We start from the raw sequence: 56,786 nt of genomic DNA, 5'->3' as shown, positions 1-56,786 counted from the left end.
CGGCCCGGCTTGTCGGGATGCTGGGGATCATGATCCCAGATGCGGTCGATATGCGCGAATTCGGCGCCGATCCGTCCGAGGTTATGCCAGACGCCGGTCAGGATCTCTTCGATCTCCTGCGGCGACTTCTCCGGGAAGGCGGCGGTCAGATTCTCGCGGCCGATCCGATCCTCGCGCAGCCGGCGGCCGATGAAATGCGCGGCGTGGCCGAAGAAGCGTGCGGTCTTCTCCGGATCGAAATAGCGCGTGGTGCGCAGCAGCCCGGTCGTCAACGCGCCAATGGCAGCGTCGGTCACGGGCTTGGCAGCGTCACGCAGCTGCGCCCTGGTGCGAAGGATCAGGCGTTTCATCTGACGAGGCGAGGGCGCCGAGCTAGGCCGGCTCGCGCGTCAGGATCAGCGAGGCGTTCTGCCCGCCGAACCCGAACGAGTTCGACATCACGGCGGTCACCTTGGCATCGCGCGCCTTGTTGCCCACCACATCGAACGGGATCGCGGGATCGGGTACCTCGTAATTGATCGTCGGCGGAATCCGCTGATGCTCGAGCGTGAGCAGCGAGAAGATCGCCTCGACGGCCCCGGCAGCCGAGATGGTGTGGCCGACCATCGACTTGTTCGACGACACCGGAATGTTCTTGGTGTGCTCGCCGAACACGGCCGAGGTGGCCAGATATTCCATCTTGTCGTTTTCCGGCGTCGACGTGCCGTGCGCGTTGATGTGATCGATCTGCTCGGGCTCCATGCCGGCGTCCGCAAGCGTCTTGCGGACGCAGCCGATCGCCGGCTTGCCGTCGGGGGCCGAGCGGGTGCGGTGGAAGGAGTCGGTCAGCTCGCCGCAGCCGGCGACGACGCCGAGGATGCGCGCGCCACGCGCCATCGCGGCGTCGTAGCTCTCCAGCACCAGGGCACCGGCGCCTTCGGCCATCACGAAGCCGTCGCGGTTCTTCGAGAACGGCTTGGAGGCGGCCTGCGGCGGATCGTTCTGGGTGGAAAGCGCCGACAGCAGCGAGAACCGCACCATGGCTTCGGGATTGACCGAGCCGTCGGTGGCGATGCACAGCGTGGCATCGGTTTCGCCGCGGCGGATCGCCTCGACCCCGAGCTGGATCGCGGTCGCGCCGGATGCGCATGCCGTCGAGAGCGAAATCGGCGAGCCCTTGGTGCCGAAGGTCTCGGCGAGACTGAGGGCGACCGAGCCGAAGGTGAAGCGCCGGTGGAAGTGCGTGAACTTGCCGCCGCTGCAGGTCGCCAGATATTCGATGATGCCGAAGTCCTTGGTCGGAACGTCGCGCGCAACCTCGAGCCGCTGCGGCCATTCGGTCTCGATCGGTGCGACCGCCAGGAACAGCGGGCCGGGGAAGTCGCCCTTGCTGCCGATGCCGGATTGCTCCAGCGCCTCTTCGGCTGCGATCTCCGCCAGGCGCTGCGACAGGCTGGTCGAGGAGAACGGATCGACGGTGACGAAATCGACGGCGCCGGCCATCGTCGTCTTCATGCTGTCGAGCGGGAAGCGGGTGACGGTCTTGATGCCGGACTCGCCCGCGGTGAGGCGCTTCCAATTGTCGGTCTTGCCGCCGCCGAGCGACGTCACGATTCCCATGCCGGTCACGACAACGATCGGTCGGCCGAATTTATCGCGTGGTGCTGTCATGGTGTCCCCGTCGGTGCTTGCGCCGGACTTAAGAGCCCGATGAGACTCATCGGGCTCTGACTATTTGTTATAGCATGATCTTCATCATGCTCTAACTGACGGCCTCGACCAGCGCCATGCCTTCGCCCTGCCAGTGGCCGACCCCCAACACGACAATCTGGGTTGGCGCCTCGGTCTTTTCAACCTCAAGCCCGGTCGGGTCGTTGGCCGGATAAAGCGCGCCGCGCGAGATCGACAATGCGGCCAGTGCGAGCCCGAGCGGGAACTGGGCCTCCATGGTGTGCCCAAAGGTCGTCCCGGTGGCGCGCACGGCAAGGTCCGGATGCTGGCCGAGGAATTCGCGCTCCTCGGTGGTCGCAGGCTCCGCGCCGCTCGCTCCCGTGATCAGCATGGCATTGGCGTCGCTGACGCCGAGCTGCGGCCACATCGCCTGCAGCGACTTCGTCACGGCGCCGGGCTCCTTGCGCTTGGCCAGATCCGCGACCACCTTGGTCAGCTTGGCGTACGGCTTGGCGCCGCGCGCCTCGGCGTGCTCGCGCGATTCCATCACCAGGAAGGCGCCGGCCGAGCCGATTGCGAAGCCCGGATGATTCCTGCGCGCCCAGACCGGCGCGTATTGATCCTTGAGGGCGAAGTCGCCGAATGAATAGAGCATCAAGAGGTCGCCGCGATCGCCGTTATGGGCCGCACCGACCAGCGCGATGTCGCTCTGTCCGGCCCCGATGCGGGCGACCGCGATCCGCGCAGCATCGATGCTCGCGGCTTCCTCGCCCATGAAGGTACGCGACGTCCCGCACACGCCGTGAACGATCGCGATGTTGCCGGCGAGCAAGTTGGAGAGCTGCGCCAGGAACAGCGTCGGACGCAGCTCGTTCATCAGCTTCTCGTTGAGCAGGGCGGGCGGCAGCTTGCCCTGCGCGTCGGCGTTCATGATCGCCAGGTCGACAGTGAGGTCACGCTCGCCGCCACCGGCTGCGATGATCATGTCCATCCGCGACAGGATTTCCTGGTTGCCTTTGACGCCGGCGGAATCGAGCGCCAGCCCGGCGGCGTAGGTGCCGATCCGCTGCCACAGCTCCATCTGGCGCTGATCGCCCTTCTTCGGGATCTGCGCGTCGAAGCTCACGGGGGCGATCGGATGGATCACGTAGGGCGCGAAACGCTTGTCGTCGGCATTGACGCGCTTTTCGCCCAGCGCCTGCCAATGCGCATCGAGCCCCTCGCCGAGCGAGGAGAGCAGGCCTACGCCGGTGATCCAGACTTCCTTCTCAGCCATTATTCATTGCCTGCTGCGGAAACCCGATCTTGGCGGCCATCGCATCCATGTGCACGCGCAAGTCCGGGCTGGGGAAGGGAATATGACGGAAGGTCAGCTCGGCATTGCATTTGAGCTCCTTGCCGACGCGGACTTTCGCCGAGGTCACAGTGAAGCCTGAACCTTCGTGTTCGATCTTGGCTTCGATCGTCAGTGTCGAACCGGGGCCGACGAAGCCGCGCATCTTGGCTTCCTTGACCATCGCGAGGAAGGGCATGCGCTCGAACCTGGTCAGACCGAGGATCAGCCAGCCCGAGCTCTGTGCCATCGCTTCGGTGAGCAGCACGCCGGGCATGATCGGGTAACCCGGGAAGTGCCCGGTGAACACCGAATGGCTGTCCGGCGGGACATCCGCCTCGACGACAATGGTCTTTGCGTCGAGGTTGAGGTCGACGATCCGATCGATCAGCTGAAAGGTTTCGAGCTGCATGATGGGCGGTTACGAGCCCGTGCCCGCGCCCGCGTTCTTGGCCGCAACCAGTTCGTCGATGCGGTCGGCGAGATTCTGCAGCACGAAATACTGCTCCGTGGTGGCCTTGCCGTCGTTGACCTCCTGGGTCCACTTCTCGAGCGGCATCTTGATGCCGAACGCCTTGTCGATGGCAAAGGCGATGTCGAGGAAGTCGAGGCTGTCGATCCCCAGATCGTCGATCGCGTGGCTCTCCGGCTTGATCGTATCGCGCGGGATGTCGCAGGTCTCCGCGATAATGTTGGCGATCTGCTCGAATGTGGAGGACATCATTAAGCCTTTGATATTTTGAAGGTAATTCCGGGTCGGCTTGCAGGAGGCGGGCGCGGTGCCCCGGAAATCCCTATTGCTGCTGCCGGAGTCGTGTGCCCGTATATCGGAGCAGGGCCGTTAGTTCAATGGAGCTTGACCGGGCCGGCCAGGACGGTTTTTGGGCACGGTTCCGGCCCGCCTAGGTGCGTGGCATCACCGTAATCTTCGCGCAATCCCGGCGTCCCATCAGCACGCAATCCTGAGTCTTGCGTAAATCGGCGATGCTCATGGCGAGCCAGATGCCGATCGCGGTGAGTGCCACGGTGAAAGCGAAGGCGGCGATGTTGGCGAGCATGCGCTGGCGGAAATCGTCCGGCTCCTCGCGCGGCTTCTCGTAACGGGAGAGGTCGTTGGCGACGGAAGCGGGGCGGCCCGGCCGGATCGGTTGCTCGCGCTTGCCGGGCGGCTGCGCTGAGGTACGCGGCCGGAATTTGAGCACCACGTGCTCGTCATCCGAGGAAATTGGCCGCTGCGTCTTCACTGTTGTCAGTCCGGTCGCGTCGCCGCTCATGTTTAGCATGTTCGCCGCGCTTCACACCTAAAATCTTGATGCGCGCAGAGGTGGTATTCATCCTTCGGACATCTCGTGGAACCGACCGTCGTCGATCCGCAGGCGGCCGTCGTCGGTCGTGCGAAGGATCGCGGCATTGCGATGGCCGGTGCTGATGGCGGAATGCTCGTTTTGGCGCATGCACAGTTTGCGCTGCAACGTCGTCGTAGCGCGAGACGATCAGGCCGAGACCGGTATTGACGGCTGCACTAACGGCAGTTCGTGGGATCTGCGTTAGGCCATGCTTTCCTTGCTGACACGGTCTTCAACAGCCACAGCCGCGCGGTGGCATTGGCGATGGAGCGATGGCGGATGTCTGCTGAGCTCCAACCCCTCGGTCACCACCTCGCGATTGCCGAGGCGGATCGTGCGGGCCTTCAGGCGTTCGTTGGCTCGCAAACCCATTCCGTCGAACCGGCTCTTTTTTCTGCCTATCACATCATGTCATAGTGGAACTCATTCCGGGATACCGGTCGAACGGGAGTGCAGATCATGGCCCATACGCGCGAGCCTTACGTCAAACCGGTCCCGATCATGTCGCTGCGGCCGACCCAGATGACGGTCGGCATGCATGAGGTGAAGGAGAAGCGGAAGCGCTGGCGCGAGCACAGCTCGGACAAGAAGCGCGCCGAGCTGCTGGGCAAGCACATGATCCCGGTCGTGCACGGTCCCGACGATCGTTACTACGTGGTCGATCACCATCATATGGCGCGGGCGCTGCATGAGGAGGGCGTCAAAGACATCCTGGTCACGGTGATCGGCGATCTCACGATGGTCGAGCGAGACGTGTTCTGGGGCGTGATGGACAACAAGCGCTGGGTGTATCCCTACAATGCCAAGGGCGATCGTTGCCACTTCAAGGACATTCCGAGGTCGATCAAGGATCTCAAGGACGATCCGTTCCGCAGCCTTGCCGGCGAGATGCGCCGGGCCGGCGGCTTCGCCAAGGACACGACGCCGTTCAGCGAGTTCCTGTGGGCCGATTTCCTGCGCCGCCACATCCCGCGCAAGACGGTGGAGAACAATTTCTCCAAGGCGCTGGAGAAGGGCCTGGCGCTCGGCCGCAGCAAGGACGCGGTCTATCTGCCCGGCTGGTGCGGGCCGGCATCCGACGACTGACCGGGGATGGGCTCCGGCTTGGGTGGATCTTCCTTGCCGCCGAGCACATGGTGCAGCCACCGCTCGGTGCGCGTGCCAAGGGTCAGCAGCAGGAATGCCAGCGCGAGCGCGGTAAGGACGATCGGCCAGTGTCCGGAGCCGCAGACGATCCCGACGCATGCGGCGAAGAACGCGCATGCGGCGCTGGTCAGGCCGTGGACGTGAAAACGGTCGCCGCGCCGGACGATCACGCCGGCGCCGAGAAAGCCGATGCCGGTCAGCACGCCCTGGATCACGCGGCTGACCGCATCGGTGAATTTCCCGGGATCGACCCCATGCAAGGCCAGCAGCACGACGGTCGCGGTCGAGAGGCTGACGAGGCCGAGCGTCTTCAGGCCGATCGGCTTGCCGCGCAGGTCGCGGTCGAGCCCGATCGCGCTGCCGGCCAGGGTGGCCGCGCCGAGCCGCAGGATGATCTCGCTCCAGTCCACCAAGATGTCCCCTAATAAGCCGCCTCTATTTCGGCTGCCGCCCGAGCATGTAGAACTCGGCATTCGGTCGCATGCTGGTGACGTTGGCGAGCCGGTTCGACAGCGCGAAGAACGCCGCCACCGCGGCAATATCCCAGACGTCGTCGTCGCTGAAGCCGTGGGCTGTGAGCGCGGCGAAGTCGGCTTCCGCGACCTCCTCGGCCGCGCGGCTCACCTTCATGGCGAAGTCGAGCATGGCGCGCTGCCGCGGCGTGATGTCGGCCTTGCGGTAGTTGATCGCGATCTGGTCGGCGATCTCCGGATTCTTGGCGCGAATGCGCAGGATCGCACCATGGGCGATCACGCAATACTGGCACTGATTGGCGGCGCTGGTCGCCACCACGATCATCTCGCGCTCGGCCTTGGAGAGGCCGGAGTCCTTCTCCATCAGTGCGTCGTGATAGGCAAAGAAGGCGCGAAACTCATCGGGCCGATAGGCCAAAGTGAGGAAGACGTTCGGCACGAAGCCGGACTTCTCCTGCACCGCCAGAATACGGCTGCGGATATCGTCGGGGAGCTGGTCGAGAGCGGGCGTCGGGAAGCGTTTTGCGGTTGGCTGCGTCATCAGATGGTTCCAGCATGCCGCAAGGACGCGGCGTCAGGCGAAACCATAGTGGATGACGGCTCGGGTTCAAGGCACTTTGGGTGCAAGACGCTTTGGGTGCAAGGCGCTTTGGGTACAAGGCGCTCGGGTGCAAGTCGCATCGTCGCCTTGCGGCCGTGACGTTAGCGCAGCGGCTTCTTCAGGAGCGAGAAGCGATCCGGATCGAGACCCAGTGACGGCTGCAGCATCGGCGCCTCGGCCGGCGCCATCGTGCGTGCCGGTGCGGGAGAGTTGAGGCCGGAGTTGAGCCCCGAATTCAGCCCCGAATTCAGCCCTGGATCGTTCGGCGCATTGTCGCGATGCGAGGTGGCGCCGCGCCAGCGCTCCAGCACCGCGCTGACGAAATGCATGTCGTGGCCGGCGGTGACCGACGGCACCGTGGCGATGGTGGCCTCGCCACGCGGCAGCTGGTGCGGCGGCACCTCCTTGAAGCGCAGCCGCGTCGGCAGCGCCACGCCTTCGCCGAACGCCAGCACTTCGCGGGTGCCGAGCGAGGGCACGAACGACAGCAGGTTGGCCGCGGCGTCCGACACCGCGGAGCGCAGCAGAGCCTGGTCGCGGTCGTTGGCAAGCCGCATCGTGAACAGCGTGTTGCACTGGGAGATGATGGTGGCGTCGAGCTCGGCCGGGCGCTGGGTGATCAGGCCGAGATAGACGCCGTATTTGCGGCCTTCCTTGGCGATGCGCGACACCGCCTTGCGGGTCGGCCCGAAGCCGATATTGCGATCGGCGGATGCGTAGCGGTGCGCTTCCTCGCAGACGAACAGCATCGGCGAGACGCCGTCGCTCCACAGTCCGAAATCGAACGCCATGCGGCACAACACCGACACCACGGAATCGACGACTTCGGCGGGGAAGCCCGCGAGTTGCATGATGGTCATCGGCTTGCCGTTGGCGGGCAGGCGGAACAGATGGCTGATCACCTCGGCCATGGTGTCGCCGCCGACATTGGCATTGTCGAACATGAAGGCGTAGCGCGGGTCGTTGCGCACCGCGTCGATGCGCGAGATCAGCTTGTGATAGATGATGCGCGAGGAGCGGTTCTCCAGCTTGCCCATGCGCTCGTCGATCAGCGAGATCAGGTCGACCAGGCGATAGGGCACCGGCGTGTCGACGGTGTAGCCGACCTGCTTGGGGTCGACGCGCTTCAGCCCGAGACCGACCCGGTCGGAATTCTGGTACTGGGTGTAGATGCCCTTCGCCATCGGGATCACTTCGGCGAGGATGTCGAGCTCTTCGGGCACGCCGGGGCGGCCGCCGAACAATACGTCGACGATCTCTTCGAAGTTGAACAGCCAGAACGGCAGCTTGAGGTTTCGCGGGTTGAGCACCTGCGCGCGCTCGCCGAAGCAGCGGCCGTATTCGTTGTGGACGTCGAGCAGGAAGATGCGCAGGTTCGGCCGCGACTTCAGGATCTCGTTGAGCAGCAGCGAGACGCCGGTGGATTTGCCGACGCCGGTCGAGCCGAGCACCGCGAAGTGCTTGGACAGCATTTCCTCGACGTCGACATAGGCAATGACGGAGCGATCCTGCTGCAGCGTGCCGACATTGATCTGGTCGGAGCCGCTCGGTGCGTAGACCGTGCGCAGCTCCTGGTTGGTGATCAGGTCGGTGCTGTCGCCGATGGTTGGGTAATGGGTGACGCCGCGCTGGAATTTCGGGCGATCGCCGCCGAGGATTTCGCCGAGCAGATCGACCGAGGCGGTTGCCATATACTCGTCGGACGCCGGCAGGTTTTCGCAGGACACCTCGGTGATCATGGCGACGATGACCGAGCTCGCGCAGCGGATGCTGACGAACCGGCCGACGGTCGCGCGCATTTCTGAAAGTTGCATCTGGCCGCCCGCCAGCAGCCCAACCCGGGCCTGCGAGCCGCGCACAGAGATCACACGTCCAAAAGATGTCACTGTTCTCGCCCGGCTCGTTCGCGAAATCTAAATGTCCGGACCAATATGCCCGCCCGGGATTGGAAAAACCGTTAAGTCGCAGAAGTTTCGGTTCGGCTAAATCTACTCCTTCCCGGTGACGATTTGTTTCTATCGTGTCGCGATATCGCGCCGCTTCGGCGGCCGAGCGTCGCGTTCCGGCACAGCGGCGATTATTTCACGGCTTTCCTGTTAATGCGGCATTCACCATCTCGGAGAAGTGCGCCGGCGGCTCCGTAGGTTTACGGGGCGCCCGGCATGGTTGGTCGCCCGCTGTCGTCTGGTATCGTGTAACCGATTGCTAACTGCGGTTTGTAACGACCTTTCCATTTGTGCTGCGTAACGATGCCGCGTCCGGGAGAGATCAGCGTGCGCATCGAACACCGCAATTCATCACCAGGAAATGCCGACGCCGGCACCACCAAGGGCCTGGCGTTCTGTGCCGGCATGCTGGTCGGCAGCCTGTTCGGAAGCGTGACCGCACAATGGAGCGAGCGCGAAGGCCTGCTGATGGCGGCGTTCGCGATCATGGCCGTGATCGTCTTCCTGTTGCTGAAGCGGCATGAAATCTCCGACGCACGGCTCGCCACCGAACGTCGCAATCTGATGACTGCCGTCGACAACATTCCGCAGGGGCTCGTGCTCTACGATGCCTCGGCGCGCATCATCATCTGCAACCGGCCCTATATCGAGATGTTCGGGCTTTCGCCCGATGTGGCAAAGCCGGGCTGCACCATGCAGCGGCTGATCGCGCACCGGCAGGAGACCGGCTCGTTCGATGGCGACGTCGACGCGTTCTGCGATGCCATCATCCGCAACGTGAAGCTCGGCAAGGCGACGCGCCAGCTGACCGAGGCGCCGGGCGGGCGGGCGATCGAGATCGTCAACAAGCCGCTGCCGGAGGGCGGCTGGGTCGCGACCATCGAGGACGTCACTGAGCGGACGCGCACCGAGAACAAGATCGCCTACATGGCGCATTACGATGCGCTCACCGATCTGCCCAACCGCGTGCTGTTCCGCCAACGGCTCGATCAGGCGCTGAAAGCGATCGGGCCGCATGAGCAACTCGCGGTCATGTATATCGACATCGACGAGTTCAAGAGCGTCAACGACGCGCTCGGCCATCAGATCGGCGACGAATTGCTGAGGGCCGTGGCCGATCGCCTGCGCTCCTGCCTCGGGGACACCGACGTCGCAGCGCGGCTCGGCGGCGACGAATTTGCCGTGATCCAGACCGCGGTCCGCGATCAGACCCACACCATGCAGCTGTTGGCCGCGATCTATCAGGCGATCCGCCAGCCGGTCGATTGCAGCGGGCATCTCATCACCACTGACGCCAGCATCGGCATCGCGGTTGCGCCGGCCGACGGCCTCGAGCTCGATCAATTGCTGCGCAACGCCGATCTCGCGCTCTATGGCGCCAAGAGCGACGGCCGCCGCACCTACCGCTTCTTCGAGGCCGGCATGGACGCGCGCGCCAAGGCGCGGCGCAGCCTGGAGCTGGAATTGCGCCAGGCCATCGTCGACGGCAATTTCGAGCTGCACTATCAGCCGCTGCTGCATCTCGAGGACGGCCGGGTCAGCTGCTGCGAGGCGCTGCTGCGCTGGCGCCATCCCGAACGCGGCACCGTCTCGCCGGCGGATTTCATCCCGGTCGCCGAGGACACCGGCCTGATCAACGATCTCGGGCACTGGGTGCTGAACACCGCATGCCGCGAAGCCGTGAAGTGGCCGGATCATGTCCATGTCGCGGTCAACGTGTCGCCGATCCAGTTCAAGAGCCAGACGCTGGCGCTGAATGTCGCCGCCGCGCTGGCGGCGTCGGGACTGGCACCCTCGCGGCTCGAGCTCGAGATCACCGAAGCCGTGCTGATCCGAGACGACGAGGCCGCGCTCGATGTCCTGCATCAGCTGCGCGATCTCGGCGTCCGCATCGCGCTCGACGATTTCGGCACCGGCTATTCGTCGCTGAGCTATCTGCAGCGCTTCCCGTTCGACAAGATCAAGATAGATCGCGCCTTCATCAAGGATCTGGCCGGGACCGGCGCGTCGTCCACCATCGTCCAGGCCGTCGTGAACATCGCCGCCGCAAGCGACATGACGACGACCGCGGAGGGCGTCGAGACCGAGCAGCAGCGCAACCTGCTGCGCATCCTCGGCTGCACCGAGATGCAGGGCTATCTGTTCAGCCGGCCTGTGCCGGATGTCGAAATCCGTACGCTGCTGTCCTCGCATCGCGAGAAGGCCGTCTCGGTCGCCTGACCACCGGCATCGATGCATGCCGCGATGCCGGCGCCAACAATTTGTTGACGGGACCTAATCCTTTGTACACTAGTACAAATCGAGAGGCGCCGCCGTCGCCCGCGTAAAAAGGGCCGGTCCGGTGGCGTCACGCAAGGAGACCGTCCCATGCAGCCGGAACCGATCTTCGATCTCGCTCATCTCGGACACATGGAGCTCTTGACGCCGACGCCGGACGAGAGCCTCAAATTCTTCGTTGACGTCATGGGCATGACCGTCAGCGGCCGCAAGGGCGAGTCGGTCTATCTGCGCGGCTGGGACGATTACGAGCGTTATTCGCTGAAGCTCACCGCGTCGAACACATCCGGCATGGAGCACATGGCGCTGCGGGCGCGCAGTCCGCAGGCGCTCGAGCGCCGCGTTGCCGCACTGAAGGGCTCGGGCTTCGACATCGGCTGGGTTGAAGGTGACATGGGGCAGGGACCGGCGTTTCGCTGCCGCGATCCCGACGGCCATGTCATCGAGCTCTATTACGAGACCGAGTGGTACGAGGCGCCGGCCGACCTGAAGCCCGCGCTGAAGAACCAGGCGCAGCGCTTTCCGGCGCGCGGCGTCAATGTCCGCCGGCTCGACCATCTCAATTGCCTTGCGGTCGACATCAAGGCCAACCGCCTGTTCTTCGAGACTTATCTGGGCTGCCGCACCACCGAGCAGATCGTGCTCAACGACGGCACCGAAGCGGCAATGTGGATGACGATGTCGAACAAGAGCTACGACTTCGCCTACACCCGCGATCATTACGGCAAGCGCGGCCGGTTTCATCACGTGACCTATGCGCTCGACAGCCGCGAGGAGATCCTGCGGGCCGCGGATATCTTCCTCGAGCATGGCGTGCATATCGAGACCGGGCCGCACAAGCACGCGATCCAGCAGACCTTCTTCCTCTATGTCTATGAACCCGGCGGCAACCGCGTCGAGGTCGCCAATGCCGGCGCCCGCCTGATCCTTGCGCCGGACTGGAAGCCGATCGTGTGGACCGAGGAGGAACGCAAGAAAGGACAGGCCTGGGGGTTGAAGACGATCGAGTCGTTCCATACCCACGGCACGCCGCCGGTGACCGGCTAAGCGTTGGCGGCGGCAGCGCAAGATCGCGCGCGTCGACACGCCGCCGCGAACGCCCGCGGTCGATGACGACAACATGCGCGCGTGGTCGATATGATCCGGTTCGAGCGCCCGCCGCAGCGCGCCGTGCATGAACCGATGAGAGCAGGCACAATGGCTGGCAAGACGCCCACGACGTCGGCGAAGAGAGCGGAGAAGAGCTCCGCGAAGCGTGGGGCTTCAAAGCCACGCCTGCTCGCAGGCGGCAATCCGCAGATCGCAAAGGGGTATGGTGACGCCCCCGTGCAAACCTATATCGCGGCGATGCCGGGGTGGAAGCGGGACGTCGGACGCAAGCTTGACGCGCTCATCGAGCGCACCATTCCTGGCGTGCACAAGGCGGTGAAATGGAACTCGCCGCTCTACGGCATGGAAGGGAAGGGCTGGTTTCTCGGCTTCCATGTCTTCACGCGCTACGTCAAGGTGGTGTTTTTTCGCGGCGCGTCGCTGCATCCGGTGCCGCCCGGCAAGTCCAGGCAGCAGCACACGCGCTATCTCGACATTCACGAGAACGACGAGCTCGATGAAGCGCAGTTCACGGGCTGGGTGAAGCAGGCCAGCGAATTGCCCGGCGAACAGATGTGACCGTCACCATCGGCGTGGTATGGGTGATGCCCTCGGCTGTCGAAGGTACCTCGCACACAATGCAGATCGCCCGCGCGCAGTATGCAGCTGATGCAGCTCTGCGCGTGGGATCATTGCATCGCCTCGGGCATTTGGTGCTAGGCTGCACCAAGCACGATGAATCGTCATCGCGCTTTGGATTGTTGTCCTGCCATGATCTTTTCGGAAGACCGCTTCGCAACTTTTCCGGATCATGCTGTCGTAACGTCAGAGGAAAACGTCGATGAGCGAACACACGACGGACAAGCGCGTGCGAGAGGCGTCTCGCAGGCGATTCCTTCAGGCGGGCGCAGCACTGGCCGGTGGCTCCGCGATCTCAGGAGTGGCCGGTTCTCCCGCGCTTGCCGAACAGGGGAATAATCTTCCGCCCAACGTGCCGGAATGGATGAAAGCGCCTGGCGATCCGATGGGAAGCCAGCCCTATGGCACGCCATCGATTCACGAGAAGGGCGTCGTCAAGAACATCTCGAAGACGCTGCCGCAATACATCTCCGCCTCGGGCCGCACGCCGTTGCAGGAGCTCGACGGCATCATCACGCCGAATGGCCTGTTCTACGAACGCCACCATGGCGGCGTGCCGACCATCGATCCGGCCGAGCACCGGTTGATGCTGCACGGCATGGTCGATCGCCCGCTGGTGTTTACGATGGAGGACATCCGCCGCTTTCCGTCGCAGTCGCGCATCCACTTCCTCGAATGCTCCGGCAATCCGGTCTACACCAAGCCCTATGGCAAGACCGCCTCCGACCTTGTCGGCCTCCTGAGCTGCGCGGAATGGACCGGCGTGCCGCTCAAGACGGTGCTGGACGAAGCCGGCCTGCAGGCGGGCGCCAAATGGATCGTTGCCGAAGGCGCCGATGCCGCCGCGCTGACGCGCTCGATCCCGATCGAGAAATGCCTCGACGACGCCATGCTGGTCTACAGCCAGAACGGCGAGCGGCTGCGTCCGCAGCAGGGCTATCCGCTGCGGCTGTTGTTGCCGGGCTTCGAGGGCAACATGAGCGTGAAGTGGCTGCGCCGGCTCAAGGTGGTCGCCGAGCCGGCCTATTCGCGCGAGGAGACCGCGAAATACACCGACCCGATGCCCGACGGCACGTCGCGCGAATTCACCTTCTACATGGAAGCCAAGTCGATCATCACGCGGCCGTCCGGCGGGCAGAAGCTGGCCACGCACGGCTTTCACGAGATCACCGGGATCGCCTGGAGCGGCCGCGGCAAGATCAAGAGCGTCGAGGTCTCGTTCGATGAGGGCAAGAGCTGGCAGCAAGCCGAACTGCAGGAGCCGGTGCTGACACGGGCGCTGACGCGCTTCCGCTTGCCCTGGCACTGGGACGGCAGCCCGGCGGTGATCCAAAGCCGCGCCATCGACGAGACCGGCTACGTCCAGCCGACGTTGCCGGAATTGGTCAAGGTGCGTGGTCTCAACTCGTTCTACCATAACAACGCGATCTGGCCCTGGCGCATCGATGCGAACGGCGAGGTGACCAATGCCCAGGCCTAACCTCAAGGCGGCGTTGCTCGCGGGTGCGATCGCGATGCTTGCTGCTGCTGCGCAGGCGGAGGATCGCTTTGGCATCGGCCGTCCGGCAACGCCTGCCGAGATCGCCGGCTGGAATATCGACATCGGTCGCGACGGCTCCAACCTGCCGCCGGGCAGCGGCACCGTCGAACGCGGCCGCATCGTGTTCGCCGAGCAGTGCGCGGCGTGCCATGGCGACAACGGGCAGGGCGGCGTCGGCGATCGCCTGGTCGGCGGTCAGGGCACGCTGGCGAGCCCAAAACCGGTTCGCACCGTCGGCAGCTATTGGCCCTATGCCCCGACGCTGTTCGACTACATCCGCCGCGCGATGCCGCAGAACGCGCCGCAGTCGCTGAGCAATGAGGACGTCTACGCGGTGTCCGCCTACATCCTGAGCCTCAACGGCATCGTGCCAGCCAATGCCGTGCTCGACGCCAGGTCGCTGGGCGCCATCAAGATGCCGAACCGCGACGGGTTCGTCTCCGACCCGCGGCCCGACGTGCATAACCGTTGAAGCACGGACCGGAGCTCCGTCGCGAAACCGCGGTGGTCGTGCCCGGCGGAGCGGCGGCTCGCAGCATTGTGACCTGCTGCCCCTGTGCCTGGATTTGATCGTCACCACATCAACTAGAGGAACCGGGCGCTCTCGCTCCCCTCGGGCAATTTTCAATTGATGCATCGGAGAGGTCACATGGCCGGACTCAAGGCCGTTGCAGCCGCTGTGCTGCTGGTGGGAATGACGTTCACGCCGGCGTCGGCCCAGATCTCGGAGCCGGCCCTTTTCGACGCAGAGAATCCTGGACGCAGCGCGATCAACGGCGGCGCGCTCACGCCATGGGGTGAGGCTCAGGCGGCGCAACGCAGCGGCAACCCGGCCAACGCTTACGGTGCCATGCCTGCCGAGGCGCCGTCCTCGCCCTGCGCACGTTATCGTTCATTCGATCCGGCGTCCGGCACCTACCGTGGTCGCGACGGCCGCCGTCATTCCTGCCAGTAGGGCGCCGCACCACGCCCGGCCGTCGTTCCTGGTCGTCGTTCTTGGCCTTTGTTCTTGGCGGTGGATAAGGGCGCCGGCCATTGCCCGGCGTTCGAGCGGCCGGACGTTCGTCGCGCTATAGTCGGCCGATCGCATCTGCCGAGCGGCGGAGGGTATCGGGCGTGACGGACACCCTGAGCGGTTTCTGGGATCGAAAATCGACCTCCGAGCTGTTGCGGGAGGCAGCGCGGGCCGACGGCGACGCGGAGACGCCGGTCTTCAAGCGCTCGCTCTCGGCGTTGCAACTGGTCACGCTCGGCATCGGCGGCATCATCGGCGCCGGCATCTTCGTGCTGACCGGCCATGCGGCGGCTGCGAATGCCGGTCCCGCCGTCACGCTCTCCTTCGTGCTCGGCGCCGTCGCCTGCGCCTTCGCCGGCCTGTGCTACGCCGAGATGGCCTCGACCGTGCCGATCTGCGGCAGCGCCTACACCTACGCCTACGCCACGCTCGGCGAACTGATTGCCTGGATCATCGGCTGGGACCTGATCCTCGAATACGCGGTCGGCGCGATCGCGGTCTCGGTCGGCTGGTCCGGCTATTTCGTCAGCTTCATGCGCGATTTCGGCATCAACCTGCCGCAGCAATTCACCTCGGCGCCGCTCGCCTATGACGTCAATACCGGCGCGTGGTCGTCGACCGGCACGGTCATCAACATCCCGGCGATGGCGATCATCGCGTTCGTCACCACGCTGCTCGTGGTCGGCATTCGCGAGTCCGCGCGCTTCACCGGTTTCGTCGTCGTGGTCAAGCTCGTCGTCATCGCATTGTTTCTCGCCACCGCGGCGTCGTCCGTGACGCTGGCGAACTGGGTGACGGCGGGCAATCCGCAGGGCGCGTTGATCCCGCCGAATGCGGGGCCTGGCGTGTTCGGCTGGTCCGGCGTGATCCGCGGCGCGGCGGTGGTTTTCTTCGCCTACATCGGCTTCGACGCGGTGTCGACCGCGGCGCAGGAGGCGAGGGTGCCGGAGCGCGACATGCCGATCGGCATACTCGGCTCGCTGGTGATTTGCGCCGCGCTCTATGTCGCGGTCGGCTTCGTGCTGACCGGAATCGTGCCGTATGACCGGCTCGGCGTGCCGGATCCGATCGCGCTCGGCATCGACGCCGTCGGCATCGGCTGGCTCGGTCCCTTCATCAAGCTCGGCATCCTGTTCGGATTGTCGTCGGTGATCCTCATCATGCTGCTGGCGCAGCCGCGGATCTTCCGCGCCATGGCGCATGACGGGCTGCTGCCGGGCATCGCTGCCCGGATCCATCCGCGATTTCAGACCCCGTATGTCTCGACCATCTTCTCCGGCACCGTCGCCGCTGCTCTCGGCGGGCTGCTGCCGATAGGGCTGGTCGGCGAACTGGTTTCGATCGGCACACTGTTCGCATTCACGGTGGTCTCAATCGGCACGCTGGCGTTGCGTGTGCGCGATCCGGAACTGCCGCGGCCGTTCAGGGCGCCGGCGATCTGGCTGGTGGCCCCGGCTGCCGCAGCCACCTCGCTGTTCCTGATGCTCGGGCTGCCGCTCGACACCTGGATTAGGCTCGCGGTATGGCTCGTGATCGGGCTTGCGATCTATGCGGCCTATGGCAGACGTCACAGCCGGCTGCGGCGGCGCGGCGAGGGCCGCGTGGGCCTATAGTGCGCACGCGTGCGGCCTGCTAGATGTACCCGCTGAAATAGCACCTTAAAGCCGCGACAAGTCGGCATTCCCCGGGGAGCCTTCCATGCAAAATTCAACGGTACACGCGCGGTGGATGGTCGCCGCGATTGTTTCACTCGGCATTCTATCGGCGGCGCCAGGCAGGGCAGCCTCCGTCGCACCCGTCGCCGCCGAGAACGGCATGGTGGTCTCGGCGCAGCATCTCGCGACCCAAGTCGGCGTCGAGGTGTTGAAGCGGGGCGGCAATGCCGTCGATGCGGCGGTCGCGGTCGGTTACGCGCTGGCGGTGGCCTATCCCGCCGCCGGCAATCTCGGCGGCGGCGGATTCATGACCATCCAGCTTGCCGACGGCCGCAAGACCTTCCTGGATTTCCGCGAGACCGCGCCGAAGGGCGCCACCGCCAACATGTATCTCGACAAGGACGGCAACGTCATTCCCGGCCTGTCGACCAAGGGGCATCTCGCGGTCGGCGTGCCGGGCTCGGTGGCCGGCATGGAATATGCGCGCGAGAAATACGGCACCATGAAGCGCGCCGACCTGATCGCGCCGGCGCTGCAGCTCGCCGAGGACGGCTTCGTGCTCGACCGGGGCGATATCAGCATGCTGGAAACCGCGACCAAGGATTTCCAGGACGATCCGGCCTCGGCCGCGATCTTCCTCAACAATGGCAAGCCGTTCCAGGTCGGCGAGCGGCTGACGCAGCACGAGCTCGCCGAGACGCTGCGCGAGATCAGCAAGCGCGGCACCGATGGTTTCTACAAGGGCTGGGTGGGGGCGGCCATAGTCGCCGCGAGCCAGGCCGGCAAGGGCCTGCTAACGCAGGAGGACCTCGACAATTACAAGGTGCGCGAACTCGCGCCGGTCGAGTGCGACTACCGCGGTTACCACGTGGTCTCGGCGCCGCCGCCGAGCTCGGGCGGCGTTGTGATCTGCGAGGTGCTCAATATCCTCGAGGGCTATCCGCTGAAGGAGCTCGGCTATCACTCCGCGCAAGCGGTACACTACCAGATCGAGGCGATGCGCCATGCCTATGTCGATCGCAACAGCTATCTCGGCGACCCCGACTTCGTGAAGAATCCGCTCGAGCGCCTGCTCGATAAGAATTACGCCGCGAAGATCCGCGCCGCGATCGACCCGGCCAAGGCCGGCGTCTCCAGGGACATCAAGCCCGGCGTGCCGCCGCACGAGGGCAGCAACACCACGCATTATTCGATCGCCGACAAGGACGGCAATGCGGTGTCGGTCACCTACACGCTGAACGACTGGTTCGGCGCCAAGGTGACGGCGGCCAAGACCGGCGTGCTGCTGAACGATGAGATGGACGACTTCACCGCCAAGATCGGCGTGCCGAATCTCTACGGCCTGGTGCAGGGGGAGGCCAACGCGATCGTCCCGGGCAAGCGGCCGTTGTCCTCGATGAGCCCGACCATCGTCACCAGGGACGGCAAGCCGGTCATGGTGGTGGGCACCCCGGGCGGCAGCCGCATCATCACCGCCGTGCTGCTGACGATGATCAACGCGATCGATTACGGCATGAACGCACAGGAGGCTGTCGACATGCCGCGCTTCCACCAGCAATGGCTGCCGGAGGCGACGAATCTCGAGGACTTCACGCTGTCGCCGGACACGCGGAAGATCCTGGAAGGCATTGGCCACAAATTCGGTCCGCCGCACCCGGCCAATCACCTCGCGGTCATCATCGTCGGCGCGCCGTCGCTGGACGGCAAGCCGGTCGGCAACAATCGCTTCTACGGCGCCAACGATCCGCGTCGCAATTCGGGGCTTGCTTCGGGCTACTGATCGTCGTCGTGAGACGTTAGCCCGCATGAGCGAAGCGACATGCGGGACACTCGACCAGACCTGGAAATCGCGGAGCCTGTCATCGGGCGCGCGTTCGCGCGACCCGTTGGCTCATCCGGACTCGTAGGACCAAGAGGCAGCGTGGGGGACTGCGGCGCGTCAGGCAACGGTGGTCGACCGGCCGTCGTCGTGCCCGCTGGTCAGCAGCAGGCGCCGGCGGATCGCATCTTCGACCAGGGCCAGCGATTGCCTGGCTTCGCGCGCCGCGGCTTCGGCGGCCTGGGCGCGGAACTCGGCGGCATCGAGCTGCTCCTGCTGCGTCTCGATGCGCCGCCGGGCCTCCTCGAGCGCCCGCGACGCGTCCCTCAGCTTGCGCTCGGTCGCGGCGATGATTTCGAGCTGCGCCTGTTCGGCGGCCTCGGCGCGGGCTTCGCCGGCACGGGCCCTGTCCTCGATGCTGCGGAACAAATCCGCCGCCTGATAGACGAGGTCCAGGGCTTCGGTACCCATTGCCGATGTGGGAGGCCTCGGAAATCCGAGGACGTTCGGGTCGGCCGCAAAGGGCCGTCTAAATCCGCGCAGTGCCATTCGAAGTCAGCCCGTCGCGAGTCGCGTGTATTCGAACAACTTTCGGTAGTTATAGTTAACAGATCGTTAATCCGGCGGGCTCGCGGTCACTGTCCACCGGTTTCTGATGTCGCAGCACCCGAAACGGCAATGAGGTAGTGAGAGCGACGACCCGGTTCAGCGCTTTTCTTTCGCAAGTCCCTCCGTGCGCAAGCGCAGCGCTAGAGGCGGGATGGCTGCGGCGAGTGCGGGCGAATCGGAGGGCGAGCGGGCCGCAGATCGATCGGGCCACGCGGAGCATCGCCGGGGTGGCGAGGCCGGCTGATTTGGCGCCCGCGCACGAGCCGGGCTCTATGGCGTAAGTTTGACGCCTGAGGCGCTTTAATTCTCCGCTGTTGAATTGCAGGTCCCTGGTACGACCGATATACCGGGCAGCCTAAGTGGCACGCAGCGCGCTCAGAACGAGCGACGCATCCGCCACGGAAAATCTGGTCGATGAAATTTCTGTTGCGGTTCTTCGGGTTCCTGTTCACCGCAGGAACCATCCTGTTCATGGCTGGTCTGGCCGCGGTCGCAGGGCTGTTCTGGCATTTCTCCAAGGACCTGCCCGACTATTCGCAGCTCCAGAACTACGAGCCGCCGGTGATGACCCGCGTCCACGCGGCGGACGGTTCGCTGCTCGGCGAGTTCGCCAAGGAACGCCGGCTCTATCTGCCGATCCAGGCGGTGCCGAAGCTCGTCATCAATGCCTTCCTCGCCGCCGAGGACAAGAACTTCTATGAGCATGGCGGCGTCGACTATACCGGCATGGCGCGCGCCGGCGTCGCCTATATCCAGAATTTCGGCTCCAACCGTCGTCCGCAGGGCGCCTCCACGATCACCCAGCAGGTCGCCAAGAACTTCCTGTTGACCAACGAGGTGTCGTTCAGCCGCAAGATCAAGGAAGCCCTGCTGGCGATGCGAATCGAGCGGGCCTATTCCAAGGACAAGATCCTCGAACTGTATCTCAACGAGATCTATCTCGGCCTCGGCGCCTACGGCGTCGCGGCGGCCTCGCTGGTGTATTTCGACAAGTCGGTCAACGAACTGACGATCTCGGAAGCGGCCTACCTGGCGGCGTTGCCGAAGATGCCGGCCAGCCTGCATCCGGTGCGCAACCGCGCGCGCGCCATCGAGCGGCGCAACTACGTGATCGATCGTCTGCAGGAGAACGGCTGGATCACCGCTTCCGACGCCGACAAGGCGCGCAAGGAGCCGCTGACCGTCACCAGCCGCACCAACGGCGCGCACACCTTTGCCGGTGAATATTTCTCCGAAGAAGTCCGGCGCGACATCTTCGAGCGCTATGGCGAGAAGAAGCTGTATGAGGGCGGCCTGTCGGTGCGCACCACGCTGGATCCCAAGATCCAGGTGATGGCGCGCAAGGCGATGGTGGCGGGGCTCGTGAACTATGACGAGCAGCAGGGCTATCGCGGCGCGATCCAGAAGCTTGACCTGACGGCCGATTGGGGCGTGCCGCTGGCCGAGATCAAGTCGCTGTCCGACATCTCGCCGTGGCGGATGGCAGTGGTGCTGGAGAGCAACGACCAGTCGGCGCGGATCGGCTTCCAGCCGGGCCGCGAGCTCGGCGGCGCCATCAGCAAGCAGCGCGAGACCGGCATCATCACGATGGACGGCGTGAGATGGGCGAGGCTGTTGTCCGGCCCGTACAAGGGCAAGACGCCGACCTCGGTGGCGCAGGTGCTGCAGCCCGGCGACGTGATCTATGCCGACCCGCTGTTCACCAAGGACGGCAAGCCCGTCGAGGGCCAGTACCGGCTGCGCCAGATCCCGGAACTGTCGGGTGCGATGGTGGCGATGGATCCGCACACCGGCCGCGTGCTCGCGATGGTCGGCGGCTTCTCGTTCGACCAGAGCCAGTTCAACCGCGCGACCCAGGCCTACCGGCAGCCCGGATCGACCTTCAAGCCGATCGTGTATTCGACGGCGCTCGACAATGGCTATACCGGATCGACCGTCATGATCGACGCGCCGATCGAGATCGACCAGGGCCAGGGCAATGTCTGGCGCCCGGAGAACTTCTCGACCGGCAAGTACCAGGGCCAGGTCACGCTGCGCAATGCGCTGCGGCTGTCGCTCAACACCGTGACAGTGCGGCTGGCGCAGGAAATCGGCATGCCTGTCATCGGCGAGTACGCCAAGCGTTTCGGCGTCTATGACGAGCTGCCGAACTATCTCGCCTATGCGCTCGGCGCCGGCGAGACCACGGTGATGCGGATGGCCACGGCCTATTCGATGATCGCCAATGGCGGCATCCGCGTGAAGCCGACCTTGATCGACCGCATCCAGGATCGCTACGGCCACACCATCTTCAGGCATGACCAGCGCGAATGCCGCGGCTGCGACGCGCCGGAGGGCTGGAAGAGCCAGCCGGAGCCGCAGCTCGTCGACCGCCGCGAGCGGGTGCTCGACGCGATGACCGCCTATCAGATCACCTCGCTGATGGAGGGCGTGATTCAGGCCGGTACCGGTACCGCGCTGAAGGAGGTCGGCAAGCCGCTCGCCGGCAAGACCGGCACCTCGAACGAGGCCAAGGATCTCTGGTTCGTCGGTTTCTCGCCGGACCTCGTGGTCGGTCTCTATGTCGGCTACGACAAGCCGCGCTCGCTCGGCCGCAACGCGCAGGCCGGCCACACCGCGGCGCCGATCGCGCGCGACTTCATGAAGCTCGCGCTGGCCGACAAGCCCGCCACCCCGTTCAAGCAGCCGGTCGGCATCCGCCTGGTGCTGGTCGACGCCAAAACCGGCCTGCGCGCCTCGTCCGGCCAGAAGGGCGTGGTGCTCGAAGCCTTCAAGCCGGGCCAGGCACCGCCATACTATGATCCCGGGCTGGTCGCCGGCACCGACGTGATCGACGGCACCCAGCAGGGCATCTCGCCCGACGCGGACCGGGCCGTGATGCGGTCGGGGACGGGCGGGTTGTACTGACGGCTGCGCTAGGAGCCCAACAAGACGCCGCGGCTCGATCTCGCGCGAACGCGCGATGGATGCGACAGCGGGCGCTGCCAAAACAAAATATGGAAAACAACCCCATGCAAAGGAGCCGGCGGTGGCCGGCGTCCGGCCAAGCAACTTGACACGTCGGGCAACTCAGGAGCATACTTCTAATATTCCGAAAATTGTGCGAATGTCCTCGCCCCAAGCCTACCTTCGCCCCAAGTCTCCCTCGACCGAGACTGTCGCATATGGCCTTTGCGGGCTTCTGCAACTGACGCTTCCACGTCGCAGGCGGGAAAGGGAACGCGCCTTCATTCGCGGTCACGGACCGCGATTTTACACCGATCCCCCGCCAACAATGCTTGCCAAGCGTGGGACCAAGCGGGTAGAAGGTCGCTCTCGCGCGGGCGCTGATTTGCAGGCGAACCCGCTGCACCGAGATGTCCAGTCATTCAGCTAAGCTGTTGATACCACGGACGATTCTTGGGGAATGGTGTAACGGTAGCACAACAGACTCTGACTCTGTTTGTCTTGGTTCGAATCCAGGTTCCCCAGCCAAGTTGATGGTCCTTCGTTTTCACCAATAGAAACAGCATGTTATGGCGGCGCCACCGCCACGTACCTTGACGGCGCCCCTAAGCCTGCCCCCCAACGCTTTACGCAAAGCAGATGGTGTAACTTTCCGGACTGATGGGCGTTGCGGGTTCCCGATTCAGCTATTATCGATGCAGAATCGTGGTGCTCGGAATCACTCATGCCGGATTGGGCACAAAGTTTACTTCGAGCCATTTCGAATACCCGATGGTTGCGGTGGATCGGACTGAGGCAGCTCGCAAGCTGGCTGCTGGCGCGGTATGGGCGGGCGATGATCGGCTTTGGTGCCGACTTCTTCTCATCTCGGGTAGCACTGGAGCAGCACCGGAGCTTCGATGACCTGATCGGAAGCACTGAGGCAATTGATGCGATTTATATCACGGGCCGCTCCTTCATCCGGAACGACTCGAAACGGTTCCGTCGCATTCGGCGATTAATCCTTCCCGACCCACGCAGTGATTCATTCCGGTTTTATGAACAGAGCACGGGCGAACCAAATCTGGCTGAGTCTGTGCTGAGAGCAACAGCGGTTTGCCGTGACGATATCAAGATTGAGGTCCGCTGGTGCGAGGCGCTGGTGCAGCAGTCGGTCTTGATCGGCGATTCCGACAAGAGCACTGGTTGGGTGCATGTCGAGTTGGTCGCGCCATTCTCAAAGGCCAATTCTCGACCAAGCTTTACGGTCACAAGAAGAAGATTTGAAAACGTTGTGAATTCCTATCAGGAAATTTTCAGTCAGCTGTGGGAGGCCAGCTACCCACCAGACGCTTCTACCGAACCGCCTGCCAAGCCATTGAGGAAACTTCCCAAGCCTCCTGCAAGACTTGCGGCCCCGCTCGAAAGCAGGCTGCTGAATGAGACTTGGATGCTCACCTTTGATCCAACCAGATCGAGAGTAAAGCAACTTAATTTCTTGAACGGCGGCCTGTTCGGAGAAGGGGGAAATCGCAATGAAACCCGCTGGCACCTAACGGGAGACGTCTTGGAAATTTACCGAGAGACTGGCGCGCTACAGAATAGATTTCGCTATGATCGTGCAGGGGACCGTTTTGTCTGGATCAAGGACGCATCCGCCAAAGGCCTTGATCATCAAGTTATATACCGCGTCGACCGTTCCGGAAGTCGTCCATCGCCATGAAGAGCGCAATTCACGGTCAGGCGGCGGAGTTGATACTGGACGCAATATACAGGCAGCCCAGCGATTACCTCTTAAAAGCATCGTTCTTTTTTGGCATGCGGCGGGGAGCTCCTCCGTTCGAAAGGCGCATGGGCATCGAGATATACATTGATCCAGTCAAGCTAGTCCGAGCCGCACTCTATGTGCGCAAGAATGGTCCGCCCTATCTCAAGTATCTGCCAATAAGCGCAATCTCGGGAATGCTTCGGAGCTTCGTGATTGAGCACTACGGGCTGCTTGCCGACGAGACGTTTCTTCAGAGGTTCGCCGGCAGCTACTCGGCAGCGATTAGTGGGCCTACCAAGTCTACCTTTGCCGACGCCCTCGCCGAATCGTCGGTATTCCAACCGCGCAACGAGGTGACGCTATTCCCTATAATTCCCGTGGTCGCGAAGACGGAATTTTCTTCGGAGCCATTCTTCCTTGTGGCCGCAAGTACACCCTCTCTGCAACCTCAGTTGCCCGGAGTGTCCAATCTAGTTGGTGATGCATTTCCCCCTTTCTCGGATTTGCCCGGCATCCGCGACACACCCTCTGTTTGGCTTGGGGTGAGGTCGCCCGATTTCCTCGCGGCCAACAAGATCAAGGCTGCCATCCTCGGAGCCTTAACGCTAACTCCGGTAGCCTATCAGCGACATCTGTTTTCCGGACGGAAGATGTTTGGAGGCCGCTGCACGATCACGGATGGCGGTATGGTCACATTCAGTCGCGGCGACCCACACACGCCGGCTCTAGCCTCCGATATCATTATTCAAGATCACGACGTGAAGTGGCTAGACATGCTTGCGTCGAAACTCGTCTCAAATGCCGCAGATGTCACGAGGCAGATCAAGGCGCTGGAGTATTTCTATAGGGCGTGGCCACTAGATCCCGCTGAGCGGTTTCCGATCCTGTGCATGACGCTTGATGCTATATTTGGTGAGGATGGAATCGCCACGCGGTCAATCATCGATGGCGTCCGTGACACGCTCGGGTCACACGTGCCTGAGGCGCGCCTAAACCTCCTTATGGATTTGCGCAACTCAGTGCTGCACGGGGGCGCGCCCGATGTGTACGACTCGCGAAAGTACTCGAAGTATTATGATCGGTATGGAGAAGACCCGATCAACGATATGCAATTAGTGGTCGGTCGGTGTCTTCGTTCAAGGGTGTTCAACGATGTGCTGAAAGAACATCCTGATCCGAACGCAGAGCAAATTGCACAGCTACAAGCGGCCGGCCGGCTGCCTAAGAATCGGGTGCGGCCTTCTCTCTTCGATCCCCAGAGCTAGGCGCGGGGCTCATTTTAGGGTCACAAACGCGAAGGGTACGCCCGAGGCACGGCTGCTGCGTTTCCCCCGTATGCTCTCGGCAAGCCCGGCCCCTGGAGGTGGTGGCGTGAGCCGGCCAAGAGCAAGTCGCTAGGCCTCAAGGCGTCGCAGCAGGTTGGCCACCGAGGACGGATACCAGCGGCCACCACTTGGCGCCATCCTCTCGCGGCCATTCAGCTCATTGGCGATGGCCTCCAGCGTCACCGCTCCATTTGCGCGGATGTCCTTCACCTCCGCAAGGTCACGAGCGCGTTGGTCCGCATTGGCTGAGCCCGTGGCGATGGCCGCTGCGTTGCCTCTGCCTGCACGCCTCAAGGCTGCTGCGCCATTCGGATTGCCGAGGCGCTTTATCCTGCGGTGGCCCTTCTGGCCGGTCTCCGAAATGCGCTTGCGGGCCACCTTGGACGCGTCCTTGGTACGCCGGAAGTCCGACGACGACGAGAGTAGCGTTAAGGCTGCTTCCATCAGTGGGCAGCAAGCCCGTCGTGCCGGAAACGCCCGTCAACGGCTTGGCCTTGGCTTCAGCTTTTGAAGCCATTTTGGACAGGCCGCGAAATTGCTTTGACCTAGATGTGCCTAAGCAATACCACTAATGTCGGTGGTGGCCCGATACACCCTTACATTGCAGACGCGCCGGTCTTCCAATAGCTTGGCGATTCCGGGAAGGGGGCCGGAAGATGTCTGAGTGGTATCTGTGGGATGGTGAGATCCAGCGAGGTCCGATGGATCGGACCGAGCTTGATAACCGCATTCGGTATCATCCAAATCCAAGTGTTGTAAGGGTCTGGCGCGAAGGTTTCTCCGATTGGAAAACGGCTGGCGCGGCACTAGTGGTTTCGCCGCGAATCTCAGTAGAGCCACCCCCTCTTGATGGCGCTGCCAAAGTGCATGTCGGCGCGAAACGTCAGAACTTCGTTGCCAGGAATTGGCGAGGCGAATATCCCCTTGGGATTTCCTACTGGCTTATCGGTGTTCTGAGCAATCTCTTTGCGCTCATTGTCATCGCTCTAATTAGTGCTCTGTCGAGCAAGGCCGGATACAATCCCATCAGTATCCTTATATTCGTTGTTTCGCTCTGGTCATTTATTGCTGGCCTAGCCGTGTGGCAGAGCGTCGGAATTTGGCGGTCCGCGCAACACCGTATTGAGGAGCGAACTCTGATCGGGAAACGAGCTCCATGGGCCGGGCTCGCGAAAGTCATGGTGTTCATAGGTGCCCTGCAAACGGCGGGCATTCTTATCAAGAGCGGTATCCCCCAAATCGCTGAAGCGACCAACATGGCGTTCATGGATGATCCGGATATCCCGGCGTACTCGATCAGGGTTATGAACGACGGCTCAGAAGCGGAAATAACAGGCGGTATCAAATACGGTCTCGCTGAAGACTTCAGAAAGATTCTAGATTCCTCGAAAGGTGTTCGCCTTGTTCATCTCGACAGCATTGGTGGGAGAATCGGTGAAGGCGAGAAGCTTTTCACGCTGATAAAGAGCAGAGGCCTCGACACTTATGTAGATTCCAAGTGTTTATCGGCCTGTACTTTTGCGTTTGTAGCCGGTCGGCAGAGGATATTACGAAACGGAGCAGTTCTCGGATTTCACCGTGGGTCATTCGCGGGCGAGGAGGACTTATCGTCAGGCAGGTCGATCTACGAGACGGTCGGTATTAGCGCCCCATTTATTGATCGAGCATTAGCCACAAAGAACGCCGACATGTGGAGGCCCTCGCAGGCAGAACTGCTCGCTGCGCGGGTTATAACGAAGACGTCGAACGGCGACGAGTACGCCTTCGGGGGCTTTGGAGGAAACGGAATTTCTCGTGATGACTGGGACAAGGCATTGCAAGAAACAGCCGTGTACCGAGAATTGAAAGCGAAGTATCGCCTTCGTTATGACGAGGTGCTTGATGTCTTCTCAAATGGGGCCGCGAAAGGGACGCCGCGAGCAAAACTATTTGCCGATGCTCGTGGTAAGCTCATGGGCCTAATAAAATCTCTCTTGCCTCGCGCCGATGACGCGGTATTGACAGACTACGGGAGGCTTATCGTTGATGAGTATCGTGCGGTTCAGTTGCAAGGCGCGGCTGCATGCTACGCTTTCGCATCTGGTGAGTCAGATGATTCTTCTGTTCAAACGCTTCCCAAGCAACTATCGGATCGCGAGCTAGAGATTAACGCGCGGATCATTTCGACGGCACGGTTGCGGGATGGTGTTCTCAATACGGATGCAGTTTGGGAGAAAGTGCGTGCTGGCCTGCGTCAGCGGGGAGTATCTGCTAGCGATCTGCAGTTACTGAATAGCAAGGCGACCACTCCTACAGAGCAAGCACGCTTCTGTGAGGTTACAATATTGTTTTATCAGGAGATTATGAACCTCCCCATGAAAGAGGCGGCCCTGATCTTGCGTGAGATATTCTCTTGAGTCATTGCGAATGTGAGGATGAGTTGCGATATTCGTTTCGGAAAGGCGGCTACGTGGTGACTGCTTTACGAGGTATTTCCGATCCACCCCAAACCACCTAGGAAAACCACCTAGACGTATCGGCGGAAATGCCTATAGGGCTTTTTGGTGTGGTTCACCGGGGCCAGGTTCCCCAGCCAGTCTGATTTGATGGCGCGAGCAACCTCAAAATCCCGAGGCGATTTCCCGGCGCGTCCTGCGTGTGGTGCAGGACCCGTCGTAACGCAGCATGGCCTCACGGCACTGAGGCTAGCCAGCGTAGCCCACCACGGTCGCGCGCGGCTTCCGCCACTCAGATGATGCGACAGAGGTTTAAGCTGATGGACGAAATTCTCTATGCCCGCGAGTCGTCGATTGGCGTCGACGAGTTCATCGAGGTGCTGCGCCAATCGGGCCTCGGCGAGCGGCGTCCGCTCGCGGATACCGACCGGATGGCGCGCATGATCGCCAATGCCAATTTGATCGTGACGGCGCGGAAGGCGGGCAGGCTGGTCGGCGTCTCGCGCGCGCTGACCGACTTCGCCTATTGCTGCTATCTGTCCGATCTCGCAGTCGATCGCGGCTATCAGGGCCATGGCATCGGCAAGCGCCTGATCGCGGAGACGCGGCGGCATGCGGGGCCGGAATCGATGTGCCTGCTTCTGTCAGCGCCTGACTCGGTCAGCTTCTACAAGGCGATCGGCATGCCGCAGCCGGACAACGCCTTCCTCTACAAGCGCGAACGTTAGGAGCGGGCTGGCTACTTGATCTTGTCGTACACCGTCGCGAAATCGGCGAGCGGCATCGGGATCGAGATGGTTTCCTTGCCAAGATTCTGGAACGACACCTTGAGCTGCTTGCCCGATTTCAGCTGCGCCAGGACGTCGGCGGCGATCGGCGCGTTGATGTAGCAGCCGCGGGCCTCGCAGGTCTGGATCGGCACATCGACGGCCTTGCCGTCGTCGACCTGCAGCTTGGCGCCGACCGGCAGGTTCAGCCCGAGTGGAAGCTGGATCAGCGCAATCGGTGTGCGGGTGTCGCCGGGAACGCGGATATTGACCAGCACGATCAGCTGGCCGGTCTTGGTGAGAATGGCGGTCTGCTCCATCGCGCATTCGAGCGGCGCGTCGCGGCTCGCGCTGGTGCAGCGCGCGACCCAGCCGGTGTTGTTGGGAGCGGCCTCACCTTGAGGAGCTTCGGGAGCTGCGGCCGGAGCCGGCGTGGTCTTGCCCTTCGGCGTCTGGGCGTGGCCGAGGCCCGCCAGGCCGAACACGGCGAACAGAACGACGAGCGATCTTGCGACAATCTTCACGCTACCGGCTCCGAAATGAACATCTTTCGGATGTGCCGGGATGTGGGCAAAGTCAAGTCACTCGGCGGCCTGCTTGACCGATCCGTCCTCGCCATCATCGGCGTCATGATCGGCGCGCGGCGAGCGGCCCCAATTCGCAAATGCGTTGGAGAGCCTGTCGAGATAGAGATAGACGATCGGCGTCGTGAACAGCGTCAGCGCCTGGCTGACGATCAGGCCGCCGACCATGGCGTAGCCGAGCGGCTGGCGGATTTCCGAGCCGGTGCCGGTGCCGAGCATCAGCGGCACGCCGCCGAGCAAGGCCGCCATCGTCGTCATCATGATCGGCCGGAAGCGGAGCAGGGCGGCCTGGCGGATCGCCGCCTCCGGTTCCAGATGCTGGTCGCGCTCGGCGGCGATCGCGAAGTCGACCATCATGATGCCGTTCTTCTTGACGATGCCGATCAAGAGGATGATGCCGATCAGCGCGATCAGCGAGAAGTCGAAGCCGGCCGCCATCAGGATCGCCAGCGCGCCGACGCCGGCCGACGGCAGCGTCGACAGAATCGTGATCGGGTGGATGTAGCTCTCGTAGAGAATGCCGAGGATCAGGTAGACCACCACGAGCGCCGCCAGGATCAGCAGCGGCACGGTCGACAGCGATTGCTGGAACGCCTGCGCGGTGCCCTGGAAGCTCGAGCTCAGGGTCGGCGGCGCGCCGAGGTCGACCATCGCCTTCTGCACCGCATCCGTCGCCTGCCCGAGCGCCGTACCCTGCGCCAGGTTGAAGGAGATCGTGATCGCCGGGAACTGGCCCTGGTGGCTGATCGACAGCGGCCGCACCGGCGCGCTGGTCCATTTCGCAAAGGTCGACAGCGGCACCTGGTCGCCGGTCAGCGGCGACTTGACGTAGATGTTGTTCAGCGTGTCGATCGCGCCTTGCAGCTCCGGCAGCACCTCGAGGATCACGTGGTAGCTGTTGAGCTGGGTGAAGTACTGCGTCACCTGGCGCTGGCCGAACGCGTCATAGAGCGTATCGTCGATCAGTTGCGGCTGGATGCCGTAGCGCGAGGCGGTGTCGCGGTTGATCTTCAGCTCGACCGTGGTGCCGTTGGTCTGCTGGTCGGTGGCGACGTCGCGCAGCTGCGGCAGCGTCTGCATCTTCGACAGGATCTTCGGCGCCCACTGGTTCAGCTCGTTGAGGTCGGCGTCCTGCAGCGTGAACTCGAACTGGGTGCGGGTCGGGCGGCCGCCGAGGCGGACGTCCTGCGCCGCCTGCATGAACAGCCGGGCGCCCTGGATCTTCTCCAGCTTCGGCCGCAGCCGGGCGATGATCTGCTGCGCGTTGGCGTCGCGCTCGTTCAGCGGCTTCAGCGTGATGAACATGGTGCCGTTATTGCCGGCACGGCCGCTGCCGCCGATCGCCATCGCCACCGTCGCCACGCCGGGATCCTGCATGACGACCTTGCCGAGTTCCTCCTGCTTGCGCTTCATCTCGGCGAAGGAGATGTCCTGGTTGGCTTCCGAGGTCGCGGTGATCAGGCCGACGTCCTGCTGCGGGAAGAAGCCCTTCGGGATGATCACGAACATGTAGACCGACAGCGCCAAGGTCGCGAAGAAGATCATCAGCGTGGTGAACTTCCAGCGCAGCGCGAGGTCGAGCACGCTCTGATAGCCGCGCAGCATGGCGTCGAAGCCGCGCTCGCTGAGCTGGTAGAAGCGGCCGTGCTTCTCCTCATTATGGGCGCGCAGGAAGCGCGAGGCCATCATCGGGGTCAGGGTCAGCGACACGAACATCGAGACGAAGATCGTCATCGCCAGCACGACCGCGAATTCGCGGAACAGGCGGCCGATGATGCCGCCCATCAGCAGCAGCGGGATCAGCACCGCGACCAGCGAGATGCTGATCGAAACGATCGTGAAGCCGATTTCCTGCGAACCCTTGAAGGCGGCCGCCATCGGCTTCTCGCCCTCTTCGATGTAGCGGCTGATGTTCTCCAGCATCACGATGGCGTCGTCGACCACGAAGCCGACCGCGATCGTCAGCGCCATCAGCGACAGATTGTCGAGGGTGTAGCCGAACACCCACATCAGCGCGCAGGCGCCGAGCAGCGCCAATGGCACCGTGACGGTCGGGATCACGGTGGCCCAGAAACTGCGCAGGAAGACGAAGATCACCATCACGACCAGGAAGATGGTCAGCAGCAGTGTGGACTGGACGTCCTCCACCGCGGCGCGGATCGTGGTGGTGCGGTCGGAGATGACCTCGATCTTGATCGCCGGCGGGATCGCGGCGACCAGCCGGGGCAGCGCCGCCTTGATCTTGTCGACGGTGTCGATGACGTTGGCGCCGGGCTGCTTGAACACGACCAGGAACACGCCGCGCTTGCCATTGGCCCAGGCGGCCTGCTTGGCGTCCTCCGGCCCGGTGACGGCCTGGCCGATGTCGCGGATGCGCAGCGGCCCGCCGTTGCGGTAGGCGATGATGACGTCGTTCCACGGGTCAGCCGTCAACAGCTGGTCGTTGGCGTAGATGGTGTAGGCGCGGGTGGTGCCGTCGATATTGCCCTTCGGGCTGTCGACGGTGGCGATGTTGATCGCGGCGCGGACATCTTCCAGCGACAGGCCCTTGGCGACGAGCTTGGCGGGGTCGATCTGGACGCGGACCGACGGCTTCTGCTGGCCGCCGATGATGACCTGCGCGACACCGGAAATCTGGCTGATCTGCTGGGCCAGCTGGGCGTCGACGGAATCGCTGACCGTGGTCAGTGGCAGCGTGTCCGAGGTCGCCGACAGCAGCATGATCGGCGCGTCCGCCGGGTTGACCTTGCGATAGGTCGGCGGCGAGGGCAGGGTCTTCGGCAGCTGGCCGCTGGCCGCGTTGATGGCGGCCTGCACGTCGTTGGCGGCGCCGTCGATCGAGCGGTTGAGGTCGAACTGGATGGTGACCGCGGCGGTGCCCAGATAGCTCGTCGAGGTCATCTGGGCGATGCCCGGGATCTGCGCGAACTGGCGCTCCAGCGGCTGGGCGACCGAGGTCGCCATCGTCTCGGGGCTCGCGCCGGGCAGCGACGCGGTGATCTGGATGGTGGGGAAGTCGACCTGCGGCAGCGGCGCGACCGGCAGCAGCGGATAGGCCACGAGGCCGACGAACAGGATGCCCGCCATCAGCAGCGAGGTGCCGATAGGGAAGCGAATGAATGGTGCGGATATTCCGGCGCTCATTCCTGCGTGACCTTCGACTGGGACTGATCCGAGCTCGCCACCGCCGTTGTCACCAGGGTTCCCGGCGAGACCTTGTACTGGCCCCCGGTGATCACCTGCTGTCCCGGCGACAGGCCCTCGTCGATCACCGATTTGCCGTCGATCGACTGGCTGACCTTGAGCTTGCGAAGCTCGGCCTTGTTCTCCTGATTAACTGAATACGCGTAGAGGCCTTCGGTGCCATGCTGCACTGCGTCATCCGGGACGACGGTGGCATCCCTCAAGGTTCTGACCAGCAGCCGGGTCGAGACCGACTGGCCCGGCCACAGCGCATGGTCCTTGTTATCAAACACCGCCTTGAGCCGGACAGTCCCGCTTGACGTGTCGACCTGATTGTTGATCAGCGCCAGGGTTCCGGTCGAGAGCACCTTCTTGCCGTCGGTGGTCAGCGCAATGGTCTTCGGCGGCGCCACGGCGAGCGCGGCCTTGATGTCGGGCAGCTGGTCCTCCGGGGCGGTGAAAATCACCGTGATCGGCTCGATCTGGGTGATCGTCACGATGCCGGTCTGGGCCGAGGCGTTGACGATGTTGCCGATATCGACCAGGCGCAGGCCGACGATGCCGTCGATCGGCGACTTCACGGTGGTGTAGTCGACCTGGGTCTGCGCATTGAAGATGGCGGCCTCGTCGGCCGCGATCTGCGCGGTGAGCTGGGCCACGGTCGAGCGCTGGGTATCGAGCTGCTGGCGGGTCGCGAACTCGCCGAGCTTGGTGGTGCGCTGCAGATCGAGATTGGCGTTGGCGAGGTTGGCCTCGTCCTGGGCCTTCTTGGCCTTGGCCTGGTCGAGGGTTGCCTGATAGGGCCGCGGATCGATCTCGACCAGCGTATCGCCCGCCTTGACGAACTGGCCTTCCTTGAAGGCGATCTTGGTGATCTGGCCATCGACCCGGGTGCGGACCTGGACGGTGTTGAACGCCTGCACCGTGCCGAGACCGGTGAGGTACACCGGGAAGTCGGCCTTCTCGACCGGCGAGATCTTGACCGGAACGGGCGGGCGCTGCGCGGCGCGCTTCTGCGCGGCCTCGGTCGCCTGCTGGTTGAGCGTGTATTTTTGCCAGCCGAAATAACCGGCGGCGCCGACCGCAGCAATCACTAAAACCCAACCGATGGTGCGTGACTTGGACATGCGGACTCTTGGGTTCGACGTAACAATAAAGGGTGATCGAAACGGTTCACAGAGCTTGCGGATATAATATGCGTGCACTTAATGTGTAAACACACCAAGGCTTGAGAATCCTAAACATTCGGAAAGGTTTAGGTCAGAAACGAGCAGCAACATTCCGGCTGGGAAACGCACCGAGGACCCCTATGTCGCTCGATCTCAAACGCCAGTTCATCGCGCAGCTCGTCGAGAGCTCCCGGCTGCTGCGCAATTATATCGATCATCGCGCCAAGGCGCGAGGCACGACGCGCGCGCAGTGGATTGTGCTGTTCCGTCTGCGCGAGCAGGAGGGGCTGTCCCAGGTCGATCTCGCCGACGTCCTCGAATTGCAGCCGATCTCGCTGGTGCGGCTGCTCGACCGTCTCGTCGAGCATGGCCTGCTCGAGCGCCGTCCCGATCCCAGGGATCGCCGCGCCAATCGCCTCTTCCTGACCAAGAGCGGGCGCCAGCTCGTCGATGATCTCGACAGCTTGCGCGATGCGATCGCCTGCGACGTGCTGCGCGACGTTTCGGACAAGCATGTCCAGACCGGGCTGGCGACGCTTCGCGCGGTCAAGGATCGCATCAAGGTGCTTGGCGAAGCGACGGAGCACATCGCCGCCAAATAGCGCGCGTCTCATCGGGAGACGATCCGCACGCTATCCATCGCTTCGCCGAGCTTGCGCGACGCAGTTGAAACGCCGCGGGATGTCGTCCATATCGCGCAGCGACGATGTGAGCGGACGAGGACAGCGATGGATGAGTTGAACGGGCGCATGATGGCGTGCCAGCTGCTGGTGACAGGATTGATCGCGCGCGTCGCCAACGAGCAGCGTGACCCGCTGCGCTTCCTCACCGACTTCCGCGACGAGATCAAAGCGGTGGTCAACGGCGTCAATATCGCCGGGCTGGAGAACAGCGACCGCGTGCGGCAGGTCGCGCAGCGGACCATCGACGAGCTGTTTTCACTGATGAAGCCGCCAAGCGCCGAGTGATCGAGTTCGATTTAGAACGATTAAAATCTATAGTTTAGAACGATTTCAAACAGCAGATTAGAATCGCTTTGAACTAGGGCGATTCAAGCCAATTGTTGCGTTCATCGCATTGATAAAAAAAGTCACGCTCGATAACCGATGGAGACAGTTCATCGCAGCTTCATTTCGCGATCGAACTGACTTCGTTTGGGGGCGTGCAAGATATGAACAATGTGAAGGCGCCGAGATCGCTGCGCTTCGATGCAGCGATCGGGTCGACTGATGATACGGGTTATTCTGCCACGAAGGTCTCCGCGATCGCGAGCCTGATCGCGGTGGCATCGTTTTCGGGGGCCGAAGCGCAGCAATCGAACCTGCCGCCGGTGAATGTCGATGCTCCGGTCGCTCGTCCGAAGCCCGTCTCGTCAAAGCCGACCTCGGACCAGGTCCGCGCCCGCAACGCGCTGCGCCGCGCGGCGCGGCGCGCCAACCAGCAGGCACAACAGGCGCCGGTGCCGTTTCCCAATGCCGGCGGTCTTCCTGCCGACCGCGACCCGTACGCGGATCCAGCCGCACCGTACAAGGGCGACCGTTTGCAGGCATCGGGGAAGTTTCCCGAGCCGATCCTCAATACGCCGAAGTCGGTCACGGTGCTGACCAAGGACGTGCTCGAGGACAAGAACGCCACCTCGCTGAAATCGGCAATCCTGTCGACGGCCGGCGTCACGCTCGGCACGGGTGAGGGCGGCAATGCCTTCGGCGACCGCTTCTTCATTCGCGGCTTCGATGCGCGCAACGACATCTTCATCGACGGCGTGCGCGACGCCGGCGTCAGCGTCCGCGAGAACTTCTTCACCGAGCAGGTCGAGATCCTGCGCGGCCCGGGCTCGTCCTTCGCCGGCCGCGGCACCACCGGCGGCGCGATCAACATCGTCACCAAGCAGGCGACGACCGAGAACAGCTTCTACAACATGGACACCACCTTCGGCACCGATCGCACCAAGCGGGTGACGCTCGATGTCAACCAGGTGATCAGCCCGACGCTGGCGATCCGCGCCGGCGGCCTGTTCCAGGATGCCGGCGTCGCGGGCCGCAGCTATGTCACCGACAATCGTGATGGCGCGTTCGTCGCCGGTACATGGAAGCCGATCGATGCGGTGAAGATCACCGGCAACTACATCCACACTGAGCTCACCGGCATTCCGGACTTCGGCGTGCCGTACTACCGGCCGAGCACCGCGAGCACAGCGGGCGGTCCGTTCCCCGACTTCGGCGTCAATCGCAACAATTTCTACGGCTTCGTCAATCGCGACTTCTTCAGGACCGGGCAGGACATCGGCACCATCAACGCCGAAGTGCAGATCACGCCCGACCTCATGATCAGCAACAAGATCCGGGAATCGCGCTCGACCCAGAACTACATCGGCACACTGCCGGAAGCGCCGGTGCTGGCCAATCCGCTCTCGGCCTCGACCCTCAGTCTCAATCCGCAGAGCCGCTACCAGGTGACTGACGTATTCGCCAACCAGACCGAGGCGACCTATAAGTCGGTCGACGGGCTCGGCTTCAAGCATACGACGACGGCCGGCGTCGAATACGATAACGAGCGGTCGTCGATTGACAAGTATCTCGGTCTAAGCTCCGAAATAACGACCGGCACATCGGCCTTTACGGGAAGCGGCTCGCTCTCCGGCGTCAGCGTGTTCAATCCGCAATACACCAACATTCCATTCCCGATTCCATCGGGGCTGTCCGGGATGCCGACCAAGATCGCGATTGATACGGTCAGCGGCTACATCATGGATAGTGCCAACTACAATGACTTCGTGATCCTCAATGGGGGTGTCCGCTACGACGACTACAGCATCAACACGTCCGGATATTCGTCGAACGGCACCCTGGGGCGACAGTCGGCCGAGTTCGGGATGCCGAACTTCAACCTGGGCCTGACGTTGAAGCCGCTGCCGAACGGCAGCGTCTATGCGGCCTATGCGACTTCGTCCAATCCTGTCGGGGCTGAGTTCGACGGTACCAGCACCGCCTATGGCGGTATCAATCCAGTTCTCAACGGTGGCAACAACCAGATCTTCGGGCCGGAGAAGAACAAGGCCATAGAGGTCGGCACCAAGTGGGAACTGTTCGACCGTCACTTGCTGGTGACGGCGGCATTGTTCCAGACCGAGAAGGAAAACGCGCGCGAAGCCCAGAACGTCAACAGCACAACTGCAGCGGCGGCGATCCCGGGGTGCGTTTATCCGGCCGGAACGACCGGCAACGTATCCTGTATCACCGCAGGCGCCGCCTATCGCATCCGCGGCATCGATCTCGGCGTCGGCGGCAAGATCACCGACAAATGGAGCGTGTTCGGCGGGCTCGTGCTGATGCAGTCGGCGGTGACGAAGTCGCTGGCGCCGCCGGCCAATACGATCCTGTACTCCAGCAACGTCGGACTGCCGCTCGCCAACGTCGCGCATCAGTCGTTCAGCATGCTGACCAAGTACCAGCTCACCGACATGTGGGAACTCGGCGGACAGGCGGTGTATCGCTCCAAGGTCTATGGCGGCACGCTGCTCGCGGCCAACCAGAGCACCTCGATCCCGAGCTACTGGCGGTTCGACGCCTTTGCCGAGGCGAAGATCGACAAGCACTGGACCATGAAGCTGTTCGTCAACAACATCTTCGACAAGCGCTACTACGACGCGCTGTACCAGAGCGCGGCGCCGTTCGTGCTGGAAGCGCCGGGACGCGCCGCGTATCTGGTTGTGTCTGCGCGTTACTGACGGAGGCTTCGCGGCACGAGATGCTGGTCTGTGTTCCCAACGTATTGAGCAAGGCAGATGTGGCGGACTTCCGCCGCATCATGGAGCAAGCCGAATGGGAGGACGGCCGCTCGACCGCGGGGGCTGCCTCCGCGATGGTCAAGCGCAACGAGCAGCTGCCGCCCGACAGCGAGGTCGCCAGGCTGCTCGGCAACCGCATCCTGTCGGCGCTGTCGGCAAGCCCGCGGTTCATCTCGGCGGCGATCCCGCTGAGGATCTTTCCACCCTTGTTCAATCGCTACGCCGCCAGCGACGGGCACCATTTCGGTCTGCATGTCGACAATGCGGTGCGCGGCGACAGACTGACCGGCATGCGGATCCGCACCGACCTCTCGGTCACGCTGTTTTTATCGGAGCCGGAAGAGTACGATGGCGGCGAGCTCGTCATCGAGGACCGCTACGGATCGCATGAAATCAAGCTGCCGGCAGGCGATCTGGTACTTTATCCTGCTTCCAGCTTGCATCTGGTCACGCCGGTCACGCGGGGAGTGCGGGTAGCGTCTTTTTTCTGGCTGCAGAGCATGGTACGGGATGCTCACGCGCGCAGCCTGATCTTTGATCTCGATGCTGCGATCCAGGCTCTGGTGGAGCGACTGGGGCGCGATGACCCTGAAACGGTCAAATTGACCGGGATTTATCACAACCTGATCCGTCACTGGGCTGAAGTGTAACTGATGATGACATTCAAGTTCCCCGCTGCATCCGCCATGATCGCCTCGCTGGCGATGCTGATGCTGGCCGCGCCGTCTTCGGCGCAGCAGCAAACGGCGCCTGCCGCGCAGTCCGTGACCCGGCCGCAGCCCGCTCCCGCGGTTCAACCGCCGGCCGCCCAGGCTCAGCCTGCGGCCGCTGCCCAGGCGGCGCCGGTGGCCCAGCCGGCCGCGCCCGTGGCGCCGCGAGCCCAAGCCGCGCCGGCACCCTCGGCAGCGGCTCCGGCACCGACGGCGCTTGAAGCGTCGCCGGCCGGCGGCGACGGCAAGTCGCTGAAATCGACCGCGACCGGCCTGCACGAATTGTCGCCGTGGAACATGTTCTTGAACGCCGACATCATCGTGAAGGCGGTGATGCTTGGCCTTGCTTTTGCGTCGCTCGTGACTTGGACGGTGTTCATCGCCAAGATGGTCGAGCTGACCGTCGCGCAGAGCAGGCTGCGCGGCGCGCTCGCCAGGATCGCTGAATCACGCTCGCTGGCCGAAGCGCAGTTCGCGCTCGGCGCCAAGGGCAGCGTGCTGTCGTCGTTCATTGCCGCCGCGATGCGCGAGGGGCGTCTGTCGGCCGGGATTTCGAGCGATGCCGGCATCAAGGAGCGCGCCGCGTCGAGCTTTGCCGAGATCGTGCGCGCCGAGGCCCGCAAGATCCGCGTCGGCATGGGCCTGCTCGCGACCATCGGCGCGACGTCGCCCTTCGTCGGCCTGTTCGGCACCGTCTGGGGCATCATGAACAGCTTCATCGGCATTTCGAAGTCGCAGACGACGAACCTCGCCGTCGTGGCGCCGGGCATTGCGGAGGCGCTGCTGGCGACCGCGATCGGCCTCGTCGCGGCGATTCCCGCGGTCATCATCTACAACCATTTCTCGCGCGTCACGAAGGTCTATCTCGAGTTGGTCAACCGCGCCTCGGGCGCCGCGGGGCGGCTGCTGTCGCGTGATCTCGATCGCACCCATGGCAGCATTCCCGTAGACGTTCCGCGCAGCGCGCATGGACGCGCCGCGGCGGCGGAGTAGGCGATGGCAGTCTCGATCTCCGAGAATGACGGCGACGATGATTTCGCGGAATCCCACGAGATCAACGTCACGCCGTTCATCGACGTCATGCTGGTGCTCTTGATCATATTCATGGTGGCGGCGCCGCTGTCGACCGTCGACCTGCCGATCGACCTGCCGACCTCCAGCGCGACGCCGCAGAAGAAGCCGGACAAGCCGACCTATCTCAGCATCAAGCCGGACCTGACGCTGGCGATCGGCGAGAACGCGGTGAAGCGGGCCGAGCTGATCAATTCGCTGGATGCCGTGCCTGACATGAGCCGGGACAAATACGTGTTCCTTCGTGCCGATCGCACGGTGCCCTATGGCGAGCTGATGGGCGTCATGGAGCTGCTGCGCGCCGGCGGCTACACGCATGTGAAGCTGGTCACGCTCGAGGGCGTTCCGGGCGCGCCCGCGGCGGCGCCGGCCGAGCCGGCCAAACCCTGACCGCGAACAGCGATGTCGACCAACCCCGATCTCGATCTGCGGACCTCGAAGCGGCTCTGGGTGATCGCCGCGGTGACGGCGGTCGGGCTGCATCTGGGCGGCGCGGCGCTGGCGCTGACGAACTTGCGCGACGACGGCGACGAGGGACTTGGCGCCGCCGGCGCGGAGTACGCCATCGAGCTCTCCTCTCCGGATGTCCCTGAAGAAGCGGCACCGCCCGGTGCGCCGTCCGACGAGCAGCAGGCCGTGCAGGAGATGGCGCAGCAGAAGGCGGAGGTGAAGGACACCGACCTGCCTCAGGAAAAGCCTGTCGAGGCCGACGACCCCGATCGCATCGTGACGGAAGACACCGCCAAGAAGCAGAAGGAGGAGGAGGCCAAGGTCGCCAAGGTCGAGACCAACGCCCAGGAGGCGCAGCAGGCTTCAGAAGCGGCCGCGCCGACCAAGCTCGACGACGCGCGCCAGTCGGAGACCACGAAGGCCCCCAATCCCGGCATCGGCAAGGACAAGCTCGCGCTGACCGCCAAATGGGGCAAGAAGATCAGCGCCTATCTCGACCTGCACAAGAAATTCCCAGACAACGGCAAGGCCAAGGAGGGCAAGGTGAAGCTTGCCCTGGTGCTCAACCGCCTCGGCAAGGTGTTGTCCGTCGCCGTGATGGAAACGTCTGGAGATGCCGCATTCGACGACGCCGCGGTCTCGATGGTCCACCGTTCCGATCCGGTGCCGGCGCCGCCGGCCGGTCTGACCGAGGACCAGTTCTCCTTCACGCTTCCCGTCACGTTCAACAAGCCGAAGAAGTAGCGAGCGCGCGACGCACGCAATTCGAAACGCAGAACTCGGACGCTTCATGTCGCGAGAATATGAAGCTGCGTCCCCATCCTCGCTGTCATCGCCCGGCTTGACCGGGGGATCCAGTACGCCGCGGCTTCTCGATTCAAGCACTGCTGTCTCTGGAATACTGGATCACCCGCTTTCGCGGGTGATGACACCGAGAGTTTGGCCGCAAGCGTCGAAATCATCGGGCCACGCTTTGCGCGGACCCGTTGGCGAGCCCGGAATGACGGCGTGTCAGCTCTTCTTCGCCAGTGGGCAGACGCTCTTCTCGAGCGGCAGGAAGGCTTCATCCGCGGGAATGGTGGCGATGAGCTTGTAATAGTCCCACGGATATTTCGATTCCTGTGGCTTCTTCACCTCGAACAAATAGGCCGGGTGGATCTTGCGGCCGTCGACGCGGATCGAGCCCTTGCCGAACAAGGGATCGTCGGTCGGCAATTCCTTCATCTTGGCGACCACGGCGCGGCCGTCATGCGGATTGCCGCCTATCGCCTCAAGTGCCTTGAAGTAGTGGATCAGCGACGAATAGACGCCGGCCTGCACCATGGTCGGTGGATTCTTCTTGAAGCGCTCCATGAAGCGCTTGGTGAAGGCGCGGGTCTGATCGTTCAGGTCCCAGTAGAAGGTCTCGGTGAAGTTCAGGCCTTGCGCGACGTTGAGGCCGAGCGCGTTGACGTCGGTCAGGAACATCAGCATGCCCGCAAGCTTCTGGCCGCCGGCGACGATGCCGAACTCGGCGGCCTGCTTGATCGCATTGGTGGTGTCGCCGCCGGCATTGGCAAGACCGACGATCTTGGCCTTCGAGCTCTGTGCCTGCAGCAGAAAGGACGAGAAGTCGGCGTTGTTGAGCGGATGCTTGACGCTGCCCAGCACCTTGCCGCCATTCGCGGTGACGACCGCCGACGTGTCGCGCTCGAGCGCCTGACCGAAGGCATAATCCGCGGTCAGGAAGAACCAGGTGTCGCCGCCGGATTTCACCAGCGCCTTGCCGGTGCCATTGGCCAGCATGTAGGTGTCGTAGACCCAGTGCACCGTGTTCGGCGAGCACTGCGCGCCGGTGAGGTCGGACGAAGCGGAGCCGGAGTTCAGGTTGACGACGTTCTTCTCCTTGGCGAGGTTGGCGATCGCAAGCCCGACGCCCGAGCTTGCGAGGTCGACGAACACGTCGACCTTCTCGACGTCGATCCACTGCTTGCCGATGTTGACGCCGACGTCAGGCTTGTTCTGGTGATCGGCCGCGATCACATCGATCTTCCAGCCCTTGGCGAGCAGTCCGGAATCCTCGATCGCCATTTGCGCCGCCACCGTCGAGCCGGGACCGCCGATATCCTGATAGAGGCCGGACTGGTCGCCGAGGCTGCCGACCCGGACAAGCTTGTCCATCGTCTGCGCCGACGCCGTGCCGGCGAACACGAGACTCGTGGTCATGATCAGGGCTGCAATGGAACGCTTCATCTTCCCTCCAGTATGATTTTGCTTTTTGAGTTCCGCATTATGCCCGGCATCGGGCGCAGCGCCTAGGGCACCGGAGCGATCGCCTGCGCGCGATATTCCACGCTGCGGCGATAACGCCGCTGATGCCGCGCGACGCGATGCCGCGGCATCCGCGCGTCGATCATCAATGTCGGAGATGAAGAGAACCGCCGACGGCGCTATCTCCAGTAGTAGCGGATCGCGACGTAGACCACGACGAGGCAGGCGAAGATCAGCGCCACCGGCATCGGACGCTTGGCGTTCGGATCGGACGTATTCGTCTTCTTGGCGGGCAGGCGGCGGAATGCGGTGACATTGCCGGTGTCGGCAACCGGCTCGCGGGTGCGGGCCGGAACCTCGGGCGCCTTGCCGGCGCCGCCCATCTCCGCATAGTAGGTGCGGTACATCTCCTGGATGGTGGCCTCGCTGGCTTCGGCGTCGCTCATCTGCTCCGTGAGCTTCCTGTAGATGGCGAGGAAATTCTGCGCGTCCGGCGGCAGCGCCGAGGCGCCGTTCAGCTTGGCCATCATCTTCCAGGTGGCAAAGTCAGCCCGCGCACGGGTGTCGGCGCGTCGTGCAATCAGCATATCGGCAGCTTTGATCACCATGGCCTCGACGCGTTCCTGTCCCCGCGCATGACCCCGACAAGCGGGCACCGGCTTTCCGATCGGGTCATGCGCTCATGAAAGCTATGTGTTTCCGGTAATGAGGAGAAGGGCATTGATCACATAGCCGGTCAGAGTTCGCAGTATCGTTGAAATAACATCAAGATTTAGGCCGACTTGCCGGCCAATCACGGGCAACAGGATCAGGAGCCCGATCAGGATCAGCATGCCGTAGGGCTCCAGCCGGGCCAGCGGGATGGCCAGCGGCCGCGGCAGCAGCCCGACCGCGACCCGGCCGCCATCCAGCGGCGGGATCGGCATCATATTGAAGATCGCGAGCACGATATTGATCAGGAACGCGTTTTTCAGATTGTCCGCGGTCCATTTGGCGGCATCGGCTGGAATCAATGGCAGTGCGTGGAATGCCAGCGCCGCAGCCGTCGCCAGGATGATGTTGGTGACCGGGCCGGCCAGCGCCACCCAGACCATGTCGAGCTTGGGATGGTTCAGCTTGCGGAAGTTCACCGGCACCGGCTTGGCGTAGCCGAACAGGAACGGCGAATGCGCGAACAGCAGCATCGCGGGCAGGATCAGGGTGCCGAACGGGTCGATGTGCTTCAGCGGGTTGAAGCTGACGCGGCCGAGCTGCCAGGCGGTGTCATCGCCGAGCCGGTGCGCGACGAAGCCGTGTGCGGCTTCGTGAAACGTGATCGCGATGACCAGCGGCAGGACCCAGACCGAGACGTCATAGAGGGAAATGTTCAATGGCGTGCCGCCTTTGGGTTCGCTCGGAAACGGACCTTCAGGCTAGCACGGATTCGCCGGCGGCTTTGCCGGCCCTTGGCCGCGGATCAGGACGTTTCCGGCGCGGCCACGCGCGCCTGGTGCGCCTGGGTGGTCGCGATCCAGATGCCGGCGAACACGGTGACGATGCCGGCCATCAGATTCCAGCTCAGCGGCTCGCCGAGCAGGGCTGCGCCGACCAGCGAGGCCGCGATCGGATTGACAGTGACCGAGATCGCCACGCGGGTCGGCGTCGTCCGCTCCAGCGCGAAGGCCCAGAGGTAGAAGGTGAGGGCTGCGCCGAAGGCGCCGAGATAGGTCGCGCCGAACCATTGCGGTGCACCGAAATCGGCGACCGGCGCGAAACTGCCGCGCAGCAGCGCTGCGGCAATCAGGACTGTGGCTCCGGCGGCCATCGCCAGCGTGCTGAAGGGGATCGGGCCGGAGCGGCGGATATAGGGCTTTGACCAGATGCTGTAGAGCGCCATGCACAGCGCCGCTGCCACCATCAACAGGTCGCCGCGCCAGGCGCCCGGCGGCGCGGTGGCGAGACCGGACAGCAGTGCCATGGCGACTCCGAGGATCGTGACCAGCACGCCGATGGTTTTGCGCGCGGTGAGCGGCTCGGCACCGAGCGCGGCGCCGACCAGCATGGTCAGCAGCGGCAGTGTCGAGAGCGCGAGCGCGCCGCGCGCTGCGGTCGTGAAGATCAGCGAGGCGTTGAACAGGATCGGAAACGCCGCAAAGAACAGCAGGCCGAGGCCGGCAGCGCCGAGCCAATCGCGCCGTGGCGGCCAGTTGCTGCGCTGGAGCAGTGCCAGCGGCAGCAGAAGCAGGACGCCGATGCCGAAGCGGAACGCGCCGATCGCCAGCGGATCGAGGGCGCCGACCAGAAACCGGGTCGCCCCGATTGAAGTTCCGCCGATCGCACTCGACGCGACCGCCGCCAAAATCCCCCAGAGCTCACCCATCCCGCGTCGATCCCGTTGTTTCGCTTGCGCAATCTAGGGAAGGGGCCATAATCAGGGAATGGAATAGATTTGATCAAATAAATCACGGATTATTATGAGCGCCCCGATCCTGGATCCGGATCTGCTGCAGGCCTTTGTCGCGGTCGCCGACCATCGCTCCTTCACCCGCGCCGCTTCGGCGCTGAACCGGACCCAGTCGGCGGTCAGCATGCAGGTGAAACGGCTGGAGGAGCGGCTGCAGGCCGAGCTGTTTCACCGCAGCACCTCGAGCGTCGATCTGAGCGCGGCCGGCGAGGGGCTGCTCGGTTACGCCCGACGCATCCTCAGTCTCAATGCGGAGGCGGTCGGCCGGGTGCGCGCGCACGGCACCGACGGGCGGGTTCGCCTCGGCGTGATGGACGATTACGGCACGCTGATCGTGCCGCCGCTGCTCAAGGATTTCGTCGCCACCTATCCGCTGATCCATGTCGAGATGGAGACCGGGCTGACGTCGTCGATGACCGAGCGGCTCGGCGAAGCCTATGACCTCGTGATCGCGATGCACCCTGAAGGCCGCAGCGAGGGCGAGCTGCTGCGCACCGAGCAGGCGGTGTGGGCCGCAAGCGCATCGCATCGCGTCGAGGAGCTCGATCCGCTGCCGGTCGCGCTCTATCCGCAGGGCTGCCTGTTCCGGAGCTGGGCGATGCAGGCGCTGGACGAAGCCAACCGGCCGTGGCGGCTCGCCTTTGTCAGCCACAGCCTGTCCGCGGTCGAGGCGATCGCAGCGCAGGGCCTTGCCGTGACCGTGGTCAAGTCGGGCACCTTTCCACCGGCGCTGCGGCGCCTGACCGCGCGCGACGGCATGCCGCGGCTGCCGCGCGCGGAGATCCGTCTGCACCGCGCGCAAAATCTCTCGCGTGCGGCATCGCTGCTGGCTGATCATCTCGTCGCGGCGCTTCGGCAGTCGGTGAGGCGCGGCGCTGCCTAGTCTTGTGTCTCTGACAGTCCATTCCGTCATTCCGGGGCGCGACGAAGTCGCGAACCCGGAATCCAGAGGATGTGGATCGAGATTCCGGGTTCTCGCTTCGCGAGCCCCGGAATGACACCGAGTAAATCACGCGTCAGAGACGAACCACTAGTACGTCGCCCGTCCGCCTGAAATGTCGAACACCGCGCCGGTCGAGAAGGCGCAGTCCTCCGAGGCCAGCCACGCCACCATCGCGGCCAGCTCCTCGACCTGCACGAAGCGGGCTTTCGGAATCTTCGACAGCATGAAGTCGATATGCGCTTGCGTCATCTGGTCGAAGATCGCGGTCTTCGCCGCAGCCGGCGTCACCGCATTAACCAGGATGTCATGCTGCGCGAGCTCCTTGCCGAGCGACTTCGTGAGCGCGATCAGACCGGCCTTCGACGCCGAATAATGCGCGGCGTTCGGATTGCCTTCCTTGCCGGCGATCGAGGCGATGTTGACGATGCGACCATATTTTTGGCCGATCATAACAGGCACGATCGCCTTGCAGCAGATGAAGGGACCCTCGAGATTGATGCGCATCACCCTGCGCCAATCGTCGAGATCGGTTTCCCACACCGGCTTGTTGGCCCCGGTGATGCCGGCGTTGTTGACGAGGATGTCGATCTTGCCGAACGCCCGCAGCGTCTGATCGCGCGCGGCGTCGACCGCATCGGGATCGGTAACGTCGGTCTTGATCGCGATCACGTTCTCGCCGATCGCGCTGGCGGTCTTGTCCGCCAGCGGCTGGTCGAAATCCCAGATCGCGACCTTGGCGCCCGAGGCGACAAAGCGCTCGGTGACGGCGCGGCCAAAGCCCTGCGCGCCGCCGGTGACGACGGCGCAGCGGCCGTTGAGATCGATCTTGTTCATGCTGGATGCCTTTTGATCGGGGACGTCAGAGCATGAAGCCGCCGTCGACGACCATGTCGACGCCGGTGGTAAATGCGGCTTCGTCGCTCGCAAGATAGACCGCCATCGCCGCGATCTCCTCGGCGGTGCCGAGCCGGCCCATCTTCTGACGGGCGACGAATTTCTCGCGTCCATCCGGACCCGCGGCCGCCGCGCGCTCGAGCATCGAGGGCGTCTCGACGGTGCCGGGGCAGATCGCGTTGCAGCGGATGCCCTGGGTGATGAAGTCGAGCGCGACCGCGCGCGTCAGCAGCGAAACCGCCGCCTTCGACGCGCTGTAGACGTAGCGATTGGCCGGTGGCCGCAACGCTGCGCAGGACGAGATGTTGACGATGCTGCCGCCGCCGCCCGCGAGCATCGCCGGCAGAAACGCCTTGATGGTCCGGTGCATCGATTTGACGTTGAGATCGAACGAGAAATCGAAGTCTTCGTCCGAGCACTCCAGGATGGTGCCGTGATGCACGAAGCCGGCCGCGTTGAGCAGGATGTCGATCTTGCCGACACGCTTGGCGAAGCTGTTGACCTCGGCTGTAGAGCGAACGTCGAGCCGTGCGGTCTCGGCGACGCCTTCCTGGCCCAGGCTGGCGATGCCGCTTTCATTGATGTCGGTGGCGATCACGGTGGCGCCTTCACGCGCGAATGCGATCGCGCACGCCCGTCCGATGCCCGCCGCTGCGGCGGTGACAAGGGCGCGTTTGCCCTTCAGTCGGTCTGACATTCATATCTCCCAGTGTTCGTCTTGATTTTTGTCCCGTCATTGCGAGCAAAGCGAAGCAATCCATTCCTCCGCTGCGGAGCTATGGATTGCTTCGTCGCTGCGCTCCTCGCAATGACGAAGAGTGTCAGTGATTATCCCGCGCCACGCCGACCTTGCCGGCGATGTCGTGGTAGCGCGTCGCGAGCTCGAGGCAGGCGCCGGTCGATTGCTGGCCGACGGTCTGGCGGTAGAGCTCCTGCCACGGCGTCTGGTTGGCCGGATAGGGGAATCCGCCCTTGGCCTTCAGCTCGGCGCGGCGGGTGCGCAACTCATCCTCCGAGATCACGATGTTGGCGCTGCCCTTGTTGAGGTCGATGCGCACCTTGTCGCCGGTCTTGAGGATCGCAAGGCCGCCGTCGGCGGCTGCTTCCGGCGAGGCGTTGAGGATCGACGGTGAACCTGACGTGCCGGACTGCCGACCGTCGCCGATGCAGGGCAGGGACAGGATGCCGCGTTTGATCAGCGCCGCAGGCGGCTGCATGTTCACGACCTCGGCGCCGCCGGGATAGCCGATCGGGCCGGTGCCGCGGACGAACAGGATGCAATGCTCGTCGATGTCGAGCGCCGGATCCTCGATCCGGGCGTGATAATCCTCCGGGCCCTCGAACACGATGGCACGGCCCTCGAAGGCGTTGAGGTCCTTCGGGTTGGACAGATAGCGGTCGCGGAATTCCTTCGAGATCACGCTGGTCTTCATGATCGCGGAATCAAACAGATTGCCGCGCAGCACGATGAAGCCGGCGTCCTTCACCAGCGGCTTGTCATAGGCCCAGATCACGTCGCCGTCGGGAGCAGGCGCGTCCTTGCAATTCTCGCCCATGGTGCGGCCATTGACGGTCAGCGCCCCCTCATGGATGCGCTTGTGCTTGATCAACTCGCGCACGACAGAGGGCACGCCGCCGGCGCGGTGATATTCCTCGCCGAGATAGAAGCCGGCCGGCTGCATGTTCACCAGCAGCGGCACGTCATGGCCGTATTTCTGCCAGTCGTCGATCGACAGCTCGACGCCGACATGGCGGGCCAGCGCATTGATGTGGATCGGCGCGTTGGTCGAGCCGCCGATCGCGGAATTGACCACGATGCAGTTCTCGAACGCCTCGCGGGTCAGGAAGTCCGACGGCTTGAGGTCTTCCCAGACCATGTCGACGATGCGCTTGCCGGTCTCGTAGGCGATCTGGCCGCGCTCGCGATAGGGCGCCGGGATTGCCGCGCAGCCCGGCAGCGAGAAGCCGAGCGCTTCGGCCAGCGAGTTCATCGTCGAGGCGGTGCCCATGGTGTTGCAATGGCCGACCGAGGGCGCCGAGGAGGCGACGATCTCGATGAACTGCTCATAGTCGATCTCGCCGGCGGCAAGCCGCTCGCGCGCCTTCCACACCACGGTGCCGGAGCCGGTGCGCTGGCCCTCGTGCCAGCCGTTCAGCATCGGGCCGCCCGACAGCACGATCGCGGGCAGATTGACGGTCGCCGCCGCCATCATGCAGGCCGGCGTGGTCTTGTCGCAGCCGGTGGTCAGCACCACGCCGTCGAGCGGATAGCCGAACAGGATTTCGACGAGTCCGAGATAGGCGAGGTTGCGGTCGAGCGCCGCAGTCGGGCGCTTGCCGGTTTCCTGGATCGGATGGGTCGGAAACTCCATCGCGATGCCGCCGGCGGCGCGGATGCCCTCGCGGACGCGGTGCGCGAGCTCGAGGTGGTGCCGATTGCAGGGCGACAGATCATTGCCGGTCTGGGCGATGCCGATGATCGGCTTGCCGGACTGCAATTCCTCGCGGGTCAGGCCGTAATTGAGGTAGCGCTCGAGATAGAGCGCGGTCATGCCCGGATTGTGCGGGTTGTCGAACCATTCCTGGGAGCGCAGCCTGCGGCCCTTGCTGGTCTCGCCTGCGGCGCCATGCCCGTTGGTGTGGGGTTTTGTCATTTGTTTCTCCCGCAATGCAAACTCTGGATGGGCCCATGGAAGGGCTCTGGTTCAACGTCGTTCTACCTTGCGCAAATCGTCGCGCATTACAAACCTCGACGATCACGCAGTGGTGTTTCGCTGGATGGATTGGACCTTAGTTGAAGGGACTTGGTTGCGCTACCATTTTGTCATGTTTGGCGTCCCTGTGGCGGGCCGGTGTCGGGCGGATGTCAGCTGCGTCGCGCCGAGCTTTGCCGTTCCATGACACTGAAGCCGAGATCGACGATAGGGTCGGTGGGGCGACGACCGTCCAGTGTCTCAAGCACCATCATGGCAGCGTTTCTTCCCATTTCGTAGCGATTGGTGCGGACGCTGCTCAGCGTCGGCTCGCTCGACGCCGTGAATTCGAGATCGTTGAAGCCGACGATCGCCATCTGCTCGGGGACTGCCATGTGCCGGCGCTTGCATTCGAACAGCGCGCCGAGCGCCAAGTCGTCATTGACGCAGAACACCGCGTCGATGTCAGGGGCCTTGGCGAGCAGATCGGCAAATAATGTCCCGCCCAATGTCACCGAGGTCGGTATCGCCGTTGTCACAATCAGCTGGGGATCGAACAACGCGGCCTCGGCCATCGCGGCGCGATAGCCGTCAAGGCGGCGCTGCACCCGCGGATCCATCCGTGCGCCGAGGAAGCCGATCCGCCGATAGCCCTGTGCGAGCAGATGGCCGATGGCGGCTTTTGCTGCGTCAAAATGCGAGAATCCGATCATCATGTCGATCGGCGAGGGACCGAGCTCCATGATCTGGACGATCGGGCAATCGACCGTTTCCATGATGCTGCGGGAATCGGCGGTCTGGTTGATGCCGGTGATGATCAGGCCGGCCGGCTTCTGTGCCAAAAAAAGCCGCAGCAGGCGTTCTTCCTGCAGGATGCTGTAGCGGGTGTTGGCGAGCTGGATGCTGTAGCGGCTGCCGTCGAGCGCGTCATAGATGCCGCGCAGCACGTCGGAGAACACGTTGTTGGTCAGCGACGGGATCAGGACCCCGATCACCTCGGTGCGCTGCGACGCAAGCGCGCGTGCCGCGAGATTGGGCACGTAGCCGAGTTCTTTTGCCGCACTCTCGACCCGGGCGCGCTTGCCGAGCGAAAGCGCCTCCGGATTCCTGAAGAAACGCGAGGCCGTAATCGGACTGACGCCGGCAAGCTTCGCGACTTCGGCGAGCCGGATCTTGCCTGGCGTGATGCGTTTTCGGGCCATTTGCCGCTCATATCACGACGTTGGTCGCAGACAAACCGATATTGACAGCGCTACCAAGCGATTGCTAATCGAACGATTGCCAAAACCGGATAAACTGCGGACAATAACGCCAGTCCAGCAGAGCCGCGCACCAGCGTGGCCGGCACAAAACAGAGCGGTGGCGGCACTCGTCGTAAGCCGTCGGGAACTTGAGGGAGGGAAGTGGATGTCGTCGGTCCAGATTCGCGACGTGCGGAAATCGTTCGGCAATTTCGAGGTTCTGCACGGCGTGTCGATCCCGATCGAGGACGGCGAGTTCGTCGTCCTGGTCGGCCCCTCCGGCTGCGGCAAGTCGACCCTGCTGCGCATGCTGGCGGGACTTGAGAACATCACCTCAGGCACGATCTCGATCGGCGACCGCGTCGTCAACAATGTCCAGCCCAAAGAGCGCGACATTGCGATGGTGTTCCAGAACTACGCGCTCTATCCGCACATGACCGTCGCCGACAATATGGGCTTCTCGCTCAAGCTGCGCGGCGCCAAGCCCGAGGAGATCGCGACCGGCGTCAAGCGCGCTGCGGAAATCCTGGCGCTGACGCCGCTATTGGAGCGCTATCCGCGCCAGCTCTCCGGCGGCCAGCGCCAGCGCGTCGCGATGGGCCGCGCCATCGTCCGCGACCCCCAAGTGTTCCTGTTCGACGAGCCGTTGTCGAACCTCGACGCCAAACTGCGTGTTGCGATGCGCACCGAGATCAAGGAGCTGCACCAGCGGCTCAAGACCACGACCGTCTACGTCACCCACGACCAGATCGAGGCCATGACCATGGCCGACAAGATCGTCGTGATGCATGACGGCATCGTCGAGCAGATGGGCTCGCCGCTCGAGCTCTACGACACCCCGGCGAACCAGTTCGTCGCCGGTTTCATCGGCTCGCCTGCGATGAACTTCCTCAAGGGCAATGTGAAGGTCAACGGCGCCGCCTATTTCGAGGGGCCGAACGGCGTCAGGCTGCCGCTGAAATCGGCGCCGGCCAATTCCGACGGCAAGCCCGCGGTCTACGGCGTGCGGCCCGAGCATTTCACCATCGCCGATGACGGCGCCGAAGCCGAGATCGTGGTGGTCGAGCCGACCGGCTCGGAGACTCAGGTGTTCGCCAAGCTCGGCGGCGAGCAGGTCGTCGCAGTGTTTCGCGAGCGCCATCTGTTCAACCCCGGCGACAAGGTTCGGCTCAAGCCGGATCCCACGCTGGTTCATTTATTCGACGATTCGACGGGGAAGCGACTGAACGGCTGACCGACTGATTTGATCTGAATGGCCGGCCAACAGGCCAGATCAAAAACAATAAAAACACATTCATTGGGAGGAAGGACGATGCACGATTTTACGCGCCGCTCGCTACTTCAGGGCGGCACCGCGCTGGCCGCAACCGGGATGCTGACCGGACCGGCGCTGCTTGACTTCGCCAAGGCCTGGGCGCAGAGCGCGCCCTGGAAGGCGGAGCCCGGCGCCAAGCTCACCGTGATGCGCTGGAAGCGCTTCGTGCCCGCGGAAGACGATGCATTCAACGCCATGGTCGTGGCCTTCAAGGCAGCCACCGGCACCGAGATGAACGTGTTCAGCGAGTCCTTTGAGGATGTGCAGCCGAAGGCCTCGGTTGCCGCCAACACCGGCTCGGGTCTCGACCTCGCCTGGGGCCTGCACACGCTGCCGCAGCTGTTCCCGACCAAGGTCCTCAAGATGAACGACGTTGCCGATTATCTCGGCAACAAATATGGCGGCTGGACCGAAGCCGCGGCCAAGACCTGCAAGCAGGGCAATGACTGGCTCGGCATTCCCGTCGCGACCATCGGCGGCTATCTGACCTATCGCAAATCGGCGGTCGAGAAGGCCGGCTTCAAGCAGGTGCCGACCGACTTCCCGGCCTATCTCGAACTGTGCAAGGCGCTGAAGGCGAACAATACGCCGGCTGGCTTCGCGCTCGGCCATGCCACCGGCGACGCCAACGCCTGGGTGCACAATATCCTGTGGGGCCACAACGCCTGGACCGTCGACAAGGACGACAAGGTCATCATCAACTCGCCGGAGACGATGAAGGCGCTGGAATACGCCAAGGCGTTGTCGGAGACCTTCATTCCCGGCGTCGCGTCCTGGAACGACTCCTCCAACAACAAGGCATTCCTGTCGGGCGAATTGTACCTGACCTCGAACGGCATCTCGATCTACGTCGCGGCCAAGGACGATCCAACCAAGAAGGAGCTCGCCGACGATATCGACCACGCGCTGTGGCCGGTCGGCCCGATCGGCAAGCCGACCGAATTGCAGCTTGCGGTTCCGATCCTCGCCTTCAACTTCTGCAAATATCCGAACGCAGCGAAGGCCTTCATCGCCTTCATGCTAGAGAAGGAGAACTTCGAGAAGTGGCTGTCGGGCGCGCGGGGCTATCTGACCCAGACGCTCAACGCCTACGACTCGGCGCCGGTGTGGACCGCCGACCCCAAGAATGCGGTGTTCGGCCAGGCCTCCAAGCGCGCGCTGCCGGCGTCGGGCATCGGCACGCCCGGCGAGAAGGCGGCGACCGCGATCGCCGACTTCATCGTGGTCGACATGTTCGCGAACTACTGCACCGGCGCCAAGGACGGCAAGACCGCGATGGCGGAAGCCGAGCGGCAGCTGAAGCGCATCTATCGCTGACGTGATCGGTGCGGGCGGCGGAGAGCCGCCGTCCGCACCATCATTGGAATGCCAACATTGGAAGTTTGCGTGGTCATGCTCAATCCGTTGAGCAATCGGGACATCGCCCATGGCTGACATTGCGCTCGCGCCGCGACGTGCGAAGACCGAAATCCGCGAAGCGTCCGCCTGGGACCAGCTTCGCCACAACAAGAACTGGCTCGGCTTCTGGTTCATGCTGCCGGCGATGGCGTTCCTGATCTTCTTCCTGGCCTATCCGCTTGGCCTCGGGGTCTGGCTGTCCTTCACCGACACCCGCATCGGCCGCGTCGGTCATTTCGTCGGCACCGAGAACTATGAGTGGCTGTGGGACGATTCCATCTTCTGGCTGTCGGTGTTCAACACGCTGCTCTACACCTCCATCGCCAGCGCCATCAAATTCGCGGTCGGGCTCTATCTCGCGCTGCTGCTCAACGAGCGGATGCCGTTCAAGGCGCTGCTGCGTGCCGCCGTGCTGATCCCCTTCATCGTGCCGACCGTGCTGTCGGCGCTGGCGTTCTGGTGGATCTTCGATTCCCAGTTCTCGATCATCTCCTGGTCGCTCAGGCATCTCGGCGTGATCACCCAGAACATCAACTTCCTCGGCGACACCACCTGGGCCCGGATCTGCGTGATCTTCGCCAACATCTGGCGCGGCGTGCCGTTCGTCGCGATCACGCTGCTGGCCGGCCTGCAAACCGTGCAGCCGTCGCTCTACGAGGCGGCGACGCTCGACGGCGCCTCGCGCTGGCAGATGTTCCGCTTCATCACCTATCCGTTGCTGACGCCGATCATCGCGGTCGTGATGACCTTCTCGGTGCTGTTCACCTTCACCGACTTCCAGCTGATCTGGGCGATGACCCGCGGTGGCCCGGTCAATGCCACCCATCTGATGGCGACGCTGTCCTATCAGCGCGCGATCATCGCCGGGCAATTGGGCGAGGGCGCCGCGATCTCGAGCGCGATGATCCCGTTCCTGCTCGCCGCGATCATGGTGTCCTGGTTCGGCTTGCAGCGCCGGAAGTGGCAGCAGGGAGAGAGCAATGACTGATCTTCCTGCCCAGAAGGTTGATCTCAAGTCCATCCTGTCGACGCCGGCGCGCGCCGACAACAGCGAGGGCATGAGCTATTTGCAGTCGGTGCCGCGGCGGATCGTGACGCTCTACATCCCGCTGTCGATCATCGTCATTATCCTGCTGTTTCCGTTCTATTGGATGGGGCTGACGGCGATCAAGCCGGACGACCAGCTGCTCGACCTCGACAAATACAATCCGTTCTGGACCTGGAATCCGACCTTCAAGCACATCCACAAGCTGCTGTTCGAGAGCTACTACCCGCACTGGCTCTGGAACACGATGTATGTCGCGGTCGGCGCCACCGTGCTGTCGATCATCGCGAGCGTGCTGGCGGCCTATGCGATCGTGCGGCTGCGCTACAAGGGCGCCAACCTCGTCGGCGGGCTGATCTTCCTGGCCTATCTGGTGCCGCCGTCGATCCTGTTCATCCCGCTGGCGACCGTCGTGTTCCAGTACGGCCTGTTCGACTCGCCCCTGGCGCTGATCCTGACCTATCCGACCATCCTGATCCCGTTCTCGACCTGGCTTCTGATGGGCTATTTCAAGACCATCCCGTTCGAGCTCGAGGAATGCGCGCTGATCGACGGTGCCAGCCGCTGGCAGATCCTGATCAAGATCGTGCTGCCGCTCGCGATCCCCGGCCTGATCTCGGCCTTCATCTTCTGCTTCACGCTGTGCTGGAACGAGTTCATCTACGCGCTGACGTTCCTGCAATCGACTCCGAACAAGACCGTGCCGGTCGCCATCGTCAACGAATTCGTTGACGGCGACATCTATCGCTGGGGTTCCCTGATGGCAGGGGCGCTATGCGGCTCGCTGCCGCTGGTTATTCTTTACGCCTTCTTCGTTGAGCATTATGTCTCGGCGATGACGGGTGCCGTGAAGGAATGACGCGCAAGGCCCGCAGCTGAATTTGAACAACAAGACCAACAAGACAAGAAAAGGAGAGCAGGGTCGTGCACATTCTGATTCTGGGCGCCGCCGGCATGGTCGGCCGCAAGCTGACCGAACGGTTGCTGCGTGAGGGCCGTCTCGGCCGGCAGGACATCAGCAGGATGACCCTGCAGGACGTGGTCGCGCCGCAGAAGCCCGCGAATGTCGCGATCCCGGTTAATGTCGTCGCGTCCGATTTCGCCGACGCCGGCGCCGCCGCGCCGCTGATCGCCGAGCGCCCCGACGTGATCTTCCATCTTGCCGCGATCGTGTCCGGCGAGGCCGAGGCCGAGTTCGACAAGGGCTACCGGATCAATCTCGACGGCACTCGCCATCTGATCGAGGCGATCCGCGCCGTCGGCGGCGGCTACAAGCCGCGGCTGGTGTTCACCTCCTCGATCGCGGTGTTCGGCGCGCCGTTCCCGGAGAAGATCGGCGACGAGTTCTTCCACACGCCGCTGACCAGCTACGGCACCCAGAAGTCGATCTGCGAGCTGCTGATCAACGACTACACCCGCAAGGGCCTGCTCGACGGGATATCGATCCGCCTGCCGACCATTTGCGTGCGCCCGGGCAAGCCGAACAAGGCGGCGTCCGGCTTCTTCTCCAACATCATCCGCGAACCGCTGGCGGGCGAGGAGGCGGTGTTGCCGGTCTCCGAGGACGTGCGGCACTGGCACGCCTCGCCGAAATCGGCGGTCGGCTTCCTGATCCATGCCGGCACCATGGATCTCGATGCGATGGGCCCCCGGCGCAATCTCAGCATGCCCGGGATGTCCGTCACCGTCGGCGAGCAGATCGCGGCGCTGGAGCGCGTCGCCGGCAAGAACGTCACCGCGCGGATCAAGCGGGTGCCCGATCCGACCATCATCGGCATCGTCTCCGGCTGGCCGCGGGATTTCGCCACCGAGCGGGCGCTGCAGCTCGGCTTCACCACCGCCGAGAAGACGTTCGACGACATCATCCGCATCCACATCGAGGACGAGCTCGGCGGCAAGTTCGCCGCCTAGCTCGCTGACGCGCGCGGGCCTTGCCATGACCAGGGTTGCCAGCATCGGCGAATGCATGATCGAGCTGCGCCAGGCTCCGGGCGGCCAGCTCGGCGGACTGTATTCGCGCTTCTATGGCGGCGACACGCTCAACACCGCGGTCTACCTGTCGCGGCTCGGCGTCCACATCGACTACATCACGGCGCTCGGCGACGATGCGCTCAGCGATGAGATGATCGCCGGCTGGGCGGCGGAAGGCATCGGGACCAAGCACGTCGCGCGGTTGGCGGGCAAGCTGCCCGGCCTCTACATGATCCAGACCGACGACAAGGGCGAACGGCGCTTCTTCCACTGGCGCGACAGCGCAGCCGCCCGCGAGCTGATGGACCTGCCCGAGACGGAAGACCTGCTGAACTCGCTCGCGACCTACGACCTCATCTATCTCTCGGCGATCACGCTCTCGATCCTGCGCGAGGAGGGGCGGGAGCGGTTGATGGCGGCGCTGAAGCGTGCGCGCTTGCTCGGCACGCGCTTCGCGTTCGACACCAACTTCCGCGCCCGGGGCTGGCCGGACCTCGCGGTCGCGCGGAAGGCCTTCAGCAGTGCGTTCGAGGCGGCCGATATCGTGCTCGCCTCGACCGAAGACCTGGCGCCGCTCTATCCCGACGAGGACAACACCGCGCTGCTCGCCGGCATCTCAAGCCCCGAGGTGGTGCTGAAGCTTGCCGAGCCGGCCTGCATCGTGCGGTCCGCCGGCGGAACGCGCGAGGTGAGGGCGGAGCCGTTGCCGAAGCCGGTGGTCGATACCACGGCCGCCGGCGACAGTTTTGCCGCGGCCTATCTCGCCGCGCGGCTCGGTGGCGCCGAGCCCGAGGAGGCGGCGCGCGCCGGCCATCGCCTGGCTGGTGTCGTGGTGTGCTATCCCGGCGCGATCATTCCGCGTTACGCCATGCCGCCGAAGAAGGCGCCCCGTCCCCCACCATCCCGCAAGGCCTCGCAATGACAACGACATCGAAGCAGGACCGGATCGCCGAGCTGATCCGCCAGGCCACCGTGATCCCGGTGCTGACCATCGAACGGCTGCAAGATGCGGTGCCGCTCGCCAGGGCGCTGGTTACGGGCGGCGTGCGGACGCTCGAGGTGACGCTGCGCACGGCGGTCGCGGTCGACGCCGCCAAGGCCATCATCGCCGAGGTGCCCGATGCGGTGGTCGGGATCGGCACCATCCTCAATGCCGACGATCTGGCGCGTGCCGAGGCGCTCGGCGCCAAATTCGGCATCAGCCCGGGTGCGACGCCCGAGCTTTTGAAGGCGGTCGCCGCCAGCAAGCTGCCCTTCGCGCCGGGGATCGCGACGGCCTCC

At 63.7% G+C, this 56,786-nt stretch carries 52 protein-coding genes and 1 tRNA gene (2 of these 53 cut by a window edge); 30 read left to right on the top strand and 23 right to left on the bottom strand.

Annotated elements, in window-relative coordinates; genetic code table 11:
* From ACVIW0_RS22365 to ACVIW0_RS22335, 7 genes are all read right to left on the bottom strand, one after another.
* Positions 1-350, bottom strand: the start of a protein-coding gene (locus ACVIW0_RS22365; protein WP_461354296.1) for a lipid A biosynthesis lauroyl acyltransferase. It extends 586 nt beyond the left edge of the window; 350 of the gene's 936 nt are visible here — the first part of the coding sequence; the start codon lies at positions 348-350; its stop codon lies off the left edge, out of view.
* Positions 351-372: 22 nt separating this feature from the next.
* Positions 373-1,650: a beta-ketoacyl-ACP synthase gene (locus ACVIW0_RS22360; RefSeq protein WP_461354295.1), complete on the bottom strand. Its 1,278-nt coding sequence runs from the start codon at positions 1,648-1,650 to the stop codon at positions 373-375.
* 91 nt (positions 1,651-1,741) lie between these two features.
* The gene (locus ACVIW0_RS22355; RefSeq protein WP_461354294.1) at positions 1,742-2,926 is read right to left on the bottom strand and encodes a beta-ketoacyl-ACP synthase; all 1,185 of its coding nucleotides are present in this window, start codon (positions 2,924-2,926) and stop codon (positions 1,742-1,744) included.
* Positions 2,919-3,395: a 3-hydroxyacyl-ACP dehydratase FabZ family protein gene (locus ACVIW0_RS22350; protein ID WP_461354293.1), complete on the bottom strand. Its 477-nt coding sequence runs from the start codon at positions 3,393-3,395 to the stop codon at positions 2,919-2,921. Before ACVIW0_RS22350 ends, ACVIW0_RS22355 begins: the two co-directional genes overlap by 8 nt.
* Positions 3,396-3,404: 9 nt before the next feature.
* The gene (locus ACVIW0_RS22345; protein ID WP_461354292.1) at positions 3,405-3,704 is read right to left on the bottom strand and encodes an acyl carrier protein; all 300 of its coding nucleotides are present in this window, start codon (positions 3,702-3,704) and stop codon (positions 3,405-3,407) included.
* Between the two features lie 181 nt (positions 3,705-3,885).
* Positions 3,886-4,227: a hypothetical protein gene (locus tag ACVIW0_RS22340; protein ID WP_461357392.1), complete on the bottom strand. Its 342-nt coding sequence runs from the start codon at positions 4,225-4,227 to the stop codon at positions 3,886-3,888.
* Between the two features lie 87 nt (positions 4,228-4,314).
* Entirely contained in the window at positions 4,315-4,455 is a 141-nt protein-coding gene (locus ACVIW0_RS22335; protein WP_461354291.1) for a hypothetical protein, read from the bottom strand.
* A 333-nt stretch (positions 4,456-4,788) separates the two neighbouring features.
* On the opposite strand from ACVIW0_RS22335, the gene ACVIW0_RS22330 reads away from it, so the two are divergent.
* Positions 4,789-5,415, top strand: a complete 627-nt coding sequence (locus tag ACVIW0_RS22330; RefSeq protein WP_461354290.1) for a ParB-like protein — start codon at positions 4,789-4,791, stop codon at positions 5,413-5,415.
* Here the strand turns inward: ACVIW0_RS22330 and ACVIW0_RS22325 are convergent.
* The 3 genes from ACVIW0_RS22325 to ACVIW0_RS22315 all read right to left on the bottom strand — a co-directional run bounded on the left by ACVIW0_RS22325 (position 5,376) and on the right by ACVIW0_RS22315 (position 8,435).
* The gene (locus tag ACVIW0_RS22325; RefSeq protein WP_461354289.1) at positions 5,376-5,888 is read right to left on the bottom strand and encodes an MgtC/SapB family protein; all 513 of its coding nucleotides are present in this window, start codon (positions 5,886-5,888) and stop codon (positions 5,376-5,378) included. The two genes, ACVIW0_RS22330 and ACVIW0_RS22325, sit on opposite strands and share 40 nt — an antisense overlap.
* Positions 5,889-5,910: 22 nt before the next feature.
* The gene (locus ACVIW0_RS22320) at positions 5,911-6,489 is read right to left on the bottom strand and encodes a peroxidase-related enzyme (RefSeq protein ID WP_461354288.1); all 579 of its coding nucleotides are present in this window, start codon (positions 6,487-6,489) and stop codon (positions 5,911-5,913) included.
* A 161-nt stretch (positions 6,490-6,650) separates the two neighbouring features.
* Positions 6,651-8,435 carry an ATP-binding protein gene (locus ACVIW0_RS22315; protein ID WP_461354287.1) on the bottom strand — a complete coding sequence of 595 codons (1,785 nt, stop codon included), beginning with the start codon at positions 8,433-8,435 and terminating at the stop codon, positions 6,651-6,653.
* A gap of 387 nt (positions 8,436-8,822) precedes the next feature.
* On the opposite strand from ACVIW0_RS22315, the gene ACVIW0_RS22310 reads away from it, so the two are divergent.
* From ACVIW0_RS22310 to ggt, 8 genes are all read left to right on the top strand, one after another.
* Positions 8,823-10,715 carry a putative bifunctional diguanylate cyclase/phosphodiesterase gene (locus tag ACVIW0_RS22310; protein WP_461354286.1) on the top strand — a complete coding sequence of 631 codons (1,893 nt, stop codon included), beginning with the start codon at positions 8,823-8,825 and terminating at the stop codon, positions 10,713-10,715.
* Between the two features lie 147 nt (positions 10,716-10,862).
* Positions 10,863-11,819 (top strand): catechol 2,3-dioxygenase, encoded by a 957-nt coding sequence (locus tag ACVIW0_RS22305; RefSeq protein ID WP_461354285.1) that lies wholly within the window; start codon positions 10,863-10,865, stop codon positions 11,817-11,819.
* A gap of 150 nt (positions 11,820-11,969) precedes the next feature.
* Positions 11,970-12,440: a DUF1801 domain-containing protein gene (locus ACVIW0_RS22300; protein WP_461357391.1), complete on the top strand. Its 471-nt coding sequence runs from the start codon at positions 11,970-11,972 to the stop codon at positions 12,438-12,440.
* A 262-nt stretch (positions 12,441-12,702) separates the two neighbouring features.
* Positions 12,703-13,980: a sulfite dehydrogenase gene (soxC, locus tag ACVIW0_RS22295; protein ID WP_461354284.1), complete on the top strand. Its 1,278-nt coding sequence runs from the start codon at positions 12,703-12,705 to the stop codon at positions 13,978-13,980.
* On the top strand, positions 13,967-14,512 hold the full coding sequence (locus ACVIW0_RS22290; protein WP_461354283.1) for a c-type cytochrome: 546 nt from the start codon (positions 13,967-13,969) through the stop codon (positions 14,510-14,512). The genes soxC and ACVIW0_RS22290 overlap by 14 nt, the downstream gene beginning before the upstream one ends.
* A gap of 177 nt (positions 14,513-14,689) precedes the next feature.
* Positions 14,690-14,995, top strand: coding sequence for a BA14K family protein (locus ACVIW0_RS22285; protein WP_461354282.1), 306 nt, complete (start codon positions 14,690-14,692; stop codon positions 14,993-14,995).
* Positions 14,996-15,168: 173 nt separating this feature from the next.
* Complete coding sequence (locus tag ACVIW0_RS22280) at positions 15,169-16,668, top strand: amino acid permease (protein ID WP_461357390.1); 1,500 nt, start codon at positions 15,169-15,171, stop codon at positions 16,666-16,668.
* Positions 16,669-16,753: 85 nt separating this feature from the next.
* On the top strand, positions 16,754-18,490 hold the full coding sequence (gene ggt / locus ACVIW0_RS22275; protein ID WP_461354281.1) for a gamma-glutamyltransferase: 1,737 nt from the start codon (positions 16,754-16,756) through the stop codon (positions 18,488-18,490).
* A 159-nt stretch (positions 18,491-18,649) separates the two neighbouring features.
* Here the strand turns inward: ggt and ACVIW0_RS22270 are convergent, their stop codons facing one another.
* Positions 18,650-19,000, bottom strand: coding sequence for a hypothetical protein (locus ACVIW0_RS22270; RefSeq protein WP_461354280.1), 351 nt, complete (start codon positions 18,998-19,000; stop codon positions 18,650-18,652).
* Positions 19,001-19,552: 552 nt separating this feature from the next.
* On the opposite strand from ACVIW0_RS22270, the gene ACVIW0_RS22265 reads away from it, so the two are divergent.
* From ACVIW0_RS22265 to ACVIW0_RS22250, 4 genes are all read left to right on the top strand, one after another.
* The gene (locus ACVIW0_RS22265; protein ID WP_461354279.1) at positions 19,553-22,045 is read left to right on the top strand and encodes a penicillin-binding protein 1A; all 2,493 of its coding nucleotides are present in this window, start codon (positions 19,553-19,555) and stop codon (positions 22,043-22,045) included.
* Between the two features lie 493 nt (positions 22,046-22,538).
* A tRNA-Gln gene (locus ACVIW0_RS22260) sits at positions 22,539-22,612 on the top strand.
* 196 nt (positions 22,613-22,808) lie between these two features.
* Positions 22,809-23,786 (top strand): hypothetical protein, encoded by a 978-nt coding sequence (locus ACVIW0_RS22255; RefSeq protein WP_461354278.1) that lies wholly within the window; start codon positions 22,809-22,811, stop codon positions 23,784-23,786.
* The gene (locus tag ACVIW0_RS22250) at positions 23,783-25,096 is read left to right on the top strand and encodes a hypothetical protein (protein WP_461354277.1); all 1,314 of its coding nucleotides are present in this window, start codon (positions 23,783-23,785) and stop codon (positions 25,094-25,096) included. Before ACVIW0_RS22255 ends, ACVIW0_RS22250 begins: the two co-directional genes overlap by 4 nt.
* A 129-nt stretch (positions 25,097-25,225) precedes the next feature.
* On the opposite strand, the gene ACVIW0_RS22245 is transcribed toward ACVIW0_RS22250, so the two are convergent.
* Positions 25,226-25,600, bottom strand: coding sequence for a hypothetical protein (locus tag ACVIW0_RS22245; RefSeq protein ID WP_461354276.1), 375 nt, complete (start codon positions 25,598-25,600; stop codon positions 25,226-25,228).
* 212 nt (positions 25,601-25,812) lie between these two features.
* Here ACVIW0_RS22245 and ACVIW0_RS22240 point away from each other — a divergent pair, with 212 nt between their 5' ends.
* Both ACVIW0_RS22240 and ACVIW0_RS22235 read left to right on the top strand, forming a co-directional pair.
* Positions 25,813-27,552 carry a GYF domain-containing protein gene (locus tag ACVIW0_RS22240; protein WP_461354275.1) on the top strand — a complete coding sequence of 580 codons (1,740 nt, stop codon included), beginning with the start codon at positions 25,813-25,815 and terminating at the stop codon, positions 27,550-27,552.
* Between the two features lie 359 nt (positions 27,553-27,911).
* Positions 27,912-28,319, top strand: a complete 408-nt coding sequence (locus ACVIW0_RS22235; protein WP_461354274.1) for a GNAT family N-acetyltransferase — start codon at positions 27,912-27,914, stop codon at positions 28,317-28,319.
* A gap of 11 nt (positions 28,320-28,330) precedes the next feature.
* Here ACVIW0_RS22235 and ACVIW0_RS22230 read toward each other — a convergent pair whose 3' ends face one another.
* From ACVIW0_RS22230 to ACVIW0_RS22220, 3 genes are read right to left on the bottom strand one after another with little or no spacing between them, the layout of a single operon-like run.
* Positions 28,331-28,882, bottom strand: a complete 552-nt coding sequence (locus ACVIW0_RS22230) for an invasion associated locus B family protein (RefSeq protein ID WP_461354273.1) — start codon at positions 28,880-28,882, stop codon at positions 28,331-28,333.
* 57 nt (positions 28,883-28,939) lie between these two features.
* The gene (locus tag ACVIW0_RS22225; RefSeq protein ID WP_461354272.1) at positions 28,940-32,086 is read right to left on the bottom strand and encodes a multidrug efflux RND transporter permease subunit; all 3,147 of its coding nucleotides are present in this window, start codon (positions 32,084-32,086) and stop codon (positions 28,940-28,942) included.
* Positions 32,083-33,252 carry an efflux RND transporter periplasmic adaptor subunit gene (locus tag ACVIW0_RS22220; RefSeq protein ID WP_461354271.1) on the bottom strand — a complete coding sequence of 390 codons (1,170 nt, stop codon included), beginning with the start codon at positions 33,250-33,252 and terminating at the stop codon, positions 32,083-32,085. Before ACVIW0_RS22220 ends, ACVIW0_RS22225 begins: the two co-directional genes overlap by 4 nt.
* Before the next feature lie 182 nt (positions 33,253-33,434).
* Between ACVIW0_RS22220 and ACVIW0_RS22215 the strand changes: the two genes are divergently transcribed.
* The 7 genes from ACVIW0_RS22215 to tolA all read left to right on the top strand — a co-directional run bounded on the left by ACVIW0_RS22215 (position 33,435) and on the right by tolA (position 40,056).
* Positions 33,435-33,896: a MarR family winged helix-turn-helix transcriptional regulator gene (locus ACVIW0_RS22215; RefSeq protein ID WP_461354270.1), complete on the top strand. Its 462-nt coding sequence runs from the start codon at positions 33,435-33,437 to the stop codon at positions 33,894-33,896.
* Between the two features lie 126 nt (positions 33,897-34,022).
* Positions 34,023-34,262 (top strand): hypothetical protein, encoded by a 240-nt coding sequence (locus tag ACVIW0_RS22210; RefSeq protein WP_456755369.1) that lies wholly within the window; start codon positions 34,023-34,025, stop codon positions 34,260-34,262.
* A 203-nt stretch (positions 34,263-34,465) separates the two neighbouring features.
* Positions 34,466-37,021 carry a TonB-dependent receptor gene (locus ACVIW0_RS22205; RefSeq protein ID WP_461354269.1) on the top strand — a complete coding sequence of 852 codons (2,556 nt, stop codon included), beginning with the start codon at positions 34,466-34,468 and terminating at the stop codon, positions 37,019-37,021.
* A 20-nt stretch (positions 37,022-37,041) separates the two neighbouring features.
* Positions 37,042-37,731 (top strand): Fe2+-dependent dioxygenase, encoded by a 690-nt coding sequence (locus tag ACVIW0_RS22200; protein ID WP_461354268.1) that lies wholly within the window; start codon positions 37,042-37,044, stop codon positions 37,729-37,731.
* A 3-nt stretch (positions 37,732-37,734) separates the two neighbouring features.
* The gene (gene exbB / locus ACVIW0_RS22195) at positions 37,735-38,784 is read left to right on the top strand and encodes a tonB-system energizer ExbB (protein WP_461354267.1); all 1,050 of its coding nucleotides are present in this window, start codon (positions 37,735-37,737) and stop codon (positions 38,782-38,784) included.
* A 3-nt stretch (positions 38,785-38,787) separates the two neighbouring features.
* On the top strand, positions 38,788-39,252 hold the full coding sequence (exbD, locus tag ACVIW0_RS22190) for a TonB system transport protein ExbD (RefSeq protein WP_456755365.1): 465 nt from the start codon (positions 38,788-38,790) through the stop codon (positions 39,250-39,252).
* A 12-nt stretch (positions 39,253-39,264) separates the two neighbouring features.
* A complete protein-coding gene (gene tolA, locus ACVIW0_RS22185) occupies positions 39,265-40,056 on the top strand; it encodes a cell envelope integrity protein TolA (RefSeq protein WP_461354266.1) in 792 nt (263 codons plus the stop codon).
* 267 nt (positions 40,057-40,323) lie between these two features.
* Here tolA and ACVIW0_RS22180 read toward each other — a convergent pair whose 3' ends face one another.
* From ACVIW0_RS22180 to ACVIW0_RS22165, 4 genes are all read right to left on the bottom strand, one after another.
* Positions 40,324-41,544, bottom strand: coding sequence for an ABC transporter substrate-binding protein (locus ACVIW0_RS22180; RefSeq protein ID WP_461354265.1), 1,221 nt, complete (start codon positions 41,542-41,544; stop codon positions 40,324-40,326).
* Positions 41,545-41,741: 197 nt separating this feature from the next.
* Positions 41,742-42,149, bottom strand: coding sequence for a hypothetical protein (locus tag ACVIW0_RS22175; RefSeq protein ID WP_461357389.1), 408 nt, complete (start codon positions 42,147-42,149; stop codon positions 41,742-41,744).
* Positions 42,150-42,251: 102 nt separating this feature from the next.
* Entirely contained in the window at positions 42,252-42,932 is a 681-nt protein-coding gene (locus ACVIW0_RS22170; protein ID WP_461354264.1) for a site-2 protease family protein, read from the bottom strand.
* A gap of 86 nt (positions 42,933-43,018) precedes the next feature.
* Complete coding sequence (locus ACVIW0_RS22165) at positions 43,019-43,921, bottom strand: DMT family transporter (protein ID WP_461354263.1); 903 nt, start codon at positions 43,919-43,921, stop codon at positions 43,019-43,021.
* A gap of 94 nt (positions 43,922-44,015) precedes the next feature.
* On the opposite strand from ACVIW0_RS22165, the gene ACVIW0_RS22160 reads away from it, so the two are divergent.
* The gene (locus tag ACVIW0_RS22160; RefSeq protein ID WP_461354262.1) at positions 44,016-44,888 is read left to right on the top strand and encodes a LysR substrate-binding domain-containing protein; all 873 of its coding nucleotides are present in this window, start codon (positions 44,016-44,018) and stop codon (positions 44,886-44,888) included.
* Between the two features lie 147 nt (positions 44,889-45,035).
* On the opposite strand, the gene ACVIW0_RS22155 is transcribed toward ACVIW0_RS22160, so the two are convergent.
* The 4 genes from ACVIW0_RS22155 to gntR all read right to left on the bottom strand — a co-directional run bounded on the left by ACVIW0_RS22155 (position 45,036) and on the right by gntR (position 49,737).
* Positions 45,036-45,782, bottom strand: a complete 747-nt coding sequence (locus ACVIW0_RS22155; protein WP_461354261.1) for an SDR family NAD(P)-dependent oxidoreductase — start codon at positions 45,780-45,782, stop codon at positions 45,036-45,038.
* Positions 45,783-45,807: 25 nt separating this feature from the next.
* Positions 45,808-46,539 (bottom strand): SDR family oxidoreductase, encoded by a 732-nt coding sequence (locus ACVIW0_RS22150; RefSeq protein WP_461354260.1) that lies wholly within the window; start codon positions 46,537-46,539, stop codon positions 45,808-45,810.
* Between the two features lie 124 nt (positions 46,540-46,663).
* Complete coding sequence (locus tag ACVIW0_RS22145; protein ID WP_461354259.1) at positions 46,664-48,496, bottom strand: IlvD/Edd family dehydratase; 1,833 nt, start codon at positions 48,494-48,496, stop codon at positions 46,664-46,666.
* 212 nt (positions 48,497-48,708) lie between these two features.
* Positions 48,709-49,737 carry an HTH-type transcriptional regulator GntR gene (gene gntR, locus ACVIW0_RS22140; protein ID WP_461354258.1) on the bottom strand — a complete coding sequence of 343 codons (1,029 nt, stop codon included), beginning with the start codon at positions 49,735-49,737 and terminating at the stop codon, positions 48,709-48,711.
* A 205-nt stretch (positions 49,738-49,942) separates the two neighbouring features.
* Here gntR and ACVIW0_RS22135 point away from each other — a divergent pair, with 205 nt between their 5' ends.
* From ACVIW0_RS22135 to eda, 7 genes are all read left to right on the top strand, one after another.
* Entirely contained in the window at positions 49,943-51,010 is a 1,068-nt protein-coding gene (locus tag ACVIW0_RS22135) for an ABC transporter ATP-binding protein (protein ID WP_461354257.1), read from the top strand.
* 78 nt (positions 51,011-51,088) lie between these two features.
* Positions 51,089-52,408, top strand: a complete 1,320-nt coding sequence (locus tag ACVIW0_RS22130; RefSeq protein WP_461354256.1) for an ABC transporter substrate-binding protein — start codon at positions 51,089-51,091, stop codon at positions 52,406-52,408.
* Between the two features lie 109 nt (positions 52,409-52,517).
* Positions 52,518-53,477 (top strand): carbohydrate ABC transporter permease, encoded by a 960-nt coding sequence (locus ACVIW0_RS22125; protein WP_461354255.1) that lies wholly within the window; start codon positions 52,518-52,520, stop codon positions 53,475-53,477.
* The gene (locus ACVIW0_RS22120) at positions 53,470-54,393 is read left to right on the top strand and encodes a carbohydrate ABC transporter permease (protein ID WP_461354254.1); all 924 of its coding nucleotides are present in this window, start codon (positions 53,470-53,472) and stop codon (positions 54,391-54,393) included. Before ACVIW0_RS22125 ends, ACVIW0_RS22120 begins: the two co-directional genes overlap by 8 nt.
* Before the next feature lie 65 nt (positions 54,394-54,458).
* Positions 54,459-55,445 carry a D-erythronate dehydrogenase gene (denD, locus tag ACVIW0_RS22115; protein WP_461354253.1) on the top strand — a complete coding sequence of 329 codons (987 nt, stop codon included), beginning with the start codon at positions 54,459-54,461 and terminating at the stop codon, positions 55,443-55,445.
* Positions 55,446-55,470: 25 nt separating this feature from the next.
* On the top strand, positions 55,471-56,427 hold the full coding sequence (locus ACVIW0_RS22110; RefSeq protein WP_461354252.1) for a sugar kinase: 957 nt from the start codon (positions 55,471-55,473) through the stop codon (positions 56,425-56,427).
* Positions 56,424-56,786: the 5' portion of a bifunctional 4-hydroxy-2-oxoglutarate aldolase/2-dehydro-3-deoxy-phosphogluconate aldolase gene (gene eda, locus ACVIW0_RS22105; protein WP_461354251.1), read on the top strand. The gene runs 288 nt beyond the window's last position; 363 of the gene's 651 nt are visible here — the first part of the coding sequence; the start codon lies at positions 56,424-56,426; its stop codon lies off the right edge, out of view. Before ACVIW0_RS22110 ends, eda begins: the two co-directional genes overlap by 4 nt.

It is taken from the genome of Bradyrhizobium sp. USDA 4454, from assembly GCF_054822705.1.
This window is presented reverse-complemented; position numbering and strand designations above follow the sequence as displayed.

Bases quoted from the DNA above. Each gene is read 5' to 3' on its own strand.
- ACVIW0_RS22360 (WP_461354295.1), bottom strand. From the start codon at position 1,650: ATGACAGCACCACGCGATAAATTCGGCCGACCGATCGTTGTCGTGACC.
- ACVIW0_RS22355 (WP_461354294.1), bottom strand. From the start codon at position 2,926: ATGGCTGAGAAGGAAGTCTGGATCACCGGCGTAGGCCTGCTCTCCTCG.
- ACVIW0_RS22350 (WP_461354293.1), bottom strand. From the start codon at position 3,395: ATGCAGCTCGAAACCTTTCAGCTGATCGATCGGATCGTCGACCTCAAC.
- ACVIW0_RS22345 (WP_461354292.1), bottom strand. From the start codon at position 3,704: ATGTCCTCCACATTCGAGCAGATCGCCAACATTATCGCGGAGACCTGC.
- ACVIW0_RS22330 (WP_461354290.1), top strand. From the start codon at position 4,789: ATGGCCCATACGCGCGAGCCTTACGTCAAACCGGTCCCGATCATGTCG.
- ACVIW0_RS22320 (WP_461354288.1), bottom strand. From the start codon at position 6,489: ATGACGCAGCCAACCGCAAAACGCTTCCCGACGCCCGCTCTCGACCAG.
- ACVIW0_RS22305 (WP_461354285.1), top strand. From the start codon at position 10,863: ATGCAGCCGGAACCGATCTTCGATCTCGCTCATCTCGGACACATGGAG.
- ACVIW0_RS22300 (WP_461357391.1), top strand. From the start codon at position 11,970: ATGGCTGGCAAGACGCCCACGACGTCGGCGAAGAGAGCGGAGAAGAGC.
- soxC (WP_461354284.1), top strand. From the start codon at position 12,703: ATGAGCGAACACACGACGGACAAGCGCGTGCGAGAGGCGTCTCGCAGG.
- ACVIW0_RS22290 (WP_461354283.1), top strand. From the start codon at position 13,967: ATGCCCAGGCCTAACCTCAAGGCGGCGTTGCTCGCGGGTGCGATCGCG.
- ACVIW0_RS22285 (WP_461354282.1), top strand. From the start codon at position 14,690: ATGGCCGGACTCAAGGCCGTTGCAGCCGCTGTGCTGCTGGTGGGAATG.
- ggt (WP_461354281.1), top strand. From the start codon at position 16,754: ATGCAAAATTCAACGGTACACGCGCGGTGGATGGTCGCCGCGATTGTT.
- ACVIW0_RS22270 (WP_461354280.1), bottom strand. From the start codon at position 19,000: ATGGGTACCGAAGCCCTGGACCTCGTCTATCAGGCGGCGGATTTGTTC.
- ACVIW0_RS22265 (WP_461354279.1), top strand. From the start codon at position 19,553: ATGAAATTTCTGTTGCGGTTCTTCGGGTTCCTGTTCACCGCAGGAACC.
- ACVIW0_RS22255 (WP_461354278.1), top strand. From the start codon at position 22,809: ATGCCGGATTGGGCACAAAGTTTACTTCGAGCCATTTCGAATACCCGA.
- ACVIW0_RS22250 (WP_461354277.1), top strand. From the start codon at position 23,783: ATGAAGAGCGCAATTCACGGTCAGGCGGCGGAGTTGATACTGGACGCA.
- ACVIW0_RS22245 (WP_461354276.1), bottom strand. From the start codon at position 25,600: ATGGAAGCAGCCTTAACGCTACTCTCGTCGTCGTCGGACTTCCGGCGT.
- ACVIW0_RS22240 (WP_461354275.1), top strand. From the start codon at position 25,813: ATGTCTGAGTGGTATCTGTGGGATGGTGAGATCCAGCGAGGTCCGATG.
- ACVIW0_RS22235 (WP_461354274.1), top strand. From the start codon at position 27,912: ATGGACGAAATTCTCTATGCCCGCGAGTCGTCGATTGGCGTCGACGAG.
- ACVIW0_RS22225 (WP_461354272.1), bottom strand. From the start codon at position 32,086: ATGAGCGCCGGAATATCCGCACCATTCATTCGCTTCCCTATCGGCACC.
- ACVIW0_RS22220 (WP_461354271.1), bottom strand. From the start codon at position 33,252: ATGTCCAAGTCACGCACCATCGGTTGGGTTTTAGTGATTGCTGCGGTC.
- ACVIW0_RS22215 (WP_461354270.1), top strand. From the start codon at position 33,435: ATGTCGCTCGATCTCAAACGCCAGTTCATCGCGCAGCTCGTCGAGAGC.
- ACVIW0_RS22210 (WP_456755369.1), top strand. From the start codon at position 34,023: ATGGATGAGTTGAACGGGCGCATGATGGCGTGCCAGCTGCTGGTGACA.
- ACVIW0_RS22205 (WP_461354269.1), top strand. From the start codon at position 34,466: ATGAACAATGTGAAGGCGCCGAGATCGCTGCGCTTCGATGCAGCGATC.
- ACVIW0_RS22200 (WP_461354268.1), top strand. From the start codon at position 37,042: ATGCTGGTCTGTGTTCCCAACGTATTGAGCAAGGCAGATGTGGCGGAC.
- exbB (WP_461354267.1), top strand. From the start codon at position 37,735: ATGATGACATTCAAGTTCCCCGCTGCATCCGCCATGATCGCCTCGCTG.
- exbD (WP_456755365.1), top strand. From the start codon at position 38,788: ATGGCAGTCTCGATCTCCGAGAATGACGGCGACGATGATTTCGCGGAA.
- tolA (WP_461354266.1), top strand. From the start codon at position 39,265: ATGTCGACCAACCCCGATCTCGATCTGCGGACCTCGAAGCGGCTCTGG.
- ACVIW0_RS22180 (WP_461354265.1), bottom strand. From the start codon at position 41,544: ATGAAGCGTTCCATTGCAGCCCTGATCATGACCACGAGTCTCGTGTTC.
- ACVIW0_RS22175 (WP_461357389.1), bottom strand. From the start codon at position 42,149: ATGCTGATTGCACGACGCGCCGACACCCGTGCGCGGGCTGACTTTGCC.
- ACVIW0_RS22165 (WP_461354263.1), bottom strand. From the start codon at position 43,921: ATGGGTGAGCTCTGGGGGATTTTGGCGGCGGTCGCGTCGAGTGCGATC.
- ACVIW0_RS22160 (WP_461354262.1), top strand. From the start codon at position 44,016: ATGAGCGCCCCGATCCTGGATCCGGATCTGCTGCAGGCCTTTGTCGCG.
- ACVIW0_RS22155 (WP_461354261.1), bottom strand. From the start codon at position 45,782: ATGAACAAGATCGATCTCAACGGCCGCTGCGCCGTCGTCACCGGCGGC.
- ACVIW0_RS22150 (WP_461354260.1), bottom strand. From the start codon at position 46,539: ATGTCAGACCGACTGAAGGGCAAACGCGCCCTTGTCACCGCCGCAGCG.
- ACVIW0_RS22145 (WP_461354259.1), bottom strand. From the start codon at position 48,496: ATGACAAAACCCCACACCAACGGGCATGGCGCCGCAGGCGAGACCAGC.
- gntR (WP_461354258.1), bottom strand. From the start codon at position 49,737: ATGGCCCGAAAACGCATCACGCCAGGCAAGATCCGGCTCGCCGAAGTC.
- ACVIW0_RS22135 (WP_461354257.1), top strand. From the start codon at position 49,943: ATGTCGTCGGTCCAGATTCGCGACGTGCGGAAATCGTTCGGCAATTTC.
- ACVIW0_RS22130 (WP_461354256.1), top strand. From the start codon at position 51,089: ATGCACGATTTTACGCGCCGCTCGCTACTTCAGGGCGGCACCGCGCTG.
- ACVIW0_RS22125 (WP_461354255.1), top strand. From the start codon at position 52,518: ATGGCTGACATTGCGCTCGCGCCGCGACGTGCGAAGACCGAAATCCGC.
- ACVIW0_RS22120 (WP_461354254.1), top strand. From the start codon at position 53,470: ATGACTGATCTTCCTGCCCAGAAGGTTGATCTCAAGTCCATCCTGTCG.
- ACVIW0_RS22110 (WP_461354252.1), top strand. From the start codon at position 55,471: ATGACCAGGGTTGCCAGCATCGGCGAATGCATGATCGAGCTGCGCCAG.